We start from the raw sequence: 57,671 nt of genomic DNA, 5'->3' as shown, positions 1-57,671 counted from the left end.
TGCTCAAGAAAGAGGAGTTCGAATTCCTTTATCGTTTAGTCAGGAACGACTATGGTTTTTGGATCAGCTTCAGGGCAGTACCGAATACCACATTCCTATAGTTTTGAGCTTAGAAGGCGCTTTAGAGATATCGCTGTTGGAACAAACCCTGCATGGTATTGTTTCACGTCATGAGGTCTTACGCAGTATGCTTTTATCCGAAGAAGGTATCGCTTATCAGCAAATCATCAGTGCAGAAGGCTGGTCACTGGATACGGAGATGGTATCGGATGAACTCGTCTTAAAAAATCAGATCGCCGACTATGTTAATCAACCTTTTGATTTATCAAAAGACTATAAACTGCGAGCGTGTTTATACACTTTAGGGAATCAGAAATATGTGCTGGCTTGTGTTTTCCATCATATCGCCAGTGATGGCTGGTCAGATGGAATTTTGATCCGTGAATTTATGGAGCTTTACAGCGCCTTGCAATCCAACTGCACCCCTAATCTACCAACACTTCATTTACAATATGCCGATTATGCGATTTGGCAGCGTAACTATTTAGAAGGAGCAGTTTTAGAGGATCAGTTGTCGTACTGGGAATCCAAACTAAGTGGAGTAAGCACTTTGTCCTTACCAACAGATTATCCCCGTCCTTCGGTTCCTAGTAATGCGGGAGCAGCTGTCTTTTTAGCCTTAGACCAGAAGCTGAGCGCATCATTAAATGCTATCTGTAAAGAAGAAGGAGTAACCTTATTTATGCTTTTATTATCCGCCTTTAAGATCTTGTTGTCGCGTTACAGTGGTCAGGAAGACATTTGTGTTGGAACACCAATTGCAAATCGAACGCAAGCAGAATTAGAGGGTATGATTGGTTTTTTTGTCAATACTCTGGCGCTTCGCAGTGATTTGAGCGGTGACCCGAGTTTTAAGGATGTGTTGTCAAGAATAAAACAAACCACTTTAGAAGGTTACGATCATCAATTAACCCCATTTGAGAAGGTGGTTGATCGTGTGGTTACAAGCCGTGATAGGAGCATGAGTCCGTTGTTTCAGGTGATGTTTGTATTACAAAATGAAGGAGATAATCAAGTCCAAAAAGAGAGCGAATTACATGATATCATTATTTCCGGATATGAGTTTGATACGGTTAGTTCTAAGTTTGATTTGACATTTAGTGCATCAGAAAATAACAATGGTATTTCATTAACGGTAAATTATTGCACAGCTTTATTTGATAAGGCTACAATCGAGAGTATGCTGCTGCATTATCAGGAATTATTGCAAAGTATTGTAAGCAGTACCAAACAACCAATCAGTACTCTGTCGATGCTTAGCCAGGCAGAAGAGCATCAATTATTGAATGTTTTCAATAACACTGAAGCTGCCTATCCATCAGATAAAACAATTGTTGATTTATTTATCGAGCAGGTTAAGCAAACACCTAATGCTGTTGCAGTTGTTTATGAAGATGAAAAACTAACCTACAAAGAATTAGATCAGCGCTCCAATCAGTTGGCACACTATTTACGTGAGCAGGGTGTAAAACCCGATGCTCTTGTAGGGATCTGTCTGGAGCGCAGTTTAGAAATGCTAATTGGTATCCTTGGGATCTTAAAATCAGGAGGTGCTTATGTTCCTATTGATCCGGAATACCCGGCAGATCGTATCGCTTATATGCTTAAAGATGCTGGTATTGATTTGGTTGTAAGCAGTCAAACCAGTTGTAATGTTATAAACAGAGATGAAGAATTATCCATTCTGTGTCTGGATAAAGATTGGGATCTTATCTCAGGTTATCCAACAGCAGAGCTTAGTACTGTATTGACAGCCTCTAATTTAGCGTATGTGATATATACCTCAGGAAGTACCGGTACACCTAAGGGAGTGATGAATGAACATAGCGGTATTGTGAATCGTCTATTATGGACACAATCCCATTATCAGCTTAAGAGTTATGATGCAATTTTACAGAAAACCTCTTTTAGTTTTGATGTATCGGTATGGGAATTTTTATGGGCTATTAGCTGTGGAGCACGATTGGTTTTTGCCAAACCCGAAGGACATAAAGATGTTGAGTATTTAAAACAGATTATAGAAAAGGAAAACATCACAACGATTCATTTTGTTCCTTCGATGCTGAGGGTTTTCTTAGAAGATATTAACTTAGGAGACTGTAAATCGTTAAAACAGGTTCTGTGTAGTGGAGAGGCTTTACAAGTAGATCAGGTACTCTTATTTAAGGAAAAATTCAGGAATGTTCGATTAGATAACTTATACGGTCCTACAGAAGCTGCAATTGATGTGAGTTCATGGGAAGTACCTCTGGAAGATGTTTTATCTCAGGTTTTAATTGGAAAACCGGTAGCCAATACCAGTTTATATGTTTTAGATCATCAAAATCAATTAGTACCAATAGGCGTAATTGGCGAATTGTGTATTGGAGGAGCTCAGGTAGCCCGAGGATATTTGAACAAGGAAGAATTAACAAAGGAAAAATTTATAGCAAATCCATTTAAAGAGGGAGAGCGAATTTACAAGACAGGCGATTTAGCGCGTTGGCTTCCGGATGGCAACATAGAATACATCGGCAGAAAAGACGATCAGGTTAAAATTCGCGGCTATAGAATAGAATTAGGCGAGATCGAAAACGCCTTATCTTCTTTAGCGGGCATAAACCAATGTTGTGTTTTGGCCAAAGAAGATACAGCAGGCAATAAACGTCTGGTAGGTTATGTAGTTTTAGAAGGAGAATTGAACAAAGAGACATTACAAAACCAATTAAAATTAAGCTTACCGGAATACATGGTTCCTCAATTGTGGGTGACTTTAGAAAAAATGCCGCTCACCAGTAACGGAAAGCTGGATAAAAAAGCATTGCCGGATCCGGATGGTTCAGACTTATCGAGTACCGAATACGTCGCTCCGCGCAATGAAACAGAAACCCAATTAGCAGCAATCTGGCAAAACCTGTTAGGTGTAGAACAAATAGGGATTCATGATAACTTTTTCGAACTCGGAGGTCACAGTTTACTGGCTACGCGTTTAGTTTCAATGATCCGTAAGGAGTTAATAATAGAAGTATCCATCCGCGAAGTATTTGAACATGCAACAATTGTAGAGTTGGCATCGCTTATTGAATTTTTTGAACAAGATTTTAATGAGGATCATCAAGACAGTGAAAACTACAATGTAACTATAGAAATATAATTTTAAAACATGAATATAGAAATTTTAAGTATTTTAAAAGAAGCTCATAACAAAAAAGTAAAAATAGAAGTAAACAAGGGAAACTTGACAGTTAAATCAGTGGCTTCTATTGATACCGATTTATTACAAAAAATAAAAGATAATAAAGTTCAAATAGTTAAATATATTGAGGAAGGTCACATAAAAAGCAGAAAAAAAACGTTACCTAAAGTTACTCCTTACGATCGAGATTCCATCAAGCAGATTCCTTTATCGTTTAGCCAGGAACGTTTATGGTTTTTGGATCAGTTGCAAGGCAGTATCGAATATCATATTCCTACGGTTCTTTGTTTAGAGGGAGCATTAGATCTATCGATATTGAAACAAACCCTGCATGAGATTGTTTCGCGTCATGAAGTCTTACGCAGCATGCTTTTATCAGAAAACGGAATCGGTTATCAGGAAATTATCAGCACAGAGGGCTGGTCGCTTGATCAGTTGGAAATGAAGGATGCATCAATGCTTGAAAGCAGTCTGCAGGATTATCTGAATAAACCTTTTGATTTATCTAAAGATTACAAATTAAGATCATGTTTGTATGATCTGGGAAACAAGCAATATGTTTTAGCAATTGTTTTTCATCATATTGCAAGTGATGGCTGGTCACAGGGAATTTTGACAAATGAATTTATAGAATTGTACAATGCTTTGCACTCGGGTCGCCCGGCAATTTTACCAGAGCTTAGTTTGCAATATGCCGATTATGCCATTTGGCAGCGCAAGTATTTAGAAGGTGCTGTTTTAGAGGATCAGTTATCGTATTGGGAAAGAAAACTTAGCGATGTAAGTACATTATCCTTGCCAACAGATTATGTTCGTCCTTCGATACAGAGCAATGCAGGAGCCAGTGTTTCTTTAGAATTAACTAAAGAGTTGAGTGATTCATTAAATTTGATCTGTCAAAAAGAAGGGGTTACCTTGTTTATGTTCTTGTTAACAGCTTTTAAAGTATTGTTATCTCGATATAGTGGTCAAAAAGATATTTGTGTAGGAACGCCAATAGCCAATCGAACTCAGTCAGAGTTAGAAGGTATGATCGGCTTTTTTGTGAATACCTTAGCCCTTCGTAGTGATTTAAGTGGTGACCCAAGTTTCAGGGAGGTATTGGTAAAAGTGAAGCAGACAACTTTGGAAGGATACGATCATCAACTCACACCATTTGAAAAAGTAGTCGATCGGGTGATTACGACTCGGGATATGAGTATGACACCATTGTTTCAGGTATTATTTGCATTACAGAACGCATCTAATGCATCTGAAGAAGATGGAGAAGCTTTAGAAAGAGTTACGTTATCAAGATATGAGTTTGATACAATTACTTCTAAATTTGATTTAGCATTAAATGCTTCTGAAAGTGATAATTGTGTTTCATTCGATATGGTATATTGTACGGCTTTATTTGAGAAGTCTACAATAGATCGAATGCTACTGCATTATCAGGAATTATTGGTAAATATTGCAGATAATATCGCGCAACCAATAAGCAGTCTCTCTATGCTTACAACCAAGGAGGAGCATCAATTATTATATGAATTTAATAATACAAATGTCTCATACCCCAAAGATAAAACACTAATAGATTTATTTGCTGAACAAGTTAAAAAATCTCAAGATGATATTGCAGTAGTTTATGAAGAGGAGAGAATAAGTTATAAAGAATTGGATAAACGCTCCAATCAGTTGGCGCATTATTTATTATCTAGTAATGACGTAAATAAGGGCAGTCAAATTGGAGTTGTTTTAGACCGTAGTGATTGGTTAATTGTTTCATTTTTAGCAATATTAAAAATTGGCGCAACTTATGTTCCGATAGATCCGAATCATCCTGAGGAAAGAAAAGAATACATAAAGAAAGACAGTAACTGTTCTATTGTTATAGATGATTTAGTACTGGAAACATTCAAAAAGAATTGCTCCGATTACTCTGATGACTTACCTGAAATAAATACAAGCCCTGATAATTTGGCATACATTATTTACACTTCGGGTAGTACGGGTAAACCAAAAGGGGTAATGATTGAACATGGAAATATTGTCAATACAATACTATCTCAGATTTCTGCTTTTTCAATTACCAATAAGGATAGCTGTCTGCAATTTGCGAGTATTTCGTTTGATGCTTCTATTTGGGAGATAGGTATTTCTCTTTTGAGTGGCAGTCGCTTATGCATTATAAAAGAAGAAGCAAAATCAGATGTTACCTTTTTTAGAAACTTTATAGCAAATAACACTATTACTTTTGCAACCTTGCCACCGGCATTTTTGCAATTATTAGCCGTTGAGGATATAAAAAGTATTAAAACTCTGGTTACTGCAGGAGAGTCAATACCTTTAGAAGTAGCGAAGAGATTTTCTGAGCATTACAACTACATTAACGCTTATGGACCTACAGAAGCAAGTATTTGTTCTACGACTTTCCAGGGAGGTATAAAAAATAGGGTATCCATTGGGAAACCTATTGATAATACTCAGGCGTATGTGATGAATGAGGAACACAATCTTTTACCTGTTGGAGTAGTAGGTGAATTATGTGTGGGAGGAGCAGGAGTAGCACGAGGTTATTTAAATCTGGAACAATTAACCAAAGAAAAATTTATAAACAATCCTTTTATCGAAGGAGAGCGAATTTATAAAACGGGAGATTTGGCACGCTGGTTACCAGATGGCAACCTTGAATTTATAGGCAGAAAAGATGATCAGGTTAAAATTCGGGGCTATCGTATTGAATTAGGAGAGATTGAAAATGTATTATCATCATTATCAGGAGTTGCCCAGTGTTGCGTTTTAGCCAAAGAAGATTTAAATAACACCAAACGTTTAGTTGGTTATGTGGTACCTGAGGGTGATTTTGATAAAGAAATAGTACAAAACCAATTAAAGCTAAGTTTACCTGAGTATATGGTTCCACAATTGTGGGTGACTTTAGAAGTAATGCCATTAACCACTAATGGTAAGCTGGATAAAAAAGCATTGCCAGACCCGGAAAACTCAGAGTTGTCAACCAGTAAATATATTGCTCCTCGAAACGAAACAGAGAATCAATTAGTAACGATTTGGCAGGGATTATTGGGTATAGAAAACATAGGGATTCATGATAATTTCTTTGAGCTTGGAGGGCATAGTTTATTAGCTGTTCAATTAATATCCCGCTTGCAAGCGTTGGATTTTCATATAAAAGTAAAAGATATTTTTGCTGGTCCTACGATAGCGTCCATCAGTGATAAGTTATCTTCTATATCTTTAGTTTATAGTGTTCCTCCTAATGGAATTAAAATTACAAGTGATCGTATTATTCCATCTATGGTACCCTTATTAAGTGATTTTAGTCAGGATGATTTAGATCAATTAGTAACAATGGTTCCAGGTGGTGTTTCAAATATTGAAGACATCTATCCATTATCTCCCTTACAGGCAGGAATTCATTTTCATAATTTGATGAGCGATCCTAATCAGGGAGACCTCTACATTGTTCCAAGTTTGCTTTCCTTTTCTGATTCGGCAAAGAGAGCGGCTTTTATCAAGGCATTGCAATTTGTAGTGAACCGTCATGATGTTTTACGTACTTGCTTTTTGAGTGATGACCTGCCAAATGCTGTTCAGGTAGTATTACGAGAAGCAAAATTAGTAGTAGATGATTTAGATTTAGATAAGTCCAAAGCTATTTTACCACAATTGGAACTACTTATCACTTCTGGTAGTCACTGGATGGACATCTCAAAAGCTCCATTATTAGAATTGAAATCGGCTGATGATCCAATTAATGAATGTTACTACTTAATAGTGTATCAACATCATTTGATAATGGATCATGTTGGTTTAGAGGTTATTACTCAGGAAATAATGTTGTATCTGTCAGGAGAAGGAACAAATCTTCCAACTCCGGTTTTATACCGTGATTTTATTGGCCACACATTATATGCACAAGCAATCAATGATGGTGAATCCTATTTTAAATCTTTATTTGAAGGAATAGAAGAACCAACGTATCCATTTAATTTATCCAATGTTTTAGGCGATGGTAGTCTGGAGCAGTCCATTAGTTTCCTTTCTCGTGATGTTAGTATATCATTGCGTAATACCTGTTTTAAACTTGGTATTAGTCCTGCAATATTATTTCATGCCGCTTTTGGTTTAGTTACAGCTAAATGCAGTAATAGAGAATATGCTGTCTTTGGTTCTTTATTTTCGGGGCGTTTGCAAGGCTCTTTGGGGGCCGCGGATTCTTTAGGTTTGTTTATCAACACCCTTCCGGTTATTTTGAAAATAAAAGGGACTGTTAAAGAATATTTAGAGGAAGTAAAGATAAAATTGGAAGAATTGTTATCCTATGAGCAAACTCCTTTATCCGAAATCCATCATTGGAGTAGTATCTCAAATGAGACAGCTTTATTTAGTGCACTGTTAAATTACCGTCATTCTTCATCATCTTTATCAGAAGAAAATAATACTGGAAACATAGATTTAGGTATTACGGTTATTGGAAGCCATGAAAAAACAAATTATCCATTTAATTTAAGTGTAGATGATTTTGGTGTTGATTTTGGATTAAAAGTATTAGTCGATGAAAGTATAAGTGCTGATCGCATACTTGCTTATATGGAAGAAGCATTGAATCAGCTTATGGAAGCAGCTACAAATGAAAAAGTAGCTGTTGAAACTCTAAGTATATTAAGCAAAGAAGAAAAATATCAAGTATTAGATATTTTTAATACTACACAAGTAGCATATCCTTTAGACAAATCGCTAGTAAATTTGTTCGAAAAACAAGTTGAGCAGACTCCAGATGCCATAGCTATAGTTTATAAAGATAAAAAATAAACTATAAGGAGTTAGGTGAAATTTCAAATCAATTAGCACATTACTTATTAGCACATATTAAAAGCAATGAGGATAATTTTATTGGAGTAACTTTAGAGCGTAGTGACTGGTCAATTATATCGTTTTTAGCAATATTAAAAACGGGATCGGCTTATGTACCAATAGATGCTAATTATCCGGCAGAAAGAAAAGAATATATTGAAAAAGATAGTAACTGTTGTATTATCATAGATGAGTTATTCCTGGATTTGTTTAAAAAAGAAAGGTCTAATTATCCGGATCATTTACCTGAAATTGTTATAAAAGCAGATGATTTAGCTTATGTTATTTACACATCAGGGACAACAGGAAAGCCTAAAGGAGTAATGGTAGAGCATCGCTCGGTTATAAACTTATGCTTTAATATAATTAATACTTTTCAAACTAATAAGTTTACGGTATTTTCCCAACTAATTTCTTTATCATTTGATGCGTCAGTTTCTGAAATCTACCCATCGCTAATTTCAGGGAGCGTGTTGCATATAATTGATGATGAAATTAAAAAAGAGGGCACACTTGTCGATTATATTAAAATAAATGAAATAAACCATCTGACTATACCTTCAGATTTATTTGGACAATTAGCATGGGAAGAATTACCAGCTTTGAAAAGCGTTCATATTGGAGGTGGTGTTTCTTCTTACAATACGCTAAATGAATGGAGTGAGACAGGAACACTGGTTAATGGATACGGACCTACAGAGTGTACTGTATGTGCTACAATGCACAACTTTAAGGAAGGAGATTTGAATACTAATATTGGGAAGCCTCTGGATAATACGAAGATCTATATTCTTGATGCTTCAAATATTTTAGTACCAATAGGCGTAATTGGCGAATTGTGTATTGGAGGAGCTCAGGTAGCCCGAGGATATTTGAACAAGGAAGAATTAACAAAGGAAAAATTTATAGCAAATCCATTTAAAGAGGGAGAGCGAATTTACAAGACAGGCGATTTAGCGCGTTGGCTTCCGGATGGCAACATAGAATACATCGGCAGAAAAGACGATCAGGTTAAAATTCGCGGCTATCGAATAGAATTAGGCGAGATCGAAAACGCCTTATCTTCTTTAGCGGGCGTAAACCAATGTTGTGTTTTGGCCAAAGAAGATACAGCAGGCAATAAACGTCTGGTAGGTTATGTAGTTTTAGAAGGAGAATTGAACAAAGAGACATTACAAAACCAATTAAAATTAAGCTTACCGGAATACATGGTTCCTCAATTGTGGGTGACTTTAGAAAAAATGCCGCTCACCAGTAACGGAAAGCTGGATAAAAAAGCATTGCCGGATCCGGATGGTTCAGACTTATCGAGTACCGAATACGTCGCTACGCGCAATGAAACAGAAACCCAATTAGCAGCAATCTGGCAAAACCTGTTAGGTGTAGAACAAATAGGGATTCATGATAACTTTTTCGAACTCGGAGGTCACAGTTTACTGGCTACGCGTTTAGTTTCAATGATCCGTAAGGAGTTAATAATAGAAGTATCCATCCGCGAAGTATTTGAACATGCCACAATCTCAGACTTAGCAGCCCATATAGCGGCACAGTCTGGAGTGGTTTTATTACCAGGTATTGTTGCAGAAGAACGTCCGGCTCGTATTCCTTTATCGTTTAGTCAGGAACGATTATGGTTTTTGGATCAACTTCAAGGCAGTACCGAATACCATATCCCTATAGTTTTGAGTTTGGAAGGGGCCTTAGATATATCGCTGTTGGAACAAACTCTTCATGGTATTGTTTCGCGCCATGAAGTCTTACGCAGCATGCTTTTATCAGAAGAAGGTATCGGTTATCAGCAAATCATCAGTGCAGAAGGCTGGTCACTGGATACGGATACGGTATCGGATGAATTAGTATTAAAAAATCATATCGCCCACTATGCCCATAAACCTTTTGATTTATCTAAAGACTATAAACTGCGCGCGTGTTTATACACCTTAGAGAATCAGAAATATGTTTTGGCCTGTGTTTTCCATCATATCGCCAGTGATGCCTGGTCGGGGGAAATCTTGGTTCATGAATTTATGGAACTATACAGTTCCTTTGAATCCAACAGCACCCCTAATCTACCAACACTTCATTTACAATATGCCGATTATGCCATTTGGCAGCGCAAACATTTAGAAGGAGCAGTTCTGGAGGATCAGTTATCCTATTGGGAATCCAAACTAAAAGGAGTAAGCACTTTATCCTTACCAACAGATTATGCCCGTGCTTTGGTTCCAAGCAATGCAGGAGCAGCTGTTTCTTTAGAGATAGACCAAAAGCTGAGCGCATCATTAAACACGATCTGTAAAGAAGAAGGCGTAACGATGTTTATGCTATTATTATCGGCTTTTAAAGTCTTATTATCGCGTTACAGCGGTCAGGAAGACATTTGCGTAGGAACGTCAATCGCCAATAGAACCCAATCGGATTTAGAGGGCATGATCGGATTTTTTGTCAACACCCTGGCCCTTCGCAGTGATTTAAGCGGCAATCCGAGTTTTAAGGATCTATTGTCAAGAGTAAAACAGACCACTTTAGAGAGCTACGACCATCAGTTAGCCCCATTTGAGAAAGTAGTAGATCGGGTAATTACAACCCGTGATAGAAACATGAGTCCATTGTTTCAGGTATTGTTTTCTTTACAGAATAATCAGGAAAGCAACCCTGTTGCTCTAAAAGGTCTCAGCTTATCCTCTTATGATACCCAAGTGGTAAATTCTCAGTTTGACTTATTGTTCAATATATCAGAAAACCAGGGAGGTATCTCATTGAACATGGTATACAGCACCGCTTTATTTGAAAAAACAACAATAGAGCGAATGCTATTGCATTATCAGGAACTGTTACAAAATATTGCAAAGAATATTACAGAGCCTGTAAAAAACCTGTCTCTGCTTACTCCGGCAGAAGAGCATCAACTACTCAATGTATTCAATCACACAACTGCAGCATATCCATTAGATAAAACAATAGTTGATTTATTTACAGAGCAGGTAAAGAAAACCCCGGCTGCTATCGCAGTTGTTTGTGGAGACGAAACATTAAGCTATCAGGAATTAGATGCAAAATCCAATGACCTGGCGCTATACTTACAAAATCACTACCATGTCACCTCCAATGATATTGTAGGTCTGATGTTAGATCGCAGTATCTGGTCTATTATTTCAATAATTGGAACACTAAAAGCGGGTGCTTGTTACCTTCCGATCGATAAAGAATATCCGGAGAATCGCAAATCTTTTCTAGTCAAAGATGCTAATGTAAAATTACTGATTATAGAATCGGAAAGCTTATTTGATGTAATAGAATATGCAGTTCCTATTTTTTCTATCGACGTAGAATTTGATAGCGTATTAAGCCAGGCTTCATCATTCCCGGCTTTAAAAACCAACACCATCCAATTATCAGATTTGGTTTATGTCATTTATACCTCAGGAAGTACAGGAAATCCAAAAGGAGTAATGATCGAGCATAACAGTTTGGTGAACTACTTATCGTACAGTATCTCACATTATGGAGACGGGGATAACGCTCAGAGTTTCCCCCTATTTAGCTCCTTATCCTTTGATTTAACCCAGACCAGTATCTATTTGACACTTTTAACAGGAGGACAACTGCACATCTATAAAGATAATGATGTTAGCTCCGTATTGAAGGCCATTGTTTCAAATGATGCTATTACCTCTATAAAATTAACCCCGTCACATTTGTCCTTTTTCAGAGACTTAGGTCATTCTCCATTAAAAAGATTCATCATCGGTGGCGAACAATTAACCCATTCCGATCTGTCTCATTTAGGAGAATTGGATCCATCGGTTAAACTGTTTAACGAATATGGACCTACTGAATCCACTATTGGCTGTAGTGTATTAGAGGTTACCCACTATGAATCCTTAGATCGCATCCATATAGGCCGTCCAGTGGGAAATACCCATATCTATATAGTAAACGAGGCTTTAGGATTATTACCAATAGGAGTAACAGGAGAATTGTGTGTAGGAGGTATTCAGGTAGCGCGAGGATATTTAAATCGAGAAGAACTAACAAATGAGAAATTTATCGACAGCCCCTTTTTAGAAGGCGAACGAATGTATAAGACAGGGGATTTAGCACGCTGGCTTCCGGATGGGAACATAGAATATATCGGCAGAAAAGACGATCAGGTTAAAATTCGCGGCTATCGAATAGAATTAGGGGAGATTGAAAACGCCTTGTCTTCTTTAGCGGGTGTAAATCAATGTTGTGTTCTGGCTAAAGAAGATACAACAGGCAACAAACGTCTGGTTGGTTATGTAGTTTTAGAAGGAGAATTGAACAAAGAGCAATTACAAAACCAATTAAAATTAAGTCTGCCACAATACATGGTTCCTCAATTGTGGGTAACTTTAGATACAATGCCATTAACTGATAACGGAAAACTGGATAAAAAAGCATTACCAGATCCGGATGGTTCAGAACTATCGAGTAAAGAATATGTAGCTCCTCGTAATGATACAGAAACACAGCTAGCCGAGATCTGGCAAAACCTGTTAGGGGTAGAACGAGTAGGAATTCATGATGATTTCTTCGAACTCGGAGGTCACAGTTTGCTCGCTACGCGTTTAGTTTCGATGATCCGTAAAGAACTCTCTAAAGAGATTGAAATTGCGGATGTTTTTGCCTATACCACGATTTCAGACTTAGAAACTCATTTATCATCTCAGTCAGAAGGTGTTTTACTTCCAGTTATTACAGGGGGAGAGCGTCCGGAGCGAATTCCTTTGTCGTTTAGTCAGGAACGACTATGGTTTTTGGATCAGCTTCAGGGCAGTACCGAATACCATATTCCTATAGTTTTGAGTTTAGAAGGCGCTTTAGAGATATCGCTGCTGGAACAAACCCTGCATGGTATTGTTTCGCGTCATGAGGTCTTACGCAGTATGCTTTTATCAGAAGAAGGTATCGCTTATCAGCAAATCATCAGTGCAGAAGGCTGGTCACTGGATACAGAGAACATATCGGATGAACTCGTCTTAAAAAATCAGATCGCCGACTATGTTAATCAACCTTTTGATTTATCAAAAGACTATAAACTGCGAGCGTGTTTATACACTTTAGGGAATCAGAAATATGTGCTGGCTTGTGTTTTCCATCATATTGCCAGTGATGGCTGGTCGGAGGGAATTTTGGTGAATGAGTTTACACAATTATATAGTGCATTACAATCCAACAGCACCCCTAATCTACCAACACTTCATTTACAATATGCCGATTATGCGATTTGGCAGCGTAACTATTTAGAAGGAGCGGTTTTAGAGGATCAGTTGTCGTATTGGGAATCCAAACTAAGTGGCGTAAGCACTTTGTCCTTACCAACAGATTATCCCCGTCCTTCGGTTCCGAGCAATGCAGGAGCAGCTGTCTCTTTAGTCTTAGACCAGAAGCTTAAAACTTCATTAAATGCTATCTGTAAAGAAGAAGGAGTAACCTTGTTTATGCTTTTACTATCAGCCTTTAAGATCTTGTTATCGCGTTACAGTGGTCAGGAAGACATTTGTGTCGGAACACCAATTGCAAATCGAACGCAAGCAGAATTAGAAGGAATGATTGGTTTTTTTGTCAACACTCTGGCGCTTCGCAGTGATTTGAGCGGCGATCCGAGTTTTAAGGATGTGTTGTCAAGAGTAAAACAAACCACTTTAGAAGGTTACGATCGTCAGTTAACCCCATTTGAGAAGGTAGTAGATCGTGTGGTTACAAGCCGTGATAGGAGCATGAGTCCGTTGTTTCAGGTGATGTTTGATTTTCATAATGTGGAATCAAAATCAGGAGATATTGGAGAACAGGAAAAAGGCATACAAGGAGTTGCGCTTTCAGATTATCCTTTTGATATTGCTACAGCTCAGTTTGATTTATCTTTCAGTGTATCCGAGAGCAGCACTGGTATTTCATTAACGGTAAATTATTGCACAGCTTTATTTGATGAGGCTACAATCAACCGTATGTTGCTGCATTATCAGGAATTATTACAAAGTATTACTGAAAATATCACTGAGCCAATCAGTAATCTGTCGATGCTTAGCCAGGCAGAAGAACATCAATTATTGAATGTTTTCAATAACACGGCTGTTGCATATCCTCTAGATAAGACTGCAGTTGATTTATTCGAAGAGCAGGTTAAACAAACACCTAATGCTGTTGCAGTTGTTTATGGAGATGAAGAGCTAACTTATAAAGAATTAGACCAACGTTCTAATCAGTTGGGGCATTATTTGCGTGAGCAGGGTGTAAAACCCGATGATCTGGTGGGGATCTGTCTGGAACGAGGATTTGAGATGCTGATAGGTATTCTTGGAATCTTAAAATCAGGTGGTGCTTATGTTCCAATTAAGCCAGATTATCCAATAACCCGTATCTCTTATATTGTTAAAGATATAGGATGTAGTTTGTTGCTTACTGATAGTTTTACAAAGAATATTTTGAACTCTTTAGCATTAGATGTCACTACCATAGTATTAGGAGGTTCTACTGCTGTTTATAATAACTATTCAGTTGATTCATTAGATTTATCTTATTCATCTAATTCTTTGAGTTATGTGATTTATACCTCAGGTAGTACTGGAGTTCCTAAAGGAGCAATGATTGATCATTGTGGTTTATTAAATCACCTTTTGGTAATGGTAGATGAGTTAGAAATGGATAATAATAGTGTTGTAGCTTTTACAGCACCATTCACCTTTGATATTTCGGTATGGCAATTATTAAGTGGTTTACTTTGTGGAGCTCGCATAGCTATTTATAGTGAACGCATGATCTTAGATATCTCTGATTTTCAAGACGCTTTAGCAATATATCAAGTTACACATCTTCAATTAGTTCCTTCTTACTTGTTGAGTTTATTAGAGACAGGTTCAAGAAAAGGATTGGAAGATTTACATTATTTTTTAATTACCGGAGAGGCAGCTACTACATCACTATTGCAGTTATGGTTTTCTGTGTACCCTTCTATTCCTGTAGTAAATGCTTATGGTCCGGCAGAGGCATCGGATGACGTAAGTCTTCATATCATGAAAGAAGCTCCAAAAAGTACTATTGTTCCTGTTGGGAAACCAGTAGCCAATATGTCTCTATATGTAGTAGATATTTTTGAGAATTTGTGCCCAATAGGTATAATAGGAGAATTATGGGTTAGCGGAGTAGGAGTAGGTCGTGGTTATCTGAATCAGCCTGAGCTTACATCTGAAAAATTCATAAGTAATCCATTTAAGGAAGGTGAACGAATTTATAAGACAGGTGATTTAGTACGTTGGTTACCCGATGGAAATATTGAGTTTATCGGCAGAAAAGACGATCAGGTTAAAATTCGCGGCTATCGAATAGAATTAGGTGAGATTGAAAACATCTTATCTTCTTTAGAAGGAGTCTCACAATGTTGTGTTCTGGCCAAAGAAGATACAGCAGGCAATAAACGTCTGGTTGGTTATGTAGTTTTAGAAGGAACATTGAACAAAGAGCAATTACAAAACCAATTAAAATTAAGTCTGCCACAATACATGGTTCCTCAATTATGGGTAACTTTAGATACAATGCCATTAACCGGTAACGGAAAACTGGATAAAAAAGCATTACCAGATCCGGATGGTTCAGAACTATCGAGTAAAGAATATGTAGCGCCCCGCAACGAAACAGAAACCCAATTAGCTGAAATCTGGCAGAACCTGTTAGGGGTAGAACAAGTAGGAATTCATGATAACTTCTTCGAACTTGGCGGTCACAGTTTACTGGCTACGCGTTTAGTTTCGATGATTCGTAAGGATTTAAAAAGAGAAGTTTCTATCCGTGAAGTATTTGAACATACCACAATTTCGGAATTAGGAACTCATTTATCATCTCAGTCAGAAGGTATTTTACTTCCGGTTATTACAGGGGGAGAGCGTCCGGAGCGTATCCCTTTATCTTTTAGTCAGGAACGACTATGGTTTTTGGATCAGCTTCAGGGCAGTACCGAATACCATATTCCTATAGTTCTGAGTTTAGAAGGCGCTTTAGAGATATCGCTGCTAGAACAAACCCTGCATGGTATTGTTTCACGTCATGAGGTCTTACGCAGCATGCTTTTATCCGAAGAAGGTATCGCTTATCAGCAAATCATCAGTGCAGAAGGCTGGTCACTGGATACAGAGATCATATCGGATGAACTCGTATTAAAAAATCAGATCGCCGACTATGTCAACCAACCTTTTGATTTATCGAAAGATTACAAACTGCGAGCGTGTTTATACACTTTAGGGAATCAGAAATATGTGCTGGCTTGTGTTTTCCATCATATCGCCAGTGATGGCTGGTCGGAGGGAATTTTGGTGAATGAGTTTATGGAACTGTACAGTTCCTTTGAATCTGGCTGTGAAGCAGTTCTGCCTAAGCTTAGTTTACAATATGCCGATTATGCGATTTGGCAGCGTAACTATTTAGAAGGAGCAGTTTTAGAGGATCAGTTGTCGTATTGGGAATCCAAACTAAGTGGCGTAAGCACTTTGTCCTTACCAACAGATTATCCCCGTCCTTCAGTTCCGAGCAATGCGGGAGCAGCTGTCTCTTTAGCCTTAGACCAGAAGCTTAAAACTTCATTAAATGCTATCTGTAAAGAGGAGGGAGTAACCTTGTTTATGCTTTTATTATCCGCTTTTAAGATCTTGTTGTCGCGTTACAGCGGTCAGGAAGACATTTGTGTTGGAACACCAATTGCAAATCGAACGCAAGCAGAATTAGAAGGAATGATTGGCTTTTTTGTCAACACTCTGGCGCTTCGCAGTGATTTGAGCGGCGATCCGAGTTTTAAGGATGTGTTGTCAAGAGTAAAACAAACCACTTTAGAAGGTTACGATCATCAATTAACCCCATTTGAGAAGGTGGTTGATCGTGTGGTTACAAGCCGTGATAGGAGTATGAGTCCGTTGTTTCAGGTGATGTTTGTATTACAAAATGAAGGAGATAATCAAGCCCAAAAAGAGAGCGAATTAGATGATATCATTATTTCTGAATATGAGTTTGATACGGTTAGTTCTAAGTTTGATTTGACATTTAGTGCATCAGAAAATAACAATGGTATTTCATTAGTCTTAAACTATTGTACAGCTTTATTTGATAAGGCTACAATCGAGAGTATGCTGCTGCATTATCAGGAGTTACTTGCTAGTATTGTTGGCAATATCAAACAACCAATCAGTACTCTGTCGATGCTTACCCAGGCAGAAGAGCATCAATTATTGAATGTTTTCAATAACACTGAAGCTGCCTATCCATCAGATAAAACAATTGTTGATTTATTTATCGAGCAGGTTAAGCAAACACCTAATGCTGTTGCAGTTGTTTATGAAGATGAAAAGCTAACCTACAAAGAATTAGATCAGCGCTCCAATCAGTTGGCACACTATTTATTATCGAATAATAACATTAGTCAGGATAGTTTAATTGGAGTAGTTTTAGATCGCAGTGATTGGTTAATTATTTCACTTCTTGCGATATTGAAAACGGGATCGGCTTATGTTCCCATCGATCCTAATTTTCCTGAAGAAAGAAAAATGTATATAAAGAATGACAGTAATTGCACTATTGTTGTAGATAATTTGTTATTAGATACTTTCAAAGAAGTTATTACTTCGTATTCTGCTGATTTACCTGAAATAATTACAACTCCTGCTGGCTTGGCATATGTTATTTATACTTCGGGTAGTACGGGTAAACCTAAGGGAGTTATGGTTGAGCATAGAAACTTGGTTCATTTATGTTTTTGGCATCAATCTGCGTATTCTGTAACTGCTCAAAGTAGAGGTACTCTATTCTCAGGGGTTGGTTTTGATGCTAGTGTTTGGGAAATATATCCATACTTGCTTTCTGGAGCCTGTTTATATCCTATTTCAGAAAAATATCGTTACGATTTGGATAAGCTTTTTACTTTTTTAACCCAACATGCTATTACACATACTTACATGCCTACATTAGTATGTGAGAGTTTTGTAGACAAAGAAATATCTTTACCTAATATTATTGTTTTAACAGGCGGAGATGTACTACACTTAAGTAAATCAAGCGATATTGCTATTTATAATAATTACGGACCAACAGAAACTACTGTAGTTGCCACTAATTATAAAGTATTAAATACTCCAATAACTAAGATTCCTATTGGTAAGCCTATTAATAATACTCAAGTTTATATTTTGGATAATCACGATCAGCTTTTACCTGTAGGAGTCATCGGAGAGTTGTGTATTGGTGGAGCAGGGGTTACCAGAGGTTATTTAAATCAGGGAGATTTAACAAAGGAAAAATTTATAGCGAATCCGTTTAAAGAAGACGATCGAATTTATAAGACAGGTGATTTGGTACGTTGGTTGCCAGATGGTAATATAGAGTTTATAGGCAGGAAAGACGATCAGGTTAAAATTCGTGGTTATCGCATCGAGCTTGGAGAGATTGAAAATGTGCTGTCCTCTTTAACAGGTGTAAGTCAATGTTGTGTCCTGGCCAAAGAAGATACAGCAGGCAATAAGCGTTTGATAGGTTATGTGGTATTGGAAGAGGCATTAGATAAAGAGAAATTACAAAAACAATTAAAGTTAAGTTTACCAGAATACATGGTTCCCCAATTATGGGTTGCTTTAGAAGAAATGCCGCTAACCAGTAATGGAAAGCTGGATAAAAAGTCATTACCGGATCCTGATATTTCAGACTTATCCAGTACAGTATATGTAGCTCCACGCAGTGAAACAGAATTACAGTTAGCTGAAATCTGGCAAAACCTGTTAGGCATAGAGCAAGTAGGAATTCATGACAACTTCTTCGAACTGGGCGGTCATAGTTTACTGGCCACACGTTTAGTTTCAATGATCCGTAAGGAATTGATAACAGAAGTTTCTATTCGTGAAATATTTGAATATGCCACAATCTCAGAACTAGGGATACATTTGTCATCTCAGTCAGATGTTGTTTTACTTCCCGGTATTACAGGTGGAGACCGTCCAGAATGTATTCCATTATCTTTTAGTCAGGAACGACTATGGTTTTTGGATCAGCTTCACGGCAGTACCGAATACCATATCCCTATCGTTCTTGGTTTAGAGGGAGCCCTAAATGTATCGATACTAAAACAAACCCTTCATGGGATTGTTTCGCGCCATGAGATCTTACGCAGTATGATTTTATCAGAAGAAGGTATCGGTTATCAGGAAATTATAAGTGCAGATCACTGGTCATTGGATGCGGAGATTGTATCGGATGAACTATCATTAAAAAATCATATAGCAGACTATGCCAATAAACCTTTTGATTTATCTAAAGACTATAAACTGCGAGCATGTTTGTATACCTTAGGCAATGAGAAGTATGTTCTGGTATGTGTGTTTCATCATATCGCCAGTGATGGTTGGTCAGAGGGGATTCTGGTCAATGACTTTATGGAATTATACAGTTCCTTTGAATCTGGTCGTGAAGCAATTTTACCTCAGCTTAGTTTACAATATGCCGATTATGCTATTTGGCAGCGCAAATATTTAGAGGGGACTGTTTTAGAGGATCAATTATCATACTGGGAATCCAAACTAAAAGGAGTAAGCACTTTGTCATTGCCTACAGATTATACCCGTCCTTCTATGCAGAGCAATGCAGGGGCAGTTACTTTTTTAATGCTAAATCAGGAAATAAGGACTTCATTAGAGCAATTATGTAAAGAAGAAGGCGTAACGCTGTTTATGCTTTTATTATCCGCTTTTAAAGCTTTGTTGTCTCGTTACAGTGGTCAGGAAGACATTTGCGTAGGAACACCAATAGCCAATAGAACGCAATCGGATTTAGAGGGTATGATCGGCTTTTTTGTGAATACTCTGGCACTTCGTAGTGATTTAAGTGGGAATCCGAGTTTTAAGGATGTATTGGCAAGAGTAAAACAGACCACTCTTGAAGGGTATGATCATCAGTTAGCTCCTTTTGAGAAAGTTGTAGATCGTGTGGTTACGACCCGTGATAAGGGTATGAGTCCTTTGTTTCAAGTGATGTTTGATTTTAAAAAGATGGAATCAAAATCTGAAGAAGTTGTACAAGAAGAGTTAGGTATTCAGGGAGTTAAGTTATCAACTTACCCTTCTGAACTTACTACAGCTCAATTTGATTTAATATTTAATGCATCTGAAAACAGCGAGGGTATCTCATTAGGAGTAAATTACAATACTACTCTGTTTGATCAATCGACAATAGATCGAATGCTATCGCATTATCAGGAGTTGTTGATTAGTATTACAGAGAATATTACCCAGCCAATAAGTAATCTGTCGATGCTCACCAAAGAAGAATCATACCAATTATTAAGTATTTTCAACGATACTGATACAGCTTATCCAAAAGAGAAAACTATAGTAGATTTATTAGAAGAACAAACGAAGCGTACTCCGGATAATGTTGCATTAGTTTGTGGAAATAATACGATGACTTATAAAGAATTAGAGGAACGTTCCAATCAATTAGTTCATTATTTGAAATCGAATGGTGTGGTTAAAGATTCGCGAGTAGCTATATTGTTTGATAGGGGTTTTGATATGATCATTAGTATGCTTGGTATTCTCAAGTCAGAATGTACTTATGTTCCATTAGATGCCTCATTGCCATCTAATCGCTTATCCTATATAATTGAAGATTCAAACGTGAGCTTTCTTCTTTACAGTGAAGAAGCGTTACTGTCTAAACTATCCGTTTCAGAATTTATTTTTCTTTTAGATGTTACAGAATCCTATACTTACGAATCTTCAGCTATTTCATGTGAAATAGCACCAGCTTCAACAGCTTATGTAATGTATACATCAGGAACCACAGGAAATCCAAAAGGAGTGATGGTTACACACGGTAATATTGTTAGTCTTTGTACAAGTTGTGATTATACTGCTTTAAATTCAGATACAGTTTGGCTGTCCACTGGATCTGTTGCTTTTGATGCGACAACTTTGGAATTTTGGGGTACTTTATTAAATGGAGGTCAGTTGGTATTAGCAGATACAAATTCTTTATTAGAGATCAAAAGTTTAAAAGACCTTATAATCAGACATAAAGTTACTACTATGTGGATGACCGCTTCCTGGTTTCATCAGGTAGTTGAAGAAGATGCATCTGTTTTTGCACCTCTTATTTCTTTATTGGTTGGAGGAGATGTAGTCTTATTTACCTATACCAATAAGTTAAAAGAACTATATCCGTCTCTTCAGATTATAAACGGGTATGGCCCTACAGAGAATACTACATTTTCAACAACTTATACCATTGAGGGAGCAAGAGTAAAGGCTCTTCCTATCGGAAAACCGATAAAAAACAGCCACGTATATGTTACGGATTCTGAATTAAACTTAGTACCCATAGGAGTTGTTGGAGAGTTATGCGTTGGAGGAAGTGGAGTTGCATTAGGTTATTTAAACCAGGAAGAATTAACCAGCGATAAATTTATAAATGATCCGTTTAAAGCAGGCGAAAGAATATATAAAACAGGAGATTTGGCACGCTGGTTGCCAGATGGTACTATTGAGTTTATCGGAAGAAAAGATGATCAGGTTAAGATTCGTGGTTATCGAATAGAATTAGGCGAAATTGAGAATGTATTGTCATCTTTAGCAGGAGTAACGCAGTGTTGTGTATTGGCTAAAGCTGATGCAAATGGCACTAAGAATTTAGTGGGTTATGTTGTATTGGAAGATGCATTAGACAAAGAGTCTTTACAGCAAGTGTTAAGGCTAAATTTGCCTGAGTATATGATTCCTATGATCTGGGTCGTGTTAGATGTAATGCCATTAACCAGTAATGGGAAGCTGGATAAGAAATCATTACCAGATCCAGATGGTTCAGAATTATTAAGTAAAGAATACGTAGCACCCCGTAATGAAACGGAAGAACAACTAGCCGTAATCTGGCAGGAGACTTTAGGAATTGATAAGGTAGGAATACAGGACAATTTCTTTGAATTGGGGGGGCATAGTTTACTAGTTATAAAATTAGTAGCTCTTATTAATGAGGTATTCTCTACAGATTTCAGCATCAATACCGTTTTTGAGCATGCAACTATTGCTGAGTTTGTTGCTAACATCCATTCAGAGGATCATTTCAAAAATAGCGTTATGGTTCCTTTACAGGAAAAAGGAAGTCGAAAAGCTATATTTCTAACGCCGCCGGGGAGTGGAACAGTGAATTGTTTTATTGAACTGACAAAACTATTAGGAAAAGATCAGCCTGTTTATGCATTTCAATGTCCGGGATTATATGGAGAATCACCAATTTCAGAATCTATTGAAGAAATGGCTTCTGGATTTATTACAGAAATGCAAAAAAAGGATCCACATGGCCCTTATCGACTCGGAGGATATTCATTTGGAGCGACTGTCGCTTATGAAATGGCACTGCAATTGCGAAATAATGGATTTCATGTAGAAGAATTATTAATTTTCGATGGAAGAATTTTAAATGAAGATAATAGCGAAATTAATGAAGATGAATCATTTAGGGAATTTTTAAAAGAACAAACAGCAATATTTGGGGAAGATTTTGATTTTTCAATTTTAGCTCTTGAAGATAAATCGAAAGAAGAACAACTCGAATCTTTGAGTAAATTGTTAAGAGAGTCGGAATTTAAAATAAGTGATCAGGAGTTAAGAGGACGTCTGGAAGTTAGTTTCTACAATGAAAATTATTCATATTTAAATAAAGTAGAAGAAAAACTGGATGCAAAAATTGTCTTGTTTAAATCAGCATATGTGGAAAAGTATGGAGAAATATTCTTTAATGATAATGATGACTATGGATGGAATGAATATACGAATAAAGAAATAATAGTACATTCAATATCTACCACCCATGGTGCACTTTTAAATAAAGAGAATGTTGAGCAAATTTGTATGCATCTAAAACAGTAATTTAGAATTTATATTAATGAAACAGCTGTAATACTTTTTACAGCTGTTTTTTATCCTCATAATCAAGATTTAATCAATTTCTTTTATTTAAAGTAATTGCTAAGGACATTTTTTTTTTTGATTTTTTTCATGTTTTTTAATTTAATAGAAATGTTAGTCAGTATTTAGAATTATAATAATGTCAATTTTATAACTGACACTTTGTTAGAAAATCTATAAACTTCAAATTTGAAAATGCTATATAAGAAAATGCAAATCATTAGATTTGCTGGTGTTGATGATGATTTTGCTAGAACAGACTAGAATTGGAATAGTAATTTTGATCTATCTGCTATGATTTTAGACAGGCTTAGTGAATTAGAAATGGTAGTCTTAATTTTTGAACTCATAATTAATGTGACTTTAAGTGTCCCATTGTGTCTATATGTGTCTCATTATATCATAATTTCGCTAAAAAAATCCCAAACAAGAAAATTCTTTTCGTGGTACAATCATGGTACAAAAAAAGAGCGAACTATTTGCAAATAAAATTATATAAACAGAAAAGTAAATCCAGTTAAAACGCTATTTTATAGTGTTTTAACTGGGGTTATTTGTTTTGTTTTGTGGAGCCTACTTGCCGATGCAGAAATTAACAACCCAATATTTATTAGGGTTTCAGACTTCGAGGTACAAATTTAAAGCTAATTTTTAACAAATTATCGCAAACCAAAAACAAACAAAATTTCATTCAATTTTAATTGAAAAATGGCAGTTTACAGTAATATGTTTTCTAAGAACACATGAGACCAATGGTTGAAACAAATCTATAAAATTTTATAAAATGTCTTAGTTTTAATTCATAAAATATGAGGATTTGAAAAAATCGGCTCTATCGCATCTATTAATAACTATTATCTTCGGTGTTTCAAAATGTATTAAATGAATACCAAAGGTCACTGTTATCCCAAAGTTATTATTCTTCAGGCTGTTTATTTTAAATTGAGATTTACATTGAGTTACAGTGATGTTGAAGAAATAATAAAAACACGTGGAATACAAAATGTATCAGGTTTTAAAAGTTTTGAGTCTGCGAGACGAACATTAGGTGGAACTGAAATTGTGCATATGCTGAGGAAGAATCAGAAGATTAATCCGGGGAGAACTAGGTTTAAATCATTCTGTAAATTGGTGGGCTAACTTTTTAATTACTTAAATTCTTATATTTGATTCTGACAGATGCGAAAGAACTACAATTGATTGACATAGCGATCCAGTTTAGAGTAGATAAGTCGTATCTAGCCATATATGTATGCCAGTTCTATGCAACCTTAAATAAAAATTCGTGATTAATGGAAACAAAAAAGCAAAATAATTTTTTAACCAAGGACATTTTATCAATTTGTTTTTCTCTTGCGGCATTAATATTGTCTCTCAGCAGTTTTTATTTTAGTAACATTCGCATAGACGATGATCTTCAAGCAAGAGTTGCAGGGATTCGGACTATTAGTGGTCGCCACCCTAGTTACGACGGAAGAACGTATGACACAATTTCTACTCAGGTTGCTTTTTTTAATAGAGGTAATCGCCAAGCAATAATTTTAGGCGCTAAATACCAAATAACGCCTAAACCAGTCTTATATGAAAGTCAGGATTCTTTTGAAAGTGATGATTTTCCATTGATTTTAAACCCACACGAAATGAAGCTTATAAGTCTTAAGTTCTGTACCAGGTATATGACTTTTGATCCTGGAATAAAATCAAAATCCTATCTTGGTTTAGATGAACATTTTTTATCAATAGTATACAATTCAATTGATTCAGAGGGGAAAAAACATATTGCATTGCAGAAATTTGCTGTAGTTATTTATACAAAAAAAGGAGTGTATTCTACTTTTAAAGATGTAGATAATTATGATAAATCAATAGCAACTAATTTATTTTCAGATAAATAGAAAATACTATAAATGCCTGCCTATAATAACTACTACAACGGATCTTAACAATGGGTCTAATGGAAAGTTGGTTTTGTATTGGGTATGATTTGGCAAATCCGAAAATAGAGCTTGATTTAGTTCCAAACCAGTTGTAGTACCCACAATTAAACCAGAACAAACCGAATGACAACTTTCCCAGTAATTGCTTCTACATTATCAGAAAAGGATTTAGGTAACTTTATAATAGAAAAATACGATCTAAATAGCAATTTTGAATGTAAATTATTTAGAACAGGAGTAAATCACACTTATTTCATCTCAGATTCAAGTACAAAATATGTTGTCAGAGTTTACTGCTATAATTGGCGAAGTATAAATGAAATTAAGGAAGAATTAGAGCTCCTAAAAACACTAAAAAATAATAATCTTTCTGTTTCATTTCCAATTTCTGATAAAAACGATGAATTAATTCAAGAAGTTAATGCTCCTGAAGGAATTCGTTATGTTGTGCTTTTTTCATTTGCAAATGGTGAAAAAAAACGATTTATGACAAATGAAAATTGCTTTACGATTGGTTCTGTTATTGCTAAAATTCATAATATAACAGCAAACAAAAAAATTGATAGAGTGAATTATGATTCTGAAATACTTTTAAAAAAATCATATAATTATTTAAAAACATTTTTCACTGAAGATTTGAATGAAATGAAATTCTTAAAAGAAATTGGTGAAAAAATATCAAAAACCTTTCAAGAAAGCAATTTGAAAGATAACCAAAAGGGAATTGTTCATCTTGATATTTGGTATGACAATTTCAGTATAAATGGAGAAAATGAAATAACAATATTCGACTTTGATAATTGTGGAAATGGATTACTTATTTTAGATCTTGGGTATTTCTGCAAACAATTATTTTTCATCGAACAAGACAAAAATCAATACGAATTAAAAGTTAAAAGTTTTATTGAAGGTTACAAGGAACTAAGAGAATTATCAGATAAAGAGATAAGCTTAATCCCAGAAACTGGTGCGTCAATTTTTATTTTTTATCTTGGTCTTCAAGCTCAAAGATTTGATTGGTCCAATATATTTCTAACAGAAAACTATCTTAAAATGTTTGTAGGAAGAATAAAAGACTGGTGTACTTATTATAAAATCGATAAGAATTAGCTGTGGCTAGCAAACTTAATATGTAAAAGGAAGTTTTCAAAATTCTTCTTTTCTCAGAGCAGTTTTCCTCTGTCTTCCTGATAGAATCTGTCGCTTCCAATTATAGTAGCTGCTTGGGCTGGTAATGTATCAGATTATGTGTTTTTACCTGTTTACTTTTTCAGCAGTCCGTATGGTGCCGTAATATTTATTGCTAAGTTCTACGGCCTTTTGTTTGAATTCTAACGTGTACTTCTGCCTTGGTTTTTGCATTTCCTTTGTTTTAAAACCAAAGGTCTTGTGTTTCTGTGTCCATTTTATGGTATGAACTCCAGTGTCTCTATGTGCCATAATTTGGCCAAATAATAAAAAAAAAATTGTACCTGGGTTTTCGAGGTGCAAATGGGGTACAAATTTAATCAAAACATGGCTAAACAACCAAAAGAAAAGATAAATAAAGAACGAGCTAAAATATTGTTTATAAATGCTTTAACTCGTTTGTTTGTTTTTGTTTTTTGTTATTTTGTTTCTCTATTTGCCGATACAGAAATTAGTATTCCAGTATCTACTGGGGTTAACAGATGTCGAGGTACATGTAAAGTACAAATCTGAACAAAATAAAACGAAATAAAAACATACAAACCTTTCAATCGAATGACAGTATTTTGTTCATTTGTGAACTGTATTTTTAAGAACACACATTAATCCAGAGGTTACCGTAAAGTTATAGAATATATTTGGAAGAAAAATAATTTTATTTATATTTTATTGAGAGTAGAGCAGGATTCGAACCTAATCGTCTAAACCCCTGCTTATACTGCATTTGTTAATTCTGTTTAATCACTGTGCCACGAAAATTAAAGTGTTAATTTTTGAAGTCAACTTATTGCTTTTTTATTTATGGTTTGACTTGTTTTTTTGTGCTATTTTTATCTAATACTGTAAATTTAAAGTTTTATTTGTCAAATGGATTGTTTTGTACTATAATTAACTTTTGATTGTTTAAAAAACACCTTAGTTTTTTGTGGTAAAATTGAAGGAAACACCATATCGAGCTCTCTAAATAATCTCTACGCCGAACAATACAAAGACCACACCAGTCAGTCTGAACTTGAAAAGTTGAGAAGAATTAATTCGTTTTTTCCCTTTGCATTTTTTTTGAATTATTAAAATCAGGCTTCCAATTTAATAGGAAGTATTGTCAATAAAAGAAATAAGGTAATTAGTTTTATTTTAAAGTCTTGTTTTTAAGGCTTTACGAAATAACGATTTGTTGTATCTTTTATTTTTTTATTTGCTTAAGATTAAATTAAAATTTTTGCAGAACTAAAAAGTAAATTTGTCATTAGGCAGTTTGAACGCCAAAAATATATCCAACTATTGCAGATGCTCCCATGGCAAAAGTTCCCCAAATGCAAATTCGTAACACTGCTTTTAAAGTATTTGAGCCTCCGGCTTTAGTAGCCAATATCCCTGAAAATGCTAAAAATAGAATCGAAAAACCATATTGGTAAAAAATCATGTCTTTTATTGGAGAAAAAATAGCGACCAAAAGCGGAAGCAAGCCTCCAACAATGAATGATATTGCCGACACAAAAGCGACAGTTAGTGGATTGGCCTGCATAATCTCATTAATGCCTAATTCATCTCGGGCATGAGCTTCCAGCGCATCGTATACTGTTAGTTGAGCAGCGACTTCTTTAGCCAATTCGCGATTTAGACCTCTTTGAATATAAATATCGGTTAGTTCTTCCAGTTCCTCTTTGGGCGTGTTTTCAAGCGCAAAGCTTTCTCTTTTTAAATCTGCCGATTCTACATCAGATTGGGAGCTCACTGATACATATTCTCCGGCAGCATTGATAAGGCACCCGCTACTAGGCCTGCTACTGCCGCGAGCAGGATAGGTTCTCTGGTGTCACTTGTAGCAGCAACTCCAATAACTAAACTCGTGGTAGAAAGAATTCCGTCATTTGCTCCGAGTACAGCTGCTCGTAGCCACCCACTTCTGTTTATGTAATGATTTTCAACATGCATAGATCTATTATATTAATTTAATCCAGTCTGGATTTTCGGTATTTTTTTGAACACCTCCAAAATTAGTTTTTAGAAATTCTCTAATTTGAAATTTTGATTTATGCAGGGTATTATTTTTCCATTCATTCAAATCATAAATATGAATCTGTTCTGCATTAGGATTTGTTACAAATGAGATGCGGTATATGGAAGATTTATATTGGGTTAGTTCATTTAAAATTTTACGAGTAGGTACAACAATAAGTATCATTTCCCAATTCAGATAATCTTTTGAAATATTTTTTTTATCCAAGTCAAGTGATTCAATAAAAGCAATTATTTTTTCATCATTTAATTGATTAATTTTTTTATCTATATTTTGTATAACAATGTGTAATACCTCTTTATCTAAAACAATATTTATTTTTCTAAATTGTAATTTCAAATAAAGTTAGCGCAATTTGTGCTAAGTTATTGTCAGATAATCAGTAGAATGATTCTAAATTTTATGCTGTTTAATTTTGTAGAATAATTATGAACATCTTATTTGCTATGTCTTCTTTTAAGCGCGCTTTAATGTTTGGATAAATTTTATCTATCCTTGGTATTGGGTATTTAGTTTTAACTTTTTCTCTTTTTGAATTGTCTGAAATTTAAGGAGTTAAAATTTAGATCAAAAAGAAAATAATCTCGTTGAGATGCAATAACTATCGTTTAAATGTAAATATGTAGGATTTTTTTTGTAGTTTGGTAGTAGTTAAAACTTAAAAGGCTATAGATGAAATCATTTAAAATTTTTTTAGTTGAAGATGATCCTTTTTTTGGAGAAACTTTAAAATACCACCTTAAATTAAATCCTGATTTTGAAGTATTTTTGTTTAAAACTGGAAAAGAATGTTTGGATAATTTATTTCAGAATCCTAAAATTATTTGTTTGGATTTCGGTCTGCCAGATATAAACGGAGATGTATTGCTTAAGAAAATACAACAAACAAATAATAGAATTCCCATTATTATCATAAGTGGTCAGGAAGAAATAGAAGTAGCTGTTGACTTTTTAAAATCGGGAGCTAAAGATTATATTGTAAAAAATAGCCATACAAAAGAACTGCTTTGGAATTCGATTATTAAAATCAGGGAGAATCTAAATCTTATTGATGAAGTAGAAGAATTAAAGGAAAAACTGGAACAAAAGTTTAGCTTTGAGAATACCATAATAGGTCAAAGTGAGGCAATAAAAGTAGTTTTTAACAAAATAAACAAATCATTAAGCACTAATATAAATGTTTCTATAACGGGGGAGACTGGAACAGGAAAGGAAATCGTTGCTAAAGCGATCCACTATAATTCAGATAGAAAAAACAAACCATTTGTAGCCTTAAATATGGCTGCGATTCCTAAAGAACTCGTCGAGAGTGAATTTTTCGGACACGAAAAAGGAGCTTTTACCGGAGCCGATCAGAGAGCAATCGGGAAGTTTGAGCAGGCAGATGGAGGCACAATTTTTTTAGATGAAATTGCTGAATTGGATTTAAATCTTCAAAGTAAATTACTCCGGGTACTGCAGGAAAGAGAGGTTATTAGACTTGGAGGAAAAGAGGTTATTAAGTTTAATGCCCGACTAATAGTAGCAACTCATAAAGATCTAAAAGAAGAGGTGAAAAAAGCAAGGTTCAGAGAAGATCTATATTACAGAATTATAGGACTTCCGATAGAGTTACCGCCTTTAAGGGAACGGGGCCACGATATTTTACTTTTAGCCAAACATTTTTGCGATCTTTTTACAAAAGAAAACAAATTAAAAACCATTACGATCTCAAAAGAAGCTAAAGAAAAATTACTTAAATATAAATTTCCCGGAAACATACGAGAGCTCAAATCTATAATAGATCTTGCTTGTGTTATGTGTGAAAATAATGAAATTTCTATTGATGACTTAACTTTTGAGAGTATAAATGATACTGATTTTTTCTTGTCTGAAGATAAGACTTTAAAAGAGTTTACGGCTGAAATTATATTATATTATTTAAAAAAAAATAATGAAGATGTACTAAAAACTTCAAAACAACTAGATATCGGAAAATCTACGATTTATAACTTAATTCAGTTAAGCCAAACTAAAAAATAAGGTAAATGAAAGTAGCTACAGTTTTATTCGAAAATAATTCTTTTACACGAGAATTGAATGATGACAATTTAGATTTCGGTGATTCAGAATTAGTGTTGGGTTTTGGTTCAAGAGATTTATTGTCGGATGAAAAAGTTTTTAATCATCTAAAAAATAAATTTCCTGCATCACAATTGATTCTTTGTTCTTCGGCGGGAGAAATTTATGAAAATGAGGTCTTAGACAATACCATATCTCTCACGGCAATTAAATTTTCTTCAACTGTAATTAAAACGGATGAAGTTGATATAGCTGCTTTTGAAAATAGTTTTCAAGCGGGTTCTTCATTAGTAGAAAAGTTTGATCAGGATAATTTAAAAATGCTGCTTGTATTCTCTGATGGAGGAAAAGTAAATGGAAGCGAGTTAGTAAACGGAATGAATGCCGCTAAAAAAGAAGTAGTATTAATTGTTGGCGGTCTTGCCGGTGATGCAGCAAGATTTGAAAAAACGGTTGTAGGATTGAATGAAACTCCTGTACAAGGTAAAATTATAGCTATTGGTTTTTACGGCAAAAAATTGCTGGTATCTCATGGATCTTTAGGAGGTTGGGAAACCTTTGGATTGGAGCGAATAGTTACCAAATCTAAAAGTAATGTTTTATATGAAATTGATGGAAAGAATGTGTTAGATCTCTATAAAAATTATTTAGGAAAATATGCCGAAGAACTTCCGGGTTCTGCTTTACTTTTTCCTTTGTCAATAAAAATTGATGAAGTTGATGAGCCAATTGTCAGAACCATTTTATCTGTAGATGAAACCAACCAAACTATGACTTTTGCAGGTGATGTACCGGTAGGAAGTAAAGTACGATTTATGAAAGCTAATTTTGACAGATTGATTGATGCTGCAAGTGGAGCCGCATCGTTTTGCTTGGAGGTAAATAGTTTTAATCCAAAGCTTGCCCTTTTAATTAGCTGCGTTGGACGAAAACTAATTTTAGGAAGCAGAATAGATGAAGAAGTTGAAGCTGTTTCTGATGTTTTTGGAGACAAAGCAATTATTTCCGGTTTTTATTCTTATGGAGAGATCTCACCGCTGAAACCCTTTGGAGAATGTATTCTTCACAACCAGACAATGACTATTACCTGTATTAATGAAATAGATTAGTTATGGATATTCATAAACTTTTACAGAGACAAATTAATAAAAATGTGCCAGTTGATCTTCAAGATAATCCATTTTTTCAATCCTTTATAAAAACAGTTAATGACTCTTATCTGTCTTTTGAAAGAGATAAGGATTTAATGGATCATTCCTTTAAGGAAAGTGAAAAAGAGTATAACGAAGTACACCAAAATTTAAAGAAAGAATATGAATTAAAACAACAATCTATTTTAAATCTTTACGAGAGTCTTACCCATTTAGATCAAGGATACAGATTAATAAAGGAAAAAGAAAGAAATGATCTTCTTTTTATTTCAAAATATGTAGGTGAACAAATTACTAAAAGAAAAGAAACTGAAAAAAAACTATTTGAAACTGTTCAGTTTTTAAAAACATTATTAGGGAATTTACAATCAGGAATCTTGGTTGTAGATAATAATGATACAATTTTATATGTTAATCAGTATTTGTGTGATATGCGTAATATCAGCGCTTCTCCAGATGAAATGATTGGAGAAAAAGCAACTAAGTATATCAATGATGTTCAGTTTTTGTTTAAAGACAGTGAAGCGTACAAAAATAGGATTAAAGAAATATTATCCCGTAAAGAAATTGTAACTGGCGAAATACTTGAAACAACAGACAATCGTTTTTTTGAAAGGAATTATATACCTATTTTCATTGATAGAGTATGTATTGGTCATCTTTGGAAGTCTATAGATGTTACGGAAAGGACTAAAAGTAAAAATTTATTAAAACAGAGTGAAGAGCGGAATCGTATTATTATGAATTCGTCATTAAATGCTATTGTTACCATTGATGTTACAGGAAAAATAACTTTTTGGAATAATCAGGCCGAAATTATTTTTGGGTGGAAAAAAGAAGACGTTTTAGGGAAAACGTTAAATGAAACTATTATACCTGATCGGCATAAAGAAGAGCATATAAAAGGGCTAAAGTATTACCAGAAAACCGGTAAAGGGCCAGTGTTAAATAAACAAATAGAGTTACCGGCTGTTAATAAAATGGGACATGAGTTTACGGTAGAAATTTCTATTATACCCTTAGAGCAAAATGGCGAAGTATTTTTTTGTTCTTTTATACAGGATATTTCAGAGCGAAAAAAGGCAGAGACTAAATTAAAAAATCAGGAAGAGAAGTACCGCAATATTATTGCTAATATGAATTTAGGACTTATCGAAGTTGATAATGATGAAATAATTCAATTTGCTAATCAAAGTTTTGCTAACATATCTGGATTTGAAGTTGAAGAATTAATTGGTTTAAATCCTTCCAAAACATTTGTTTTTGGAGAGAATCTAGAAAAATTGAATGCTAAAAATAAACTACGGGAAAATGGCATATCTGATGTTTATCAAATTCCGGTTAAAAATAAAAGGGGAGAATTAAGATGGTGGGCAATTGGTGGTGCGCCTAATTATGATGATAAAGGTAAATTAGTAGGATCTATAGGAATCCATTTAGATATTACCGAGCAAAAACAGATGGAAATTGAACTGGAGAATCAAAAAATCAAAGCAGAACTAGCCTCTAAAGCAAAAGAAGCTTTTTTAGCCAATATGAGTCATGAAATACGTACCCCGTTAAATGGTATTATTGGCTTTTTGAGAGAATTAGGGAGACAAAACTTAACAGATCTGCAAAAAAAGTATGTAGAGAACAGCACTGTAGCGTCAAAACATTTATTATCCATTATAAATAACATATTAGATATCTCAAAAATTGAAGCAGGAGAGATGTCACTTGAAGAAGAGGATTTTGTTTTTGAGAATGCAATAGCTAATGTTGTAAATATTCTTGAGCCATTGGCAAAGAAAAAAGGATTAAAGTTGATCAAACAAATTTCAAAAGATGTTCACAGTGTTTTAAAAGGAGATAGTTTAAGATTAGAGCAAGTATTGTTTAATCTTGTTGGCAATTCTTTGAAGTTTACCAATAAAGGAAAAATATTCTTGAAGTGTGAAGTATTAAAAGATATTAAAGCTTTTCAGAAACTGCAAGTTTCTGTTATAGATACAGGAATAGGAATGGAACAAAGTTATGCGGAAAATATTTTCAATAAATTTTCTCAGGAGGACAAAGCAATTACCCGAAAATTTGGAGGAACAGGATTAGGTATGACCATTAGTAATGAATTGATTCAGTTAATGAAGGGAAATATTAATGTTCAAAGTGAGAAAGGTGTAGGTACTACCATTAGTTTTATTATTGATCTAAAAAAAGGAAGTATCGACAACATTAAAAAAGTTCAGGATGAAATTAATATAGATATTTCAGGAGTTAATATTTTACTGGTAGAAGATAATGTTATTAATAGAATGGTTGCTATTAATTCACTAAATTACTTTAATTGCCTGGTAACTGAAGCAACAAACGGTATTGAGGCGATAGAAATTTTAAAAAACAAAAGTTTCGATATCATATTAATGGATGTCCAGATGCCTGAAATGGATGGAATAGAAGCTACTATGCAAATCAGGGAAGAATTGAAATTACGAACACCTATAATTGCCCTTACGGCCAACGCTTTTAAAAGCGAAGTTGATAAATGCAAAAATGCAGGTATGGATGATTATATCACAAAACCTTTTGAGGAGTTTGACTTAATTGAAACCATTTCAAGATACACTTATAAACAATCGCTTGAGGTAAATGATTCTATCAAAGAAAAAAATAAGAAACTCTATGATTTAAAGGCTTTGCACAGCATTAGTAGAGGGAATTCAGAGTTTATTACAAAAATGATTGTAATTTTTATTGATCAGATAGAAGAGGTTATTCCAAATGCAGAAACAGCTTTACATTCGGATGATTTTTTAGTTTTGAGCAATCTTATGCACAAGATTAGGCCAAGTATTGAAGGAATGGGAATCGTAAGTATAATTGAGGGTATCAAAAAATTAGAAAAAATCACTAAAGAAGATTTTGATAAAGATAATATTAGTGACATCTTTTTTCAAATAAAAAGCACATTACTTAGTGCTGTTGAACAATTGAAGGAAGAAATCTAAAAAGAAATTTTTTCCTTATTTTGGAAAACTTTCCAAAATAAGGAAAATCTATCGCCGTCAATGTTTTGTAACTGCTTGATTTTTATGTGTTTTTAAAATTTGGCTTAACTATAGCTATACTGTTATCAATAAAAGTAAGATAACATGGAAGCTAAGACTCAATTTAAATTTTTTCTTGTTGATGATGATTTTTTTTGTGCCAATTTATATAAGCAATATCTCATTAACATGAATTATAGTGATATTACTCACTATTCGAATGGCAATGATTGTATAAACAATTTATATCAAAATCCGGATATTATTTTTCTGGATCATAATATGGAAGATATAAGTGGATTTGAGGTGCTTAAAAAAATTAAGAGATATAATCCAAATATATATGTGATAATGATTTCCGGACAGGAAAACATTAAAACAGCTGTAGATGCTTTAAAGTACGGCGCCTTTGATTATGTGATTAAAGGTAGCGATGTTGAAGAAAGAGTTGTAGAGGTTATAACTAAAATAATAACTGTTAAGGAGCAGCTAAAGAATACTTATCCAGGTTTTGTAAAGCGTTTATTATCGATTTTCTAATCAAATAAATATCCTCTTATGAAAAAAATTGCCGCATTATTTGTCGTAACATTATTTTTCTATTCCTGTAAAACACAAAATTTGCTGGTAAATAAAAAAGAAACAAGGGATAATGTTTCTTTTTTATTCGACAAGGATTACCAATATAAGATACGTAAAGATGATAAAATCTCAATTTCGGTATGGGGAGAGGATAATTTAAGTGTAGGTTCTGTTTACGGAATTTATAATTCAAATGAAGTTTACGGAAAATGGCTTATGGTGGATACAAATGGGACAATTGAAGCTCCAAAAATAGGAACACTAAATGTTCTGGATAAAACGGTTCCGGAGTTAAAAGAAATGTTAAAAGCCGAACTAAAAAAATGGTTGATTAATCCGATTGTGGATGTAAAAGTACTCAACAAAGAGATTATTGTCTTGGGAGAGGTGCGTAATCCAAACACAGTGCCTATCGATAAAGACCACGTAAGTTTATTGGAAATAATCAGTAAGACCGGAGGGTTTGAATTTTACGCCAATCTGAAATCTGTGAAAATTTTACGACAGGAAGGAGAAAACGTAAGAGTTACTAATCTGGATCTTACCACAGGAAGTGATATTTTAAATACCAATATACAGTTGCATCCAGGCGATATTGTAATTGTACCTTCTAAAAAGAACAAAGATTTTGATAAACGTGTAGCGACTATAATCCCATTAACAACTACAATAAGTGCAGCAGCAGTTATTTTGAGTTTATTATAAAAATAGTATGAATGAGAATTTAAGAATATTAAAACCATTTTTTAGAGGACTGCCAATTATAATCCTGACAGTGGTTGTTTCAATTTTGGTTGCCAAAAAATATCTTAATTATGTAACTCCGATGTATGAGAGTACAGCAAAGTTAAAGTTAGCAGATGTTCAGGAAGGGGTACCAAGTGCTAATCTTTTTAAAGATTTTGATGTTTTTGCTTCAGCAAATAAAATAGCCACAGAAATTGAAGTTTTAAAATCGACTCTATTGATCGAAAGAGCACTTGACGAGCTCCCTTTTGATAGAGAGATATATCGAAAAGGCAGTGTTCGGTCGGTCGAATTATTTGGAAATTCCCCTTTTTTGGTGGAAGGAACATTTAGTTCGGATAATGCAATAGATAAAAAATATGGACTGAATGTTATCTCGAACAAAGAATTTCTCTTTTTTTATCCGGATTCAGAAAAAGGTATAAAAGGATTCTTCGGGAAGCCATTTACAATTAGAGGAGGTACAATTTTGATTCATTTAAATGAACCTTTTATAAAAACAAAAAGAGATCTGAAAATTATTGATTCTTATGAATTTGAATTTTTGAGCAGACAAAAATTAATGGAGAAAATTAATAAAGGTCTTGATATTGTTTCTGTTGACAAAGATGTTCCCGTAATACGTATTAATCTTAAAAGTAATGTACCTGAGAAAGCCGCATTGTTTGTTAATAAACTAGCAGAAGTATATGTGAAAGATTATATTGAGAGTAAATTTAGGGCAGCAGATACTACAGTTGATTTTCTAAAAAAAGAGATTAGCAGTTCAAATCAAAAACTTAGTGCTTCAGAAAACAATATTCAAAACTTCAAGGATAAAGAGCACATTGTTAATATACCCCAGGAAACAGAAACCGATTTAAGAAAGATTGCCCAATTGAAAATTGAAAAGGCGAATTTAAAAATGAGCCTTGACGCCATAAAGGATTTAAATAAATATATAGCTGGAGGTAAAGGAAATTTTTTAGATCTGGCACCCAATTTTGAAGCTTTTACTGACTTACTCTCTACTGAGATGATTAAGAATATGAAGAGCCTCCAGGCAGAAAAAAAAGATCTGCTACTTACTTATACTCCGGAAAATGAAAAGGTAAAAGTTGTTGATGCCAAACTTAAAGATTTAACCGATTATCAGATAGAAAGTATCAAAAACACTGAGAAAAACCTGCAGATAAAATACAACCAGCTTTCTAATGAAATCAATGAATCTGAAAAAGCTTTTATAGGCCTTCCTGAAAAAGAGAAAAAACTAACAATATTAAACAGAGATTTTACACTGTATGAGAAGAATTATAATTTTCTGAATGAGAAACGAATTGACGCTGAAATTGCTAAATCGGCAAAAATTGCTTTCCATAAAGTGATAAGTCCGGCAGAAGTTTCTATGTCACCTGTTTCTCCCATTCGTTCGATCATTATAATTGTTGCGGCTATAATGGGAATGCTTTGCTCTATTGTATTAATTTACATAGTCCATTTTGCAAAAGCAAAAGTAAACGATATTTATACGATAGAAAAAAACAGTACAATTCCAGTTGCGATTACAACACCCTATATCAAAAAAAGAGAACTGATCGAGGATCATTTTTTGAAAGAAGCATTACAAATGGAACTAAAAGGACTGGTACAGGAAAAATGTATTATAACAATTAGTTCTTATGACAGCACTAAAGACCATTTGTTTCATTCTAAGAACCTTATAAGGGCATTTTGTGCACAAGGGCGAAAAGTACTGGTTGCAGATACCACAGGTGAATTTAAAGATAAAATCGCAGATAGTAATTACATTAATTTCTCGGGCTTAGAATATTTAACAGCAGTACAGTCAGTTTTTAAAAATGAGATCGAGGAAAAAATGAAAGATTATGAGCTTTGCATTATTCATAATCAGGCTGTAAATAAAGGAAGATTAGCATTGCTTTTCATGAGTTTAGCCAGTCAGAATTTTGTGGTTTTAGACAGCCGTAAAACTGCTGAAAAGACAATACCTAATATTGAAGTATTGCAAGAAGAGTATCACTTACCTAATATGTGGTTTATACTTAATAAATCAGGACACAACCCAAGTATTCTATCTTGTATAAAAAAGATTTACAAAAAATATACTAACAAATAATTTTTTGACATGTCTGCACTAAAAACTTTACTGTTCAAAGATTCTTTTTTAGCTCTTGTTGATCAGGCAATCAGCAGTGGTACCAACTTTTGTTTGACACTTTTGATTGCACAGAGACTTGATATTAAAAGTTTTGGTCAGTATTCTTCTATTTTATTGGTGGCATATCTTTTATTAAGCATAAACAACGCCTTAATTATTCAGCCGTTTCAGGTTACTATAGCAAAAACGAAAACAAAAGAACAATATATTACAGTTTTATTTTTAGGGGTATTAATTGTATTGTCTTTATTCTCCATTATTTTACTGATTTTGTATCATTTTTTTAATGGAAAAGCATTATTTCATATCAATTCTGAGCCAATTATCTGGTTTGTCTTAATGTTCCTGCTTAATGACTTTTTTAGAAAACTGTTTTTAGGACTCTCAAAGATTAAAGAAGTTCTACTTATGGATATTTCATATTTGGTCCTAGCATTTTTACTTTTGATATTTGGACAAATAAATCTGACGCAGATCTTATTTCTAGTTGGAATAATGAATTTGGTTTCAACTCTTCCAGGGTTTGTATTTATAATAAAGAGTTATGAGAAGCCCGTTTTTTGGAAGGTGTTTGCAGCGGACCATTTAAAACAGGGAAAATGGCTTTTAAGTACAGCTCTTCTGCAATGGTGTTCCAGTAATTTTTTTATTTTAATTTCAGGTATATATCTTGGTATTGAAGCTTTGGGAGCTTTGCGTCTTGTACAGTCATTTTTCGGAATCATCAATGTTGGATTGCAAACTATCGAGAATTATTTTCTGCCAAAAATTGCCTCTCTCTATAGTGACAACGTTGTAAATGCGAAAACCTATTTATCGAAACTAACTATAATAGGGGCTATTTCTTTTGGAGTAATTACAATTTTATTTTTTGTTTTTTCTGATCAGATTATTGTCCTGGCAGGCGGTTTAAAATATCAGTATTACGGTTATGTAATTAAGATGATTTCTCTTTTGTATTTCTTTATTTTTTTAGGATATCCGATTAGGATTATGATTAGAATATTAATGCTGAACGAGGCATTTTTTATAGGATATCTGCTTTCATTTATTATATCATTGGCCAGTTTTCATTTTTTATTAAAATATTCAGGACTTTACGGAGCAGTTATCGGACTGATAATGAATCAAATTATAATGATTTTGTACTGGCAGTATCAGTTGAATAAAAAACAATTTCAGTTATGGAAATAATTCATTTAATTCTTGGTAAAGCTAATCCCCAAAGGATGAACGGCGTTAATAAAGTAGTTTATCAACTGGCAACAAAACAAGTATTGTATGGAGAAAAAGTTGCTGTTTGGGGAATTACAGACAGTCTGGAAATGAATTTTGAAGAAAGAAACTTTGAAACAAGGCTCTTTAAGAAGAAACAATTTCCTTTTTCCTTTTCGAATGAACTGCGGGATGCAATAATTAATAAAAAAGACGAAGCAGTTTTTCATCTTCATGGCGGTTGGATACCGGTTTATTATTCACTGGCAAAATTGTTTTTTAAGTTCAATATTAGATTTGTACTTACGGCTCACGGAGCTTACAATACAGTTGCAATGAAAAAAAGCAGTGTTTTAAAGAAATTATACTTTTATTTTTTTGAAAAAAAGTTGCTTCAAAGAGCTCAAAACATTCATTGTATCGGTAAAAGTGAAGTTGATGGTTTAAAAAGTATTTTCAGGACTAAAAAGTATATTTTACTTCCTTACGGTTTTGAGAATAAAAAAAATATTAATCTCAAAAAAAGTGCTGATAAAAATATTGTTTTTGGTTTTATAGGTAGACTTGATATTTATACAAAAGGACTTGATACTTTAGTGGAAGCATTTAAAAAGTTCAATGCGAAAGTACCGCATTCCGAATTATGGATTCTTGGAGACAGCAAAGAAAAAAGCAAATTAGAAAGCATGGTTTCAAAAAACTTCTTAGAAAACAATATTATTTTATACGGAAGTAAATTCGGGATAGAAAAAGATGATTTATTAGAAAAAATGGATGTTTTTGTGCATCCGTCAAGAAATGAAGGATTACCGCTTTCGGTTATTGAAGCGGCCAGCTTCGGAAAACCCTGTATTGTAACTGATGCAACTAACATTGGAGATGAAATTGAAAGATATAACTCGGGAAGAACTATTTACAGTCAGAACACTGATAAATTAGAAGCAGCTATGTATGATATGTTTATGCTTTTTAGAAACCCAAACAAGTTTGCAGCAATGCAGGCCAGTGCTGTAAACATGATTGAAGAATGTTATAGTTGGGAAAAATTGCTTTGTAAGTTTAAAACCGATTTATATCAATTATGATTACTAAGGAAGCAAATGATCACGGTGTTTTTTTAAAAATAATAAGCAATTATATGTTTGTTGTTTTGTTGCTTATGGTCGCCTGTTTTTTTACATGGAGTGAGAACGTAAATATAACAAGAGGTATAAAAGTTGTCGGGCGTATGGGACTTATGCTTTCGTCTATAGGCATTTATTATAAAATCATCAGATATGGAGCAGTAAATACACTTAGTTATAAAAATATATTTTCTCCGTTGTTGTATTTCTGTTATTTAGGTCTTGGTTTTCTATCTTTTATGTGGAGTACCAATCCCGGATTTAGTGCTTTGCAGTGGTTCATGACTTTTCAAAGTCTTGTTTTTGCCTTCTTTTTTATTAGGAGTTTAAAGCTGTTAGATGTTTTTTTTGATGGACATACAATTCGGCTTTATCATCTTTTGGGTAACTCTGTTTTTGTACTGCAGACCATTTTTGTTATTGGAATGTGGGTAAATCCGGATGTTTTTTTCAGACTGACCAATGGTGGAGAAGAGGCCAGACTGGGAGGTGTAATGATGAATCCCAATGAGCTGGGAATGCTGGCTGGAGTTGGAGTTGCCTGTCTTATTTTCGATTTGTACAGAAAAAAAAGTAAAGTTTGGACAATTGTAAAAATTATGGTCATTTTTTATGCTTTGTTCATGACGGGATCAAGATCTTCATTAATAGGAGTACTTCTAATTATTTTCTTCCATATCAATCAAACCAAAAACAAAGGGCTGAAATTAGCTATTATTGTGGGAGTACTTATGGTGGTTCCGTTTGCGGTTCATCAGATTATTTTAAAAGGCGGAGATCAAAAGCGTCTTGAGGAGATATTGACCTTAACGGGGAGATTGCCTTTCTGGCAGGCACTTATAACCGAAGGATTGCCAAGAGAGCCCTTATTAGGATTTGGATATATGAGAATTGACTATAAAGAGTTTTTCCAGAGTGTTCATACCTATCCGGGTAAAATGACACACAATACTTTTATGCAGGTGCTTATGAATTTGGGATTTATAGGATTTTGTACAGCTCTTTTTCAATTATTTTTTACTCTGAGGGCATTTCTCAGTGAGAACAAAGAGAATCGTTTAATGCTCATTGGAATGTTTATTCCGGTTTTGATCAATTCGTTTACAGAGTTCGGTATTTTTGGAGAAAGTAATTACGGAATTTTGTTTTATCAAATGATTATTTTTTCAGTTTGTTTTAAAAATAACAAACAATTCACCTCCCTGCAGAAAATTTATTTGCGAAAAAAAAGACCTGATTTTACGGTATAGTAATTTCCAAAATTTCGATCATTTTCCAAAATTTGGAAATTAGAGATTATTCGATGTCTTGCAACCCCTTAAAAATAAAGGCTTTTTTGTTACGGCATGATTTTCCAAATAGACTGATTATAAAAACTTTTTATTATGGAAAATATATTCAGCAAAATAGGATACACTATTTCTCATCAAAAAGATAGTGAGAAGGATATAGTGCAGGATGTTCTGTTTATTAAAAATCCCGATGATACTATTCGATGGATTTGGAATGCTAATAATGGTCAGCCTCTTTTTTTAAAGTTTTATAATGTTGGAGGTTTCAGGGCTAAGATATTTACATTGATAGTAAAAATTATTTTTAAATTAAAAGTTCAGAAAATAATTTTTACCAGGAGAACTTACTATTTCAGAAAACAGGAAAACTCTTTTTTTGATTGTACAAACAATTGGGCGTTATTTACAGGAACCATTGGTGTTAACAATAAAGCTATTTTGTATACCGATGCATCGTTCTTTAAAATAGCAACCACTGTTAATTCAAAAAGGCTAATTAGATCTGAGCATAAAGTTTTATCTAATTTAAATTTTGATTTTTTTCAAATTCCAAAATCAAAACAAATTTCCGAACATGTTATTCAGCTTTCAGATATAACCAGCGGGGGCAAACGCACTAGAAAAATTCAAATTGCTCATTTAAAGGCTTTGACCGAGATGAATTTTAGAGGCAGGGATTTGATACAAATTAAGGACTGGAAATTATTCAATGAGTTAAAATTTGATTTTTATCAAATAGAAGACGAGAGAATTCCTAAAAACATAATGAGAAAGATAGTTATGCTTTTAGAGACTATTTCTGATGAAGATTACATTAATGTTACCCTTTCGCATGGTGATTTCACTTCCTGGAATATGTATGAAAATAAAGAAAAGATTTCATTGTATGATTGGGAATTAGTTGCTTTTGACAGACCAACAGGTTTTGATTATTTTCATTTCATTATTCAGCAAGGCATTTTAATAGACCGTAAGCCATGGAAAGAGATTTATAAAGATATAAGAGAGCAGTGCAGTGGTGAATCTGCCAGTTTTCTTTGTAATTATGATTTAGAAATATTTAAAAAGTATTTGAAGTTTTATCTTCTAATAAATTGCATGAGCTATTTAAGAATTTATGCGTTTCAGCCCAAATGGCACATACAGGTTAACTGGCTGCTTCAGGTTTGGAATGAAGCTTTGAATGAATTTGCAGTTGAGCAGAAAATAGCCAGAGAAATGGTGATAATGGATTTTTTTGATGCATTGCAAAATCACGAATATGCAGCGATTAAATTTCCATATATATATCCGGAAATGCTTAGTTCTAATTCTGATATTGATATACTACTCGATAAGAGATTGTCTAAAAAATGCTTTAAAATGCTTAAAAATCATTCATTAGTAGCCAAAATATCCCAGAATAAAAGATCGTTTATGAACACTTTGCATTTAATAATGACTGACGGGTCTGTTTTATCGATCGATTTGATTTGGAGGTTAAAAAGAAAATATATACTATTCATGGATGCAAAAAAGGCAATTGAAAACGCAGACTTGAATAATTTTGGAGTGAAAAGTATGTGTTTTGATGATACCCAAACTTATATCAATGCATTTTATACTTTGAATAATCAGGCAGTTCCTAAAAAATATGAAATCTACGATGAGCTGAGAAAAACTCAAATCAAAAAAGATAATTCTACCAATAAATTAGAAAATATTAATTCCAGAAAAAGAGATCTGCTTAAAGTATTACATAAGAATAAACAAAATAGAGGAATCTATTTTTTAAGAAATCTATTTTATTATTTCTCCGATACACTTTTTAGAAGTTTTTCCAAAGGGTTTGTCATCACTTTCAGCGGAGTTGATGGAGCAGGAAAATCAACCATAATAGAAAGTATAAAAAATATTATAGAAAAACAGTTAAGAAAACCAGTGGTAGTTTTACGCCATCGTCCTTCAGTACTGCCTACCATAACAGTTCTTTTTAAAGGGAAAAAAGCAGGACAGAGTTTCGAAAATACATTGCCACATACCGGAACAAATAAAAGTAAGATATCCTCTTTTTTTCGTTTTATATATTATTTCACAGATTATTTTTTTGGCCAGTTTGTAGTTTTTATAAAATACACAATTAGAGGATATGTGGTGATTTATGATCGTTACTACTTTGATTTTATAGAAGATAGTAAAAGGAGTAATCTTATTTTGTCGAAAAGAATATCATTCTTAGGATACAAATTTCTGCTTAAACCTAAATTCAATTTTTTTCTTTTCGCAGATTCAGAAACTATTCTAAACAGAAAAAAAGAGTTAGATGAAAAAATTATAAATGAATTAACAACGAACTACCGCAGTCTTTTTAATAAACTGGAGAAGACAAATAGTACGGTAGTTTATAAAACAATTGAAAATAAAGAAATAGAATTGACACTTAGTATTGTTTTACAAACTTTAATCAATGGCTAGTATGAAAACTCTTTTACAAAAACTGATAAGGCTGCGCAATCCCAATTTTAAATTTGACGATAACTTAGATACTCTTGCTCTGATACAATTCTTTTGGATACAAGGTTTAGCCATTATTAGAGGATTGTTTGTGTTTTTTTATTTTAAGAAAACTAAAGGACTTATGTTGGGTAAAGCTGTAACTTTTTTTAATGTTTCCAAAATACATTGGGGCAGGTTTTTAAGATTAGGTAATTACGTAGCTATTTCTGCCCTTGGTAAAAACGGAATTTGGTTTGGTGATAATGTTAGTATAGGAGCTTTTAGCCGAATAATAATTTCAACCTCATTAAATAATCTCGGAGACAGGATTATGATAGGGAATAATGTGGGTATCGGTGAGTTTGCCTATCTAGGCGGGGCTGGTGGTCTTGAAATTGGAGATGATTGTATAGTGGGGCAGTATTTAAGCTGTCATCCTGAAAATCATAATTATAATCGTAAAGATATTCTAATTAGACATCAGGGGGTAACCAGAAAAGGAATCAACATTGGAAAGAACTGTTGGATTGGGAGTAAAGTAACCATTTTAGATGGGGTAGAAATTGGAAACGGCTGCGTGATAGCCGCAGGAAGTGTCGTTACAAAATCATTTCCGGAAAATTCTATTATAGGTGGAGTTCCGGCAAAACTTATAAAATCGAGATGATGAATACTAAAGTTATATTGGCCAGCTGTTATGCTATAAATCCCTTTAAAGGATCAGAAGATGCAATGGGGTGGAATTTTATCAGACAAATTGCCCGTTTTAATAAAGTTATTGCTGTTACCAGAGCAAATAACAAAACAGCAATAGAGTTGTACATGAAGGAAAACCCTGATGCGGTTTATGATAATGTCACTTTTGTTTATTATGATCTTCCTTATTGGATGCGATTTTGGAAAAGAGGAAGTCGCGGTGCGATGCTTTATTATTATTTGTGGCAAAAAGGAATTGTTCATTTTATCAAAAACAGAAAACTTAGTTTTGATATTGTACATAATGTAAATTTTCACAATGACTGGACACCGAGTTTTTTATGGAAACTTCAGAAACCCATGGTTTGGGGACCAGTTGGACATCATCCGCTTATTCCAAAAGTTTATTTAAAGACTTATTCGTTCAGGTATTTTGTTAAAGATCGTCTTATTTGGTTGGTGAAGAATTTATTCTGGAACTATTCTGGAGAACTTAAAAAGACTGTCAAAAATGCAAGCCATATATGGTGTATGAATACAGGAGTGGTAGAAAAACTGAATCTAAAAGGAAGCTCATATTCAGTATTTCCTTCAGTAGCGTCAGAAGATTTTAATAAACATGAGAATCACCAAAACAATAGTTTTCATGTGATCAGCGCAGGGCGTTTCGTACCCTTAAAAGGATTTGATCTGACCATTCGTTCTTTTATTTCTTTTTTGGATTCTGTTTCTTTATCAGATCGGTTGAACTGCAGATTAACCTTAGTGGGTACGGGGCCAGAAAGAGCTTTTTATGAGAAAATAATAAAAGAGAACAACGTACAGGATAATATAGAAATAATCGAATGGATAGAACGCACAGAATTGATGAAACTGTATGAAAAAGCAACAGTTTTTATGTTTCCGTCTCATGAAGGAGCCGGAATGGTTGTTGCTGAAGCTTTGTCATACGGGTTGCCAGTAATATGTTTGGATAATATTGGCCCCGGACAATATATAACTCCGGAATGTGGCTTTGCCATTCCCCATTCGGATTATTCTTCCACAATTTTTAATTTGAAAACTGCGCTGAATAAATTATACACTAATAATGAGCTGCTTTCAATAATGAGCAGTAAAGCCAGGGAACGTTTCATGGAAAGGTTTACATGGGAGAGCAGGGGAGAACATTTAAAAACAATCTATAATAATTTGTAAGATGAGAGTTATTGCGATTCATTTACTGAATGATTACAGTGGAAGTCCTAAAGTGTTAAAACAGCTGCTTGCAGGATGGACTAAGAAAAAACTGGAGCTGCATTTATATACTTCAGGCGGACGCAAAGGTTTTTTATCTGAACTGCCGGGGGTAAAATATAATTTTTACTGGTATCGATTTAGAAGAAACCCTTTCATAAGATTGTTTTTTTTTATGGCAAGCCAAATTTTATTAACAGGCAGGCTGCTTTTTGAGCTAAAAAAGGATGATGTGGTTTATGTCAATACGGTACTTCCTTTTGGAGGGGCAATAGCTGGAAAAATAAGAGGTTGTCGTGTAATTTATCATGTACATGAAACAAGTATGAGGCCCTTATTATTAAAAAAGTTTCTTTTTGCAGTACTGAATTTATCAGCTGATGAGGTTGTTTATGTTTCTAATTTTTTAGCTGAAAAAGAGCCTGTAAGTATTAATAAAAGAATTATTCATAATGTTTTAGAGGAAGGTTTTTTAGAAAAAGCTATGAACAGCAAAAATAGAATTAAGGACCAAAAAATTGTTTTGATGATTTGTTCTCTTAAGTCTTATAAAGGTGTAAATGAATTTTTAAAATTAGCTCAGGTCAATCCAGATTATACTTTTAAACTTGTAGTGAATGCCTCAACAGCAGAAATAGATCAATATTTTTATAATGAATGGCGGCCGGAGAACTTAATTATCTATCCAACACAAACAGATATACACCCATTTTACAAGGAGGCAGGTGTTGTTTTGAACCTGTCAGACCCTAAACAGTGGATTGAAACTTTTGGGCTGACCATTCTTGAAGCTATGACTTATAGCTTACCAGTAATTGTTCCTACTGTAGGAGGTGTTACAGAACTGGTTTCAGAGGATAAAAATGGTTATCTAATAGATAGTAATAAAATTGATGAAATATCGGATAAACTGCATAAGATACTTGACAATAATGAGCTGTATAACTTTTTGAGTAATAACGCTTTTGAGATGAGTAAGCAGTTTCGTCTGGAGCAATTTGAAAGAAAATCTGCCGAGGTGTTATTCCAGTAAATGAAATCTTGTCCAAAATTTGGAATTATTTGTTTTTTGAAAACGGTTAAACACTTGTAAAATTAAGGACTTGTGTTTTTTAGTATAATTTTTGGCATGAATATTAAAAAAAAGACATGCTATGAAAAATAAAAGAATAGCCATTATTGGCACAGTAGGTTTACCGGCAAAATATGGAGGATTTGAAACTCTTGCGGACCATTTGGTAAGTAATTTATCTGATAAGTATGATTTTACGGTTTATTGCTCTAAAAAGAAATATAAAGAAGAAGAGCGTTTAGATTCTTATAAAGGAGCAAAACTAAAATATATTTCTTTAGAGGCAAACGGAATCCAAAGTATTCCTTATGATTCTCTTTCTATCCTTCATGCTTTATTTCAAAATGATGTCTTATTGATTTTAGGTGTTGCGGGTGCCTGGCTGATACCTTTTATAAGATTGTTTACCAATAAAAAAGTGATTATTTCTATTGATGGTATCGAATGGAAGAGAGAAAAATGGTCTTTAATGGCAAAATTGTACTTATGGTGGTCAGAGAAAATTGCTGTCAAATATTCGCATATTGATATCTCAGATAATGAATCGATACAGGATTATACGGCGATTAGATACAAAACCTTGAGTAGGGTTATCGAATACGGAGCAGATCACACTATGAAAGTAGCTCCTTCCTCTGAAGATTTTGAGAAGTATCCTTTTCTGAAAACGCAATATGCTGTAAAAGTTTGTCGAATTGAACCTGAGAATAACGTGCACCTGGTACTGGAAGCATTTAAGATTAAAAAAGAAATGTCTTTGGTTTTTGTGGGTAACTGGAATAATAGTCACTATGGGCAAGAATTAAAAGAGAAGTATAAAAATATTGGAAATATCCATTTATTTGATCCAATATACGATCAGAGAGAAATTGACTTAATAAGAGGTAATGCAGCTTTATACATTCACGGACATTCTGCCGGAGGGACAAATCCGTCACTTGTAGAAGCCATGTATTTAAAACTTCCCGTTGTTGCTTTTAAAGTTTCTTATAATATTACAACCACAGAAGGTAGAGCCGTTTACTTTTCCTCCGTTACTGAATTAGTTGAAGTATTAGAAAATTTTTCTTCCGCAAAATTAACGGTTATTTCTGATGAAATGTTTTCAATTGCAGAAAGAAGATATACCTGGAGGAATATTTCGCTTCAATATGAATTGTTAATTAAAGAAGCGCTTTCAGTTAAAGGCAAAACCCGTGTTATCTCAGAACTGCAAAATCTTGACGCTTCATTTTTAGAGGAACTGCAATTGGCACATATTAATAACTGTCATCTATTTTATGAAAATTAAAACCATTTAATGTTATGAAAACAATATTTGAATTTTTATCGTATGGCATCTTATCTTTAGTTTTAACACTGGTAATTATCCCGACAATTAGAAGTATAGCCATTAAAGTTAATTTTGTTGATAAACCTAATTATAGGAAAGTTCATTTAACACCAATACCTTTAGTGGGGGGTATTTCAATAGCTATGGCTTTTATTGTTATGATTGTTGTTTCAAACTACAGACTCACTTTCCTTAGAGAATATCTCTCCATTTTTGCTTCAGCGTTTGTATTATTAATTGTCGGTGTTATCGATGATAAAAAAGAAGTCAGCGCTAAGTACAAATTAATTATTCAGCTGCTTTTAGCATTAACAATCGCATTATCAGGCACAAGAATAACGTCTTTTTTTGGCCTTTTCGGGATATATGAAATCGTTGTCTGGCAGCAATATGCGATAACAGTTTTACTAATTACAGGTGTAGTAAATGCTTTTAACTTGATGGATGGTATTGACGGATTAATTGGAATGCTTTCCCTATTAGGTTTTACCATTTTCTTTTTTACTGCAGTATATTTTAAGGATTATGGTTTAGCATTGTCCAGTATAATTTTCATTGGAGCAGTTTTAGGTTTTTTAAGATTTAATTTAAGCAGCATAAAAATTTTCATGGGAGACTCAGGTTCTTTATTTATTGGATTTATTTTAATTACAGAAGCTATAAAATTTTTGCAAAAACATGAATCGGCAAAGAATCATCCTGTAAGTTATACTGTATTATTACTTATTTTGTTTTTTTCAATACCGATTTTGGATTCTTTGCGGGTTTATATGGGGAGAATTAAAAAAGGGAATTCGCCTTTCAGTGCAGACAAATCCCATTTGCATCATTTATTTTTAGGAATTGGCTTTAGTCACAAAAAAACGACGCTAATGATAGGTTTGCTTTTTACATTTTTGCTTTTGTTTGTGTCAGCTATGAATTCTTTTTTGTCTTTAACAATGATTTTACTGGCCAGTATTCTACTATTTACGATGATTATAAGATGCTTATTGATGCTTAATAGTCTTAGCCAATGGACTGCCAGATTAAAAAAGCTCGAAAAGAAGCAAGCGGAATGAATGCGTTTGCTGTGTATTGTATTGTATTGTATTGTATTGTATTGTATTGTATTGTAGGATATGCAAACAAAAACTGTAGAGTAAGAAAAGAAGAAATTTTCTTAACTTTGTACTTTTGGTTTTGTTTGTATTTCCAATTTCTTCATGGATCAAAATTATCCATATTTCTTTTTGAAATTATGTTCAATTCTGAATAAAATAATTCCTAAATAAAAGAGCATTGATTAGCTAAAATTATAAACCACCATCGTCATACGACTTTGGTGGCTTTTTAATAAATCTAATTTGAATTAAGTTTTAACTATTTGTATTTAATGTTGATGCTAATAATATCCGAAGTCATATTTGTAGTTCTGGTATAATGACCGTAACGTATCTCTAAAGTATTCCAGTGTTTAAGACCCAAAATACCGTTTGGAGGGGTGAATTTCATTCCCATTCCAAAGAAACTGCTCTCAAACTTCGATAAATCATAATTGCTGGTGTAATACTCATCGGAAGCTGTATGCTGGCCATAGGGTTTAAAATACTTGGTTCCGCTCTGAGTATAGTATCTGTAAAAAGGGCTTAATGAAAAAGCCTGGGTTAATTTTACGGGAATCTCCAGATCGGCCGTGTGCGCTTTAAGGCTCCAGTCATCAGTATAGTATCTATAATAAGCGCGGATAATAATATTATCTCCCAGGAAATAACTTGCCCTGATTCCTAGTGGAATTTTAAGTCTGGTGTTGGGCATTTTCTCCTGATGGACAGACCCATCGGTAAAATATACCCTGTGAAAAGGAAGGCTTAAATACCCGTTCTGGCTGATAACATCTCCAATAAGCATTATCTGCAGGTTTTTATTTATGATTTGCGAATAACTCAGCGTCCCCGCAAAAGTATTTCTATTTGCACTGCCGTAGCCTTCGTTTCCTGATGCGCGAAGTTCAATAGGCTCAATGAGTTTTAACTGATCAATAAAAGTCTGAAATTTAGCAGTAAATTCTCCGTTTTTGTTTTTGGTTTTTTGAGAGAAGGAGATATTTCCTCCAAAAGACTGATAGTCAAACTCGGTTGATGATGAAACCCCGAAGGCATATGTTCTTCCTTTTTCTTCGTTTTCCCTCAGATAAGTCAAAGAGGGGTAGAAGCGATTGTCTGAAGAGGAAGCAGATGAATTGGCACTCAAATCAATCATATCAGATGATGCAGAAGTATAATGGTCAATACCTGCCTCAATATCAAAGGTATGTTTTATTCCGGTTTCACCATATTTTACCAGTTTAACATCTATGGTGTTGGCAATATCAGTAAGGTGTTCAGATCCAATTCCACCGGTAACAGCTGAATTATTTCCGTCCTGTTTGTAATAACTGGAAACGAGATTTACCTCTTCCAATTTTAATTTTTTGCTTTTATAACTGGTAGAATCAGTAGGGACATTTTGTGCTCTTGTCTGAAATAGTGCCAGTAAGGCAAATCCTGTAATGAATATTCTTTTCATTTTTTGATGGTATGAAAATTAGTTACATCCACAGCCACCGCCGCTTTTTCCTGAATTTGCTCCGGAAGCTCCTTCACGGTAGGATTGAAAACTAAGTTCTGTTTTTTCGATTTTTCTGTTAGAAAGGATCATTTCAGAATCGTTGATTTTTCCTTTTTGGTATTCTTTTACCGATGTGCAGGAGGTGAGTAGAATGCCCGTAAAAGCAATGCTGTAGAACAGTAAGAGCGCTTTTTGTTTTGGCTTTTTCATTTTAGGTTAATGTTTTTAGAAGTGTAAATTTTATTGTTGTCATCTATGATTATACAATATAGATCGGGTATTTGATCTATTAAAAACAAGCCTGCTTTAATACCCATTACTGCTATTGGCGTTGCCATTGCATCTGCAAATTCTGCGTTTCCGCTAATAATGGTAACACTTTTAATTCCGGTTATCGGGAGTCCTGTTTTTGGGTCAATGGTATGCGAATATTTTTTGCCGTTAATGGTTACGAATTTTTCATAATTTCCTGATGTTGCTACTGCTTTATTTGATATTTCCATATACGAGAATGCAGCATTTGGCAAATCGGGATCTGCTACTCCAATAGTCCATTTTTTGCCATTAGGCTGTAATCCCCAGGCCGAAAGATCTCCGCTGGCATTAATAATGCCACTTTCAACATTATGATTTAAGAGTACCTGTTTTGCCATTTCAGCAGCATATCCTTTTCCGATTCCGCCAAAACCAATTCGCATTCCTTTTTCTTTTAAAAATACCGTCAAATTTTCCTGGTCTAAAATGATATTTCTGTAATCAATAAGATGTACCATTTTTAAAGCCGTTTCGGCATCTGGTAATTGAGTTATTGTTTTATCAAAATTCCATAGACTTTTGTCGATACTTCCATAAGAAATATCAAAAGCACCTTGTGTAATTTTGGAAATACCAATACATCTTTCGATAAGGTTAAAAACTTCCAAATCTACTTTTACAGGTTTAATTCCGGCATTTTCATTAATCAGGTTGGTTTGGCTGTCCTCTTTATAAGTAGTCAAAAGTCTTTCAATGCGTCTGATTTCCCCAATGGCAAGATTTATATTCTCATTTCCTGTTTTCTCATTTTTGGCAACAACCGTAATAGTAAAGTTGTTTCCCATGAGTTTAAGGGATTGAGAATACTTCTGCTTTTTTAGGATGTTACTTTTTGCTATCACAGATCGCTTTTATTTCGGCAGTCCACTGCTCAGGAGTCGTTTCTGGTTTTCCGTGCCAGATTTTGATAACTTTGCCATCTGCATCAAGAAGCAGAGTTAAAGGAAAACTTCCTTCTTTATTGTAAATTTCTGCTAAATCCTCATTTCGCTTTACTTGCTGAGGTGTGCCAATATTTTTCTTTTTTCTGGGAAAATCAGCGTTGACCAATACTAAGTTTTCATTTGCCATTTGGGTGAATGTTTGACTTTCAAGATAGTCTCTGCGTGTCACGATACAAGGGCCGCACCAGTCTGAACCGGAGAAGTTGAGCAGAATTAATTCGTGCTTTTCCTTTGCCACTTTTTTGGCATTAGTAAAGTTAGGTTCCCAGTTGATTGGAAGCACTGTCATTAAAAGGAATAATGTAATTAGTTTCATTTTACGGATTTGTTTTTAGGTATATACGAAATAACGAATTGCTGGGTGTCTTTATTTTTTTTACATGCTTAAGATTCTATTAAATTTTAAATCAAAAGCTTTTTCCTAAGCAGTCTGAACACCAAAAAGATAACCCACCAGGGCCGACATTGCCATTGCGAAAGTACCCCAAATGCAGATACGCAATACTGCTTTTAGAATATGTGATCCGCCAGCTTTTGCAGCCAGTATTCCCGATAATGCCAAAAAGAGTATTGAAAAACCATATTGATAAAATACCATTTCTTTGATAGGAGCAAATATAGCGACCAGAAGTGGTAACAATCCTCCAACAATAAACGAAATAGCAGACGCAAAAGCTGCCATAAGCGGATTTGCTTGTGTGATTTCATTAATTCCGAGTTCATCGCGCGCATGGGCTTCGAGTGCATCATGAGTTGTTAATTCGATGGCAACCTGTCTGGCTAGTTCTTTATTTAAGCCCCTTTGAATATAAATATCGGTTAATTCTTTGAGTTCTTCTTCGGGCAGGGTTTCAAGAGCGATTTTTTCCCTTTTCAAATCGGCAGTTTCTACATCAGACTGGGAACTTACCGATACGTATTCACCTGCCGCCATAGAAAGTGCACCAGCCACTAAACCAGCTACGGCAGCCAGTAAAATAGGTTCTCTGCTAACACTTGCAGCTGCCACGCCAATGGCCAGACTGGTGGTGGATAAAATTCCGTCGTTTGCACCCAGGACAGCTGCCCTGAGCCATCCACTTCTATTGATATAATGGTTTTCAACATGCATAATTTTAATTTATAGTAGTTTAATCCAATCTGGATCTTCAGCAGTTTTTGGAACACCTCCAAAATTGGTTTTTAGAAATTCCCTAATTTGAAATTGTGTTTTGTTCTTGGTACTGTTTTTCCAATCGTTAAAATCATAAATATGAATCTGCTTTGCATTTGTGTTTGTAACAAATGAAATTCGGGATATTGAATCCTTATATTTCTTTATTTCATTTAACATGTCGCGATTTGGCACCACAACAAGAATATTTTCCCAATCAAGAAAATTCTTAGGGATATCGTCACGGTCTTTTAATCCTAAAAATTCAATAAAGGCTTTTATTTTTTGATCATTGAGCCTATTTATATCTAAATCAACTTTCTTTAGAATAATGTGGAGATTCTTTTCATCTCTAATTATACCCATATTATTTTTTTGTTTATTATTATGAAATTACACCAATCTGTTGTAAAAGAATATGTTAATACCTGTAGAATGATTCTAAATTTTATAATGCAAATTTTTAATTATTGCTTTAATGAAATTTTTTAAAGTTCTTTCATTAACAATATCCACAGCAGAAATATTTGAGGCCACTGCGGATCATTTTTTTTAAACAGCTTTTAAATGAAATGACTAAAGTATATTACCTGATTTCAGAATGTCTGATTTCTCCGCCTGTGGTTCCTGTTTGCTGGCCAAAGTATAAAACTGCAAGACAGTATATCAGTAAAGCTAAAGCAATATAATTGGCATACGATTTATTTTTCCAATTGCTCCACAAAGCAATTATCGAACCTACGCCCAATACATAAGATGATAGAGCAAATACCTCTGCTTTTTCTTCATGTTCATGAATTAAACTTTTAGAAATTCCTTCAATTTGTTTTACCACATGCTCGGCGCCATCGCCTGTTGCTATTGCTCCAAACGCCGCTATTGCTCCCAGTATAAAAATACAGTAAGCCGTTCTTTTTACAATTTCAGATTTTACTATAAATCCGCCAATGAGTACCAATAAACCTACGATAGGTATAATAATAGGCAAGTGGTTTAGTACTAAGTGATAATGTGCTCCATTCATAATGTTTAGTTTTAAATTTTCAGTTTTTTATTCTTCTTTATTTTTCATTTTCATCAATAAGACGTAAGCTCCTTGGGTAACAATTTTTTTATTTTTGAATCTTTTAGGGTTTAAAATCTCCAAATAGCCGTTTTCTTTGACTCCTACTTTAACTTCCGCCATTTCATATTGTTGTTTAACAGTTTCTATAAAAACATAGTCTTTACCCTCAAAGGTTACAATACTTAATTCAGGCAATGCATTGGCTAAGCCTGATGTTGTTTCTATTTCGGCATTCATATACATTCCCGGTAAAAGGGCATTATCATATTTTACAAAATGACAATGTACTTCTGTGTTTCCGTTAGAGTTAATCTCTTTGTTGATAAGTATGATTTTGCATTCGTACTTTTTATTCGGTGCTGCATTACTGTATGCAGTTACCTTTTGTCCTATAGCAAGCTGCGCAATATTGGTATCATAAACATTGAGATTTAAGTGAATATCACTTGGATCGATAAGCTCAAACATTACTTCACTCGGAGCGATATATTTACCTATGTTAATATTGACTTTGCTTACAAACCCCGTTATAGTACTCAAAATGTTGATACTTTTAGAAATTTTATTGACTGACAAATGATTCGGATTGATATTAATCAGTTTGAGTTTTTCTGATAAAGCATTTACTGTTATACGAAGATTACTTACTTCAGATTCCGCTAATTGTGTTACTTTATCACTACTGGCTTTAGACTGATTAAGATCTTTTTGACGTGTGAATTCTAACTCTGCAAAATGCAGTTTGGATTTTGCCGTAAGATAATCTTGCTGTATCTGAACATATTGCTGATCTTGTAAAGTAGCAATGACTTCACCTTTTTTTACCCGCATTCCCGGTAAGAGCCCGCTTTTTATCAAATATCCTCCAAGCGGAGCATTTACAGATACTAAATTTTGTGGCGGTACATCTATTTTTCCATTAAGTTTTATAACCGTTCCAATATTTTTCTGTGTTAATTGGGCAGTTGCAATATCTGCATTTTTGAATTGTGCATCAGTAAGTACTACACTATTATCGTTCCCAGGATTTTCTGGTGTTTCCTGTTCGGGGGTCGTGTTTTTGCATGCATTTAGTATAAAAAGCATACTTATAAACAAGGATATATTTTTCATGTAATTGTTAATTTGAAGTAATAAAATTAAGTTCTATACTGCTTTCGTTTAATGCTCTTACGGCATCTAAATAATTGCTTTGTATGCTAATGGCCTGATGGATTACCATTACAAAATCCAGGAAATTAATTTCACCGTTACTAAATTGTTTATTCGCTGTTTCTTTAATCAGTGTAGCATTTTTTAAGCCTGAATCTTCAAAATATTGCGTTATCCCGGTATTGCTTTTATAGGCAGACATCAATTGTTTATACCTATTCTGTAAAAGCTGTAATTGTATTTGATATTCATTCTCTGCAATACTTTCTCCAATTTTAGAAGCCTGTATTTTAGCACTCTGGCTTCCCGTAAAAATGGGTATTCCCAATCCGGCCTGTACTGAGCTAAAGCGGTTGCTTCCGTCATAATAGTTATTATCAGGTCCCATTCCTTTAAAACTATTATTAAAGTAGCCAATAGTGAGATCCGGCAGGTATTTTGATTTTTCTAATTGGGTTTGTGCGGCAGCATTATTTTTTTGCTGCTGCGAGAGTTTTAAAAGGATATTATTCTTAATTCCATCGTTCATCGGAGCAAGAGCATATTTAAGACTTTTATCAAATGGAATAACGTTGTTTTCTGAGTTCAAAAGCATCTGAAGTTCCAATAATGTGGTCTTCATCTCCTGCTGCAGCTGTAATAATTGTAAAGAAATGGCGGCCTTTTGGTTTTCGGCAGTGGTTTTTTCCAGAATATTACTTTCTCCTTTTTGCAATCGAAGGTTTGCTTTGGCATAAAAATCATTGAAAAGGGTATCGGCTTGTTGCAGAAGTTTTTCTTTTTCTTTATAATATAAAAAGGTATAAAAAACTTGTGTTATGGCCTTTTTAATTTCCTGCTCTTTTAGTGAAGTGTTTAATGCCGAAGTTTTCCATTGTTCTGATAATAGCTGTTTTTGTTTTTTATATATCGTAGGAAAAGCAATAGTCTGCGAAATTCCAAATCTCTTATCATCATAAGCGCTGTTTATTTGCCCGGCTTCAGCAAAAACGGTTGTTTTAGGAATATCAGCTCCTGATTTAATGAGCGCTTGCGTGTAAGCCGTTCTAAGCTTTTCGTTTTTTATACTGTTATTTTTCTCTGCTGCTATTTTTAAAGCTGTTTCAAGGCTTATTTTTTCTTGTGAATTTGCAGCTGAAAAAACAGAAAACAAAACCAATATAAATGCTGCTTTCTGAGTTAAACTTTTTATTTTAAAACCTTTTTCAAATAATATATATAGCAGGGGCAATATGAATAAAGTTAAAAAGGTAGCAACTAGCAAACCACCTATTACGACCGTTGCCAGAGGACGTTGCACCTCGGCACCTGCACCGTTGCTTAAAGCCATTGGCAAAAAGCCCAACGAAGCTACAAAAGCGGTCATTAATACAGGACGAAGTCTTGATTTTGTTCCTGTTAAAGCGATTTTGACGAGATTTTTCATTCCGTTATTTTTAAGTCGGTTAAATTCAGTGATTAATACAATTCCGTTTAAAACGGCTACTCCAAACAAGGCTATAAAACCTACACCGGCACTAATGCTAAAAGGCATACCGCGTAAGGCCAGAAAAAATATTCCTCCAATTGCCGAGAGCGGAATTGCGGTATAAATAAGCAACCCGTGTTTGACAGAATTGAAGGCGAAAAAGAGTAAAATAAAAATAAGTACCAGCGAAACAGGAACGGCAATCATAAGACGGTCTTTTGCCTGATTTAAATTCTCGAATGCACCACCATAAGTAACGTAATAACCTGTAGGCAATTTGAGTTCTTTGCCTACTTTGGTCTGTAATTCATTTACAATACTTTGTACATCTCTGCCTTTTACGTTAAACCCTACAACAATTCTGCGTTTTGTGTCTTCACGCTGTATTTGGTTGGGACCATTTTTAATTTCTACAGCGGCAAGCTGCGATAAAGGAATCTGACTTCCGTCTGATGAGGGGATAAGCAGATTTCGAATGTCTTCAATGTCTTTTCTCTCATTGGCATTAAGGCGTACCATGAGATCGTACCTTTTTTCCTGTTCAAACACCAAGCCCGTGCTTTGTCCTGCAAAAGCAGTATTTATAACTTTATTAATATCGGCTATTGATAAATGATGTTGCGCAATT

The 57,671-nt window shown here is 34.2% G+C and carries 32 protein-coding genes and 1 pseudogene (2 of these 33 only partly in view); 21 read left to right on the top strand and 12 right to left on the bottom strand.

Annotated features, from left to right (window positions below; translation table 11 throughout):
- The 6 genes from M4I44_RS16690 to M4I44_RS16665 all read left to right on the top strand — a co-directional run.
- Positions 1–3,193 carry the final stretch of a non-ribosomal peptide synthase/polyketide synthase gene (locus M4I44_RS16690; protein ID WP_249965449.1) on the top strand. The gene continues 12,854 nt to the left of window position 1, outside the view, so the window shows 3,193 of its 16,047 coding nt (coding positions 12,855–16,047); the start codon falls outside the window, past its left edge; its stop codon occupies positions 3,191–3,193.
- Between the two features lie 9 nt (positions 3,194–3,202).
- Entirely contained in the window at positions 3,203–8,050 is a 4,848-nt protein-coding gene (locus tag M4I44_RS16685) for a non-ribosomal peptide synthetase (RefSeq protein WP_249965448.1), read from the top strand.
- Complete coding sequence (locus tag M4I44_RS16680; RefSeq protein ID WP_256472506.1) at positions 8,047–23,004, top strand: non-ribosomal peptide synthetase; 14,958 nt, start codon at positions 8,047–8,049, stop codon at positions 23,002–23,004. The genes M4I44_RS16685 and M4I44_RS16680 overlap by 4 nt, the downstream gene beginning before the upstream one ends.
- A 921-nt stretch (positions 23,005–23,925) precedes the next feature.
- Positions 23,926–24,183 (top strand): hypothetical protein, encoded by a 258-nt coding sequence (locus M4I44_RS16675; RefSeq protein WP_249965447.1) that lies wholly within the window; start codon positions 23,926–23,928, stop codon positions 24,181–24,183.
- Between the two features lie 152 nt (positions 24,184–24,335).
- Positions 24,336–24,938, top strand: coding sequence for a hypothetical protein (locus tag M4I44_RS16670; RefSeq protein WP_249965446.1), 603 nt, complete (start codon positions 24,336–24,338; stop codon positions 24,936–24,938).
- A 165-nt stretch (positions 24,939–25,103) separates the two neighbouring features.
- A complete protein-coding gene (locus M4I44_RS16665; protein WP_249965445.1) occupies positions 25,104–26,090 on the top strand; it encodes a phosphotransferase in 987 nt (328 codons plus the stop codon).
- A 144-nt stretch (positions 26,091–26,234) separates the two neighbouring features.
- Here M4I44_RS16665 and M4I44_RS16660 read toward each other — a convergent pair whose 3' ends face one another.
- The 3 genes and pseudogenes from M4I44_RS16660 to M4I44_RS16650 form a co-directional block, all read right to left on the bottom strand.
- Positions 26,235–26,420, bottom strand: a complete 186-nt coding sequence (locus M4I44_RS16660) for a hypothetical protein (RefSeq protein WP_249965444.1) — start codon at positions 26,418–26,420, stop codon at positions 26,235–26,237.
- A 994-nt stretch (positions 26,421–27,414) separates the two neighbouring features.
- Positions 27,415–28,103, bottom strand: a pseudogene (locus M4I44_RS16655) (VIT family protein).
- A 7-nt stretch (positions 28,104–28,110) separates the two neighbouring features.
- Positions 28,111–28,527, bottom strand: a complete 417-nt coding sequence (locus tag M4I44_RS16650) for a hypothetical protein (protein WP_249965443.1) — start codon at positions 28,525–28,527, stop codon at positions 28,111–28,113.
- 333 nt (positions 28,528–28,860) lie between these two features.
- Between M4I44_RS16650 and M4I44_RS16645 the strand changes: the two genes are divergently transcribed.
- The 15 genes from M4I44_RS16645 (at position 28,861) to M4I44_RS16575 (ending at position 49,417) form a co-directional block, all read left to right on the top strand.
- Positions 28,861–30,210, top strand: a complete 1,350-nt coding sequence (locus M4I44_RS16645; RefSeq protein WP_249965442.1) for a sigma-54 dependent transcriptional regulator — start codon at positions 28,861–28,863, stop codon at positions 30,208–30,210.
- Positions 30,211–30,215: 5 nt separating this feature from the next.
- Positions 30,216–31,358, top strand: a complete 1,143-nt coding sequence (locus M4I44_RS16640) for an FIST signal transduction protein (protein ID WP_249965441.1) — start codon at positions 30,216–30,218, stop codon at positions 31,356–31,358.
- A gap of 2 nt (positions 31,359–31,360) precedes the next feature.
- The gene (locus M4I44_RS16635; protein ID WP_249965440.1) at positions 31,361–34,387 is read left to right on the top strand and encodes a PAS domain-containing hybrid sensor histidine kinase/response regulator; all 3,027 of its coding nucleotides are present in this window, start codon (positions 31,361–31,363) and stop codon (positions 34,385–34,387) included.
- Positions 34,388–34,531: 144 nt separating this feature from the next.
- Entirely contained in the window at positions 34,532–34,966 is a 435-nt protein-coding gene (locus tag M4I44_RS16630) for a response regulator (protein WP_249965439.1), read from the top strand.
- Positions 34,967–34,984: 18 nt separating this feature from the next.
- On the top strand, positions 34,985–35,713 hold the full coding sequence (locus M4I44_RS16625) for a polysaccharide biosynthesis/export family protein (protein WP_249965438.1): 729 nt from the start codon (positions 34,985–34,987) through the stop codon (positions 35,711–35,713).
- A gap of 7 nt (positions 35,714–35,720) precedes the next feature.
- Positions 35,721–37,871 (top strand): GNVR domain-containing protein, encoded by a 2,151-nt coding sequence (locus M4I44_RS16620; protein ID WP_249965437.1) that lies wholly within the window; start codon positions 35,721–35,723, stop codon positions 37,869–37,871.
- 9 nt (positions 37,872–37,880) lie between these two features.
- Complete coding sequence (locus M4I44_RS16615; RefSeq protein WP_249965436.1) at positions 37,881–39,107, top strand: lipopolysaccharide biosynthesis protein; 1,227 nt, start codon at positions 37,881–37,883, stop codon at positions 39,105–39,107.
- Positions 39,098–40,213, top strand: coding sequence for a glycosyltransferase family 4 protein (locus M4I44_RS16610; RefSeq protein ID WP_249965435.1), 1,116 nt, complete (start codon positions 39,098–39,100; stop codon positions 40,211–40,213). The genes M4I44_RS16615 and M4I44_RS16610 overlap by 10 nt, the downstream gene beginning before the upstream one ends.
- Entirely contained in the window at positions 40,210–41,502 is a 1,293-nt protein-coding gene (locus M4I44_RS16605; protein ID WP_249965434.1) for an O-antigen ligase, read from the top strand. The genes M4I44_RS16610 and M4I44_RS16605 overlap by 4 nt, the downstream gene beginning before the upstream one ends.
- Positions 41,503–41,637: 135 nt before the next feature.
- Entirely contained in the window at positions 41,638–43,998 is a 2,361-nt protein-coding gene (locus M4I44_RS16600) for a hypothetical protein (protein ID WP_249965433.1), read from the top strand.
- A 1-nt stretch (position 43,999) separates the two neighbouring features.
- Positions 44,000–44,686, top strand: a complete 687-nt coding sequence (locus tag M4I44_RS22555) for a DapH/DapD/GlmU-related protein (protein WP_305881772.1) — start codon at positions 44,000–44,002, stop codon at positions 44,684–44,686.
- Positions 44,683–45,912 carry a glycosyltransferase family 4 protein gene (locus M4I44_RS16590; RefSeq protein WP_249965432.1) on the top strand — a complete coding sequence of 410 codons (1,230 nt, stop codon included), beginning with the start codon at positions 44,683–44,685 and terminating at the stop codon, positions 45,910–45,912. Before M4I44_RS22555 ends, M4I44_RS16590 begins: the two co-directional genes overlap by 4 nt.
- 1 nt (position 45,913) lies before the next feature.
- Entirely contained in the window at positions 45,914–46,984 is a 1,071-nt protein-coding gene (locus tag M4I44_RS16585; protein WP_249965431.1) for a glycosyltransferase family 4 protein, read from the top strand.
- Between the two features lie 121 nt (positions 46,985–47,105).
- Entirely contained in the window at positions 47,106–48,314 is a 1,209-nt protein-coding gene (locus M4I44_RS16580) for a DUF1972 domain-containing protein (RefSeq protein WP_249965430.1), read from the top strand.
- A gap of 14 nt (positions 48,315–48,328) precedes the next feature.
- The gene (locus M4I44_RS16575; protein WP_249965429.1) at positions 48,329–49,417 is read left to right on the top strand and encodes a glycosyltransferase family 4 protein; all 1,089 of its coding nucleotides are present in this window, start codon (positions 48,329–48,331) and stop codon (positions 49,415–49,417) included.
- 301 nt (positions 49,418–49,718) lie between these two features.
- Here M4I44_RS16575 and M4I44_RS16570 read toward each other — a convergent pair whose 3' ends face one another.
- From M4I44_RS16570 to M4I44_RS16530, 9 genes are all read right to left on the bottom strand, one after another.
- Complete coding sequence (locus tag M4I44_RS16570; RefSeq protein WP_249965428.1) at positions 49,719–50,903, bottom strand: DUF3570 domain-containing protein; 1,185 nt, start codon at positions 50,901–50,903, stop codon at positions 49,719–49,721.
- A gap of 18 nt (positions 50,904–50,921) precedes the next feature.
- Entirely contained in the window at positions 50,922–51,155 is a 234-nt protein-coding gene (locus M4I44_RS16565; RefSeq protein WP_249965427.1) for a DUF4266 domain-containing protein, read from the bottom strand.
- On the bottom strand, positions 51,152–52,045 hold the full coding sequence (locus tag M4I44_RS16560; RefSeq protein ID WP_249965426.1) for an FAD:protein FMN transferase: 894 nt from the start codon (positions 52,043–52,045) through the stop codon (positions 51,152–51,154). The genes M4I44_RS16565 and M4I44_RS16560 overlap by 4 nt, the downstream gene beginning before the upstream one ends.
- A gap of 40 nt (positions 52,046–52,085) precedes the next feature.
- The gene (locus M4I44_RS16555; RefSeq protein ID WP_249965425.1) at positions 52,086–52,520 is read right to left on the bottom strand and encodes a thioredoxin family protein; all 435 of its coding nucleotides are present in this window, start codon (positions 52,518–52,520) and stop codon (positions 52,086–52,088) included.
- A gap of 105 nt (positions 52,521–52,625) precedes the next feature.
- Complete coding sequence (locus M4I44_RS16550) at positions 52,626–53,315, bottom strand: VIT family protein (protein WP_249965424.1); 690 nt, start codon at positions 53,313–53,315, stop codon at positions 52,626–52,628.
- A gap of 9 nt (positions 53,316–53,324) precedes the next feature.
- Positions 53,325–53,723, bottom strand: a complete 399-nt coding sequence (locus M4I44_RS16545) for a hypothetical protein (RefSeq protein WP_249965423.1) — start codon at positions 53,721–53,723, stop codon at positions 53,325–53,327.
- Between the two features lie 220 nt (positions 53,724–53,943).
- Entirely contained in the window at positions 53,944–54,381 is a 438-nt protein-coding gene (locus M4I44_RS16540; protein WP_249965422.1) for a hypothetical protein, read from the bottom strand.
- Positions 54,382–54,408: 27 nt separating this feature from the next.
- Positions 54,409–55,536 (bottom strand): efflux RND transporter periplasmic adaptor subunit, encoded by a 1,128-nt coding sequence (locus M4I44_RS16535; RefSeq protein ID WP_249965421.1) that lies wholly within the window; start codon positions 55,534–55,536, stop codon positions 54,409–54,411.
- A 7-nt stretch (positions 55,537–55,543) separates the two neighbouring features.
- A protein-coding gene (locus M4I44_RS16530) for a CusA/CzcA family heavy metal efflux RND transporter (protein ID WP_249965420.1) crosses the window boundary here: on the bottom strand, positions 55,544–57,671 show its 3' end. Its footprint extends 2,213 nt past the window's final position; 2,128 of the gene's 4,341 nt are visible here — the last part of the coding sequence; its start codon lies beyond the right edge, outside the window — the gene reads right to left on this strand; the stop codon is at positions 55,544–55,546.

The organism is Flavobacterium sp. B183 (genome assembly GCF_023539155.1).
Taxonomy (GTDB): domain Bacteria; phylum Bacteroidota; class Bacteroidia; order Flavobacteriales; family Flavobacteriaceae; genus Flavobacterium; species Flavobacterium tructae.
This window is presented reverse-complemented; position numbering and strand designations above follow the sequence as displayed.

Excerpts from the sequence above, each read along its gene's own strand:
- M4I44_RS16675 (WP_249965447.1), top strand. The coding sequence starts at position 23,926 with ATGAATACCAAAGGTCACTGTTATCCCAAAGTTATTATTCTTCAGGCT.
- M4I44_RS16605 (WP_249965434.1), top strand. The coding sequence starts at position 40,210 with ATGATTACTAAGGAAGCAAATGATCACGGTGTTTTTTTAAAAATAATA.
- M4I44_RS16570 (WP_249965428.1), bottom strand. The coding sequence starts at position 50,903 with ATGAAAAGAATATTCATTACAGGATTTGCCTTACTGGCACTATTTCAG.
- M4I44_RS16535 (WP_249965421.1), bottom strand. The coding sequence starts at position 55,536 with ATGAAAAATATATCCTTGTTTATAAGTATGCTTTTTATACTAAATGCA.
- M4I44_RS16555 (WP_249965425.1), bottom strand. The coding sequence starts at position 52,520 with ATGAAACTAATTACATTATTCCTTTTAATGACAGTGCTTCCAATCAAC.
- M4I44_RS16550 (WP_249965424.1), bottom strand. The coding sequence starts at position 53,315 with ATGCATGTTGAAAACCATTATATCAATAGAAGTGGATGGCTCAGGGCA.
- M4I44_RS16635 (WP_249965440.1), top strand. The coding sequence starts at position 31,361 with ATGGATATTCATAAACTTTTACAGAGACAAATTAATAAAAATGTGCCA.
- M4I44_RS16625 (WP_249965438.1), top strand. The coding sequence starts at position 34,985 with ATGAAAAAAATTGCCGCATTATTTGTCGTAACATTATTTTTCTATTCC.
- M4I44_RS16670 (WP_249965446.1), top strand. The coding sequence starts at position 24,336 with ATGGAAACAAAAAAGCAAAATAATTTTTTAACCAAGGACATTTTATCA.
- M4I44_RS16645 (WP_249965442.1), top strand. The coding sequence starts at position 28,861 with ATGAAATCATTTAAAATTTTTTTAGTTGAAGATGATCCTTTTTTTGGA.
- M4I44_RS16630 (WP_249965439.1), top strand. The coding sequence starts at position 34,532 with ATGGAAGCTAAGACTCAATTTAAATTTTTTCTTGTTGATGATGATTTT.
- M4I44_RS16610 (WP_249965435.1), top strand. The coding sequence starts at position 39,098 with ATGGAAATAATTCATTTAATTCTTGGTAAAGCTAATCCCCAAAGGATG.
- M4I44_RS16640 (WP_249965441.1), top strand. The coding sequence starts at position 30,216 with ATGAAAGTAGCTACAGTTTTATTCGAAAATAATTCTTTTACACGAGAA.
- M4I44_RS16660 (WP_249965444.1), bottom strand. The coding sequence starts at position 26,420 with ATGGCACATAGAGACACTGGAGTTCATACCATAAAATGGACACAGAAA.
- M4I44_RS22555 (WP_305881772.1), top strand. The coding sequence starts at position 44,000 with ATGAAAACTCTTTTACAAAAACTGATAAGGCTGCGCAATCCCAATTTT.
- M4I44_RS16615 (WP_249965436.1), top strand. The coding sequence starts at position 37,881 with ATGTCTGCACTAAAAACTTTACTGTTCAAAGATTCTTTTTTAGCTCTT.
- M4I44_RS16560 (WP_249965426.1), bottom strand. The coding sequence starts at position 52,045 with ATGGGAAACAACTTTACTATTACGGTTGTTGCCAAAAATGAGAAAACA.
- M4I44_RS16685 (WP_249965448.1), top strand. The coding sequence starts at position 3,203 with ATGAATATAGAAATTTTAAGTATTTTAAAAGAAGCTCATAACAAAAAA.
- M4I44_RS16590 (WP_249965432.1), top strand. The coding sequence starts at position 44,683 with ATGATGAATACTAAAGTTATATTGGCCAGCTGTTATGCTATAAATCCC.
- M4I44_RS16565 (WP_249965427.1), bottom strand. The coding sequence starts at position 51,155 with ATGAAAAAGCCAAAACAAAAAGCGCTCTTACTGTTCTACAGCATTGCT.
- M4I44_RS16600 (WP_249965433.1), top strand. The coding sequence starts at position 41,638 with ATGGAAAATATATTCAGCAAAATAGGATACACTATTTCTCATCAAAAA.
- M4I44_RS16575 (WP_249965429.1), top strand. The coding sequence starts at position 48,329 with ATGAAAACAATATTTGAATTTTTATCGTATGGCATCTTATCTTTAGTT.
- M4I44_RS16665 (WP_249965445.1), top strand. The coding sequence starts at position 25,104 with ATGACAACTTTCCCAGTAATTGCTTCTACATTATCAGAAAAGGATTTA.
- M4I44_RS16620 (WP_249965437.1), top strand. The coding sequence starts at position 35,721 with ATGAATGAGAATTTAAGAATATTAAAACCATTTTTTAGAGGACTGCCA.
- M4I44_RS16580 (WP_249965430.1), top strand. The coding sequence starts at position 47,106 with ATGAAAAATAAAAGAATAGCCATTATTGGCACAGTAGGTTTACCGGCA.
- M4I44_RS16540 (WP_249965422.1), bottom strand. The coding sequence starts at position 54,381 with ATGAATGGAGCACATTATCACTTAGTACTAAACCACTTGCCTATTATT.
- M4I44_RS16585 (WP_249965431.1), top strand. The coding sequence starts at position 45,914 with ATGAGAGTTATTGCGATTCATTTACTGAATGATTACAGTGGAAGTCCT.
- M4I44_RS16545 (WP_249965423.1), bottom strand. The coding sequence starts at position 53,723 with ATGGGTATAATTAGAGATGAAAAGAATCTCCACATTATTCTAAAGAAA.